Annotated in this window: 38 protein-coding genes and 1 pseudogene; 18 read left to right on the top strand and 21 right to left on the bottom strand. The window is 68.9% G+C overall.

The annotated features are described in order from the left end of the window. Nucleotides 1–91: 91 nt before the first annotated feature. Nucleotides 92–1,342 (top strand): dipeptidase, encoded by a 1,251-nt coding sequence (locus tag ACE026_RS13705; RefSeq protein WP_486039408.1) that lies wholly within the window; start codon nucleotides 92–94, stop codon nucleotides 1,340–1,342. Nucleotides 1,343–1,466: 124 nt separating this feature from the next. On the opposite strand, the gene ACE026_RS13700 is transcribed toward ACE026_RS13705, so the two are convergent. The 3 genes from ACE026_RS13700 to ACE026_RS13690 form a co-directional block, all read right to left on the bottom strand. Continuing rightward, complete coding sequence (locus tag ACE026_RS13700) at nucleotides 1,467–2,879, bottom strand: amino acid permease (protein WP_486039407.1); 1,413 nt, start codon at nucleotides 2,877–2,879, stop codon at nucleotides 1,467–1,469. A gap of 146 nt (nucleotides 2,880–3,025) precedes the next feature. Beyond that, on the bottom strand, nucleotides 3,026–3,436 hold the full coding sequence (locus ACE026_RS13695) for a hypothetical protein (protein WP_486039406.1): 411 nt from the start codon (nucleotides 3,434–3,436) through the stop codon (nucleotides 3,026–3,028). Nucleotides 3,437–3,537: 101 nt separating this feature from the next. After that, entirely contained in the window at nucleotides 3,538–4,533 is a 996-nt protein-coding gene (locus tag ACE026_RS13690) for an aldo/keto reductase (protein ID WP_486039405.1), read from the bottom strand. Nucleotides 4,534–4,635: 102 nt separating this feature from the next. On the opposite strand from ACE026_RS13690, the gene ACE026_RS13685 reads away from it, so the two are divergent. After that, nucleotides 4,636–5,535: a LysR family transcriptional regulator gene (locus ACE026_RS13685; RefSeq protein WP_486039404.1), complete on the top strand. Its 900-nt coding sequence runs from the start codon at nucleotides 4,636–4,638 to the stop codon at nucleotides 5,533–5,535. Nucleotides 5,536–5,545: 10 nt separating this feature from the next. On the opposite strand, the gene ACE026_RS13680 is transcribed toward ACE026_RS13685, so the two are convergent. The 3 genes and pseudogenes from ACE026_RS13680 to ACE026_RS13670 all read right to left on the bottom strand — a co-directional run. Beyond that, entirely contained in the window at nucleotides 5,546–5,902 is a 357-nt protein-coding gene (locus tag ACE026_RS13680) for a hypothetical protein (protein ID WP_486039403.1), read from the bottom strand. 185 nt (nucleotides 5,903–6,087) lie between these two features. Continuing rightward, on the bottom strand, nucleotides 6,088–6,714 hold the full coding sequence (gene leuE / locus ACE026_RS13675) for a leucine efflux protein LeuE (RefSeq protein WP_486039402.1): 627 nt from the start codon (nucleotides 6,712–6,714) through the stop codon (nucleotides 6,088–6,090). Nucleotides 6,715–6,731: 17 nt separating this feature from the next. After that, nucleotides 6,732–7,699: pseudogene (locus tag ACE026_RS13670) on the bottom strand (LysR family transcriptional regulator); the annotation flags it as partial. 90 nt (nucleotides 7,700–7,789) lie between these two features. Between ACE026_RS13670 and ACE026_RS13665 the strand changes: the two are divergent. The 4 genes from ACE026_RS13665 (at nucleotide 7,790) to ACE026_RS13650 (ending at nucleotide 11,477) form a co-directional block, all read left to right on the top strand. Beyond that, the gene (locus ACE026_RS13665) at nucleotides 7,790–8,797 is read left to right on the top strand and encodes a zinc-binding alcohol dehydrogenase family protein (protein WP_123730931.1); all 1,008 of its coding nucleotides are present in this window, start codon (nucleotides 7,790–7,792) and stop codon (nucleotides 8,795–8,797) included. A gap of 37 nt (nucleotides 8,798–8,834) precedes the next feature. After that, on the top strand, nucleotides 8,835–10,418 hold the full coding sequence (locus tag ACE026_RS13660) for a DNA recombination protein RmuC (protein WP_486039401.1): 1,584 nt from the start codon (nucleotides 8,835–8,837) through the stop codon (nucleotides 10,416–10,418). Between the two features lie 85 nt (nucleotides 10,419–10,503). Continuing rightward, entirely contained in the window at nucleotides 10,504–10,860 is a 357-nt protein-coding gene (locus ACE026_RS13655) for a hypothetical protein (RefSeq protein WP_486039400.1), read from the top strand. A gap of 56 nt (nucleotides 10,861–10,916) precedes the next feature. After that, nucleotides 10,917–11,477 carry a glutathione peroxidase gene (locus tag ACE026_RS13650; RefSeq protein ID WP_088435249.1) on the top strand — a complete coding sequence of 187 codons (561 nt, stop codon included), beginning with the start codon at nucleotides 10,917–10,919 and terminating at the stop codon, nucleotides 11,475–11,477. A 57-nt stretch (nucleotides 11,478–11,534) separates the two neighbouring features. Here the strand turns inward: ACE026_RS13650 and ACE026_RS13645 are convergent, their stop codons facing one another. The 6 genes from ACE026_RS13645 to ACE026_RS13620 all read right to left on the bottom strand — a co-directional run bounded on the left by ACE026_RS13645 (nucleotide 11,535) and on the right by ACE026_RS13620 (nucleotide 15,676). Then, the gene (locus ACE026_RS13645; protein ID WP_486039399.1) at nucleotides 11,535–12,533 is read right to left on the bottom strand and encodes an MlaA family lipoprotein; all 999 of its coding nucleotides are present in this window, start codon (nucleotides 12,531–12,533) and stop codon (nucleotides 11,535–11,537) included. Between the two features lies 1 nt (nucleotide 12,534). Then, nucleotides 12,535–12,846: an STAS domain-containing protein gene (locus ACE026_RS13640; protein ID WP_486039398.1), complete on the bottom strand. Its 312-nt coding sequence runs from the start codon at nucleotides 12,844–12,846 to the stop codon at nucleotides 12,535–12,537. Further along, nucleotides 12,836–13,498, bottom strand: a complete 663-nt coding sequence (locus tag ACE026_RS13635) for an MlaC/ttg2D family ABC transporter substrate-binding protein (protein WP_019183995.1) — start codon at nucleotides 13,496–13,498, stop codon at nucleotides 12,836–12,838. Before ACE026_RS13635 ends, ACE026_RS13640 begins: the two co-directional genes overlap by 11 nt. Then, nucleotides 13,495–14,022, bottom strand: a complete 528-nt coding sequence (mlaD, locus tag ACE026_RS13630) for an outer membrane lipid asymmetry maintenance protein MlaD (protein WP_486039397.1) — start codon at nucleotides 14,020–14,022, stop codon at nucleotides 13,495–13,497. The genes ACE026_RS13635 and mlaD overlap by 4 nt, the downstream gene beginning before the upstream one ends. Nucleotides 14,023–14,138: 116 nt before the next feature. Then, complete coding sequence (locus ACE026_RS13625) at nucleotides 14,139–14,888, bottom strand: MlaE family lipid ABC transporter permease subunit (RefSeq protein WP_019183993.1); 750 nt, start codon at nucleotides 14,886–14,888, stop codon at nucleotides 14,139–14,141. After that, on the bottom strand, nucleotides 14,888–15,676 hold the full coding sequence (locus tag ACE026_RS13620; protein WP_019183992.1) for an ABC transporter ATP-binding protein: 789 nt from the start codon (nucleotides 15,674–15,676) through the stop codon (nucleotides 14,888–14,890). Before ACE026_RS13620 ends, ACE026_RS13625 begins: the two co-directional genes overlap by 1 nt. A gap of 224 nt (nucleotides 15,677–15,900) precedes the next feature. Here ACE026_RS13620 and recC point away from each other — a divergent pair, with 224 nt between their 5' ends. From recC to recD, 3 genes are read left to right on the top strand one after another with little or no spacing between them, the layout of a single operon-like run. After that, a complete protein-coding gene (recC, locus tag ACE026_RS13615; RefSeq protein WP_486039396.1) occupies nucleotides 15,901–19,248 on the top strand; it encodes an exodeoxyribonuclease V subunit gamma in 3,348 nt (1,115 codons plus the stop codon). Then, nucleotides 19,245–22,886, top strand: coding sequence for an exodeoxyribonuclease V subunit beta (recB, locus tag ACE026_RS13610; RefSeq protein WP_486039395.1), 3,642 nt, complete (start codon nucleotides 19,245–19,247; stop codon nucleotides 22,884–22,886). Before recC ends, recB begins: the two co-directional genes overlap by 4 nt. Continuing rightward, nucleotides 22,883–24,778 carry an exodeoxyribonuclease V subunit alpha gene (recD, locus tag ACE026_RS13605; RefSeq protein WP_486039394.1) on the top strand — a complete coding sequence of 632 codons (1,896 nt, stop codon included), beginning with the start codon at nucleotides 22,883–22,885 and terminating at the stop codon, nucleotides 24,776–24,778. Before recB ends, recD begins: the two co-directional genes overlap by 4 nt. A 14-nt stretch (nucleotides 24,779–24,792) precedes the next feature. On the opposite strand, the gene ACE026_RS13600 is transcribed toward recD, so the two are convergent. The 6 genes from ACE026_RS13600 to ACE026_RS13575 form a co-directional block, all read right to left on the bottom strand. After that, nucleotides 24,793–25,188: a hypothetical protein gene (locus ACE026_RS13600; RefSeq protein ID WP_088435243.1), complete on the bottom strand. Its 396-nt coding sequence runs from the start codon at nucleotides 25,186–25,188 to the stop codon at nucleotides 24,793–24,795. Between the two features lie 85 nt (nucleotides 25,189–25,273). Beyond that, nucleotides 25,274–27,331, bottom strand: coding sequence for an FUSC family protein (locus ACE026_RS13595; protein ID WP_486039393.1), 2,058 nt, complete (start codon nucleotides 27,329–27,331; stop codon nucleotides 25,274–25,276). A gap of 3 nt (nucleotides 27,332–27,334) precedes the next feature. Then, complete coding sequence (locus ACE026_RS13590; protein WP_486039392.1) at nucleotides 27,335–28,792, bottom strand: efflux transporter outer membrane subunit; 1,458 nt, start codon at nucleotides 28,790–28,792, stop codon at nucleotides 27,335–27,337. Continuing rightward, nucleotides 28,789–29,697, bottom strand: a complete 909-nt coding sequence (locus ACE026_RS13585; RefSeq protein ID WP_486039391.1) for an efflux RND transporter periplasmic adaptor subunit — start codon at nucleotides 29,695–29,697, stop codon at nucleotides 28,789–28,791. The genes ACE026_RS13590 and ACE026_RS13585 overlap by 4 nt, the downstream gene beginning before the upstream one ends. After that, a complete protein-coding gene (locus ACE026_RS13580) occupies nucleotides 29,694–29,903 on the bottom strand; it encodes a DUF1656 domain-containing protein (protein WP_265309823.1) in 210 nt (69 codons plus the stop codon). Before ACE026_RS13580 ends, ACE026_RS13585 begins: the two co-directional genes overlap by 4 nt. Before the next feature lie 84 nt (nucleotides 29,904–29,987). Continuing rightward, the gene (locus tag ACE026_RS13575) at nucleotides 29,988–30,443 is read right to left on the bottom strand and encodes a MarR family winged helix-turn-helix transcriptional regulator (RefSeq protein WP_259260761.1); all 456 of its coding nucleotides are present in this window, start codon (nucleotides 30,441–30,443) and stop codon (nucleotides 29,988–29,990) included. Between the two features lie 159 nt (nucleotides 30,444–30,602). Between ACE026_RS13575 and folE the strand changes: the two genes are divergently transcribed. From folE to ACE026_RS13555, 4 genes are all read left to right on the top strand, one after another. Beyond that, on the top strand, nucleotides 30,603–31,205 hold the full coding sequence (gene folE / locus ACE026_RS13570) for a GTP cyclohydrolase I FolE (protein WP_019183982.1): 603 nt from the start codon (nucleotides 30,603–30,605) through the stop codon (nucleotides 31,203–31,205). 127 nt (nucleotides 31,206–31,332) lie between these two features. Continuing rightward, entirely contained in the window at nucleotides 31,333–32,802 is a 1,470-nt protein-coding gene (locus ACE026_RS13565; protein ID WP_486039390.1) for a DUF3375 domain-containing protein, read from the top strand. Continuing rightward, entirely contained in the window at nucleotides 32,789–33,490 is a 702-nt protein-coding gene (locus tag ACE026_RS13560) for a DUF4194 domain-containing protein (protein WP_123730916.1), read from the top strand. Before ACE026_RS13565 ends, ACE026_RS13560 begins: the two co-directional genes overlap by 14 nt. Before the next feature lie 46 nt (nucleotides 33,491–33,536). Further along, entirely contained in the window at nucleotides 33,537–37,157 is a 3,621-nt protein-coding gene (locus ACE026_RS13555; RefSeq protein WP_486039389.1) for an ATP-binding protein, read from the top strand. Nucleotides 37,158–37,194: 37 nt separating this feature from the next. Here ACE026_RS13555 and ACE026_RS13550 read toward each other — a convergent pair whose 3' ends face one another. Beyond that, nucleotides 37,195–37,971, bottom strand: a complete 777-nt coding sequence (locus tag ACE026_RS13550) for a sulfite exporter TauE/SafE family protein (protein ID WP_486039464.1) — start codon at nucleotides 37,969–37,971, stop codon at nucleotides 37,195–37,197. A gap of 62 nt (nucleotides 37,972–38,033) precedes the next feature. On the opposite strand from ACE026_RS13550, the gene ACE026_RS13545 reads away from it, so the two are divergent. Beyond that, the gene (locus ACE026_RS13545) at nucleotides 38,034–38,429 is read left to right on the top strand and encodes a YchJ family metal-binding protein (RefSeq protein ID WP_486039388.1); all 396 of its coding nucleotides are present in this window, start codon (nucleotides 38,034–38,036) and stop codon (nucleotides 38,427–38,429) included. Here ACE026_RS13545 and ACE026_RS13540 read toward each other — a convergent pair. Further along, nucleotides 38,408–39,715 carry a GGDEF domain-containing protein gene (locus ACE026_RS13540; RefSeq protein ID WP_486039387.1) on the bottom strand — a complete coding sequence of 436 codons (1,308 nt, stop codon included), beginning with the start codon at nucleotides 39,713–39,715 and terminating at the stop codon, nucleotides 38,408–38,410. The two genes, ACE026_RS13545 and ACE026_RS13540, sit on opposite strands and share 22 nt — an antisense overlap. 172 nt (nucleotides 39,716–39,887) lie before the next feature. Here ACE026_RS13540 and egtB point away from each other — a divergent pair, with 172 nt between their 5' ends. From egtB to ACE026_RS13520, 4 genes are all read left to right on the top strand, one after another. Beyond that, the gene (gene egtB / locus ACE026_RS13535; protein ID WP_486039386.1) at nucleotides 39,888–41,174 is read left to right on the top strand and encodes an ergothioneine biosynthesis protein EgtB; all 1,287 of its coding nucleotides are present in this window, start codon (nucleotides 39,888–39,890) and stop codon (nucleotides 41,172–41,174) included. After that, the gene (egtD, locus tag ACE026_RS13530; protein ID WP_486039385.1) at nucleotides 41,171–42,145 is read left to right on the top strand and encodes an L-histidine N(alpha)-methyltransferase; all 975 of its coding nucleotides are present in this window, start codon (nucleotides 41,171–41,173) and stop codon (nucleotides 42,143–42,145) included. The genes egtB and egtD overlap by 4 nt, the downstream gene beginning before the upstream one ends. A 54-nt stretch (nucleotides 42,146–42,199) precedes the next feature. Then, the gene (locus ACE026_RS13525) at nucleotides 42,200–44,368 is read left to right on the top strand and encodes a lytic murein transglycosylase (protein ID WP_486039384.1); all 2,169 of its coding nucleotides are present in this window, start codon (nucleotides 42,200–42,202) and stop codon (nucleotides 44,366–44,368) included. An 80-nt stretch (nucleotides 44,369–44,448) separates the two neighbouring features. Next, complete coding sequence (locus ACE026_RS13520) at nucleotides 44,449–44,940, top strand: DUF2628 domain-containing protein (protein ID WP_486039383.1); 492 nt, start codon at nucleotides 44,449–44,451, stop codon at nucleotides 44,938–44,940. Nucleotides 44,941–44,944: 4 nt separating this feature from the next. Here the strand turns inward: ACE026_RS13520 and ACE026_RS13515 are convergent, their stop codons facing one another. Beyond that, nucleotides 44,945–46,135 carry a benzoate/H(+) symporter BenE family transporter gene (locus ACE026_RS13515; RefSeq protein WP_486039382.1) on the bottom strand — a complete coding sequence of 397 codons (1,191 nt, stop codon included), beginning with the start codon at nucleotides 46,133–46,135 and terminating at the stop codon, nucleotides 44,945–44,947. Nucleotides 46,136–46,197 lie beyond the last annotated feature (62 nt).

The following is a 46,197-nucleotide window of genomic DNA, read 5'->3' as shown; positions in this document are numbered from 1 at the left end:
CCCCCCCCCCCCCCCCCCCCCCCCCCCCCCACTACCGTTTGTTGTCCTCTCGGCGCTATGGTCTGACGCTTCCCAACCAAGGTGAGGCGTCATGACGTTGCGCAGTCTGTCTTTGCTGGTCTCGCTGGCGTTGTGCACGCCGCTGGCCGCCCACGCGATCGCGTTCACCCCGCAGGAACTGGCCAAGGCGTCCGCGCTGCAGCAGCGGCTGCTGACGCTGGACAGCCATCTGGATACGCCGGCCAACTTCCACCGCGACGGCTTCGACATCACCCAGCGGCACGACCATAACGCGCTGTCGCAGGTGGATTACCCGCGCATGGTCGAAGGCGCGCTGGATGGCGGCTTCTGGGCGATCTACACCGATCAGGGCGACCGCAGCGCACAAGCGCACCAGCATGACCGCGATGCCGGCCTGCTGCGGCTGACCGAGATCCGCGAGATGCTCGCCGCGCATCCGGACACCTTCCAGCTCGCGCTGACCGCCGCCGATGCCGCGCGCATCAAGGCCGCCGGCAAGCGCGTGGTCTACATCAGCATGGAGAACGCCAGCCCGCTGGTCGACGATCCCACGCTGCTCAGTTACTACCACCTGGCCGGCCTGCGCCTGCTCAGCACGGTGCACTTCGCCAACAACGAGTTCGCCGATTCGGCTACCGATCCCAAGGGTGCCGAGTGGAAGGGCCTGAGTCCGGCCGGCAAAGCACTGGTGGATGAAGCGGTGCGGCTGGGCATCGTCATCGATCAGTCGCATGCTGCCGATGCGGTGTTCGATGATCTGATCGAGCGCATGCCGGTGCCGTTCGTGCTCTCGCACAGCTCGGCCAAGGCGATCTACAACCATCCGCGCAATCTCGACGATGCGCGCCTGAAACAGCTGGCCAAGGCCGGTGGCGTGATCCAGGTCAACGCCTATGGTGGTTATCTGATCGATACCGCCAAGAGCGAGGCCCGCAAGGCGGCCGAGACGGCGCTGATGGCGCAGCTGGGCACCGATTACGACGGCATGAGCATCCAGCAGGGTGTCGCGCTGAAGAAGGGGTTGGAGGAAATCGACCAGCGGATTCCGCTGCGCAAGGCCACGCTCGACGATTTCTTCGCCCACTTCGAGCACATCCTCACCGTGGTCGGCCCCGAACACGTGGGCATCGGGCTGGACTGGGATGGCGGCGGTGGCCTGGCCGATCTGCCCGACGTGAGCGAGCTGCCGAAGATCACCGCGTGGCTGCTGCGCAAGGGCTACAGCGAGAAACAGATCGCCGGTATCTGGGGCGGCAACCTGCTGCGCGTCATGCAGCAGGCGCAGGATCACGCGGCCAAGGTCGCCGCCGCGAAGTCCTGAGGCCGGTGGCGCGTCGCGCGCTGCCCGGCGGAGCGGCGTCACCGCCGCCAACAACGAAAAAGGCAGGCCCAGGGCCTGCCTTTTTCACACGCGGTCATCGCCAGCCGGTGGCCGGCGCGATAGCTCAGCCCTTGCCCAGCACCGCATTGCGACGCCCGTAGGCGAAGTAGGCGATCAGGCCCAGAACGTTCCACGCCAGGAAGTACAACTGCGTGGTGCTCGGCAGGCTGAAGAACAGGTACACGCAGCCGATCACCGCCAGCGGGCCGACCACATAGGCCAGCGGCGTGCGGAACTTGCGCACGCGGTTGGGTTCGCGCTTGCGCAGCACCACCAGGCACAGGCCCACCGCGGTGAACGCGGCCAGCGTACCCGCGTTGGCCAGCGCGGCGATCTCGTCCAGGCGTGCCACGCCGGCCAGCGCGGCAACCAGCACCGCGGTGAACAGCGTGGTGGCGACCGGCGTGCCGGTGCGCGCGCTCACCTTGGACAGGCCACGCGGCAGCAGGCCATCGCGCGACATGACGAAGAAGATGCGGCTCTGGCCATACAGGAAGGCCAGCAGCACGGTCGGCAGCGCGATCACCGCCGCTGCGCCGATCCACTTTGCAGCACCCGGGCTGCCCAGCTCGCGCAGGATCAGCGCCAGCGGCTCGGCGCTCTGGCCGAAGATCGTGTAGCTCATCGCACCCACGGCGGCCAGCGCCACCAGCACGTAGATGATGGTGCAACCGACCATCGAGCCGATGATACCGATCGCCAGGTCGCGCTCGGGCTTCTTGGTTTCTTCAGCGGCGGTGGAGATCGCATCGAAGCCGTAGAACGCGAAGAAGATGATCGCCGCGGCCGCCATTACCCCGCGTTCCACACCATCGGCGCCCAGCGACTTGACGAAGCCGAACGGCATGAACGGCTCCATGTGGCCGGTATCGAAGTGCGGCAGGGCAATCGCCACGAACACGGTCAGCGCGATGATCTTGATCACCACCAGCACCGCGTTGAGGGTCGCGCTTTCCTTGGTGCCGGCCATCAGCATGCCGGCCACCAGGAAGGTGATCAGCACCGCCGGCAGGTTGATGAAGCCGCCTTCCACGTGGGGGCCGGCGGTCAGCATCAAGGGCAGGTCGATCCCGAAGCCGTGCAGGAAGCCGACCGCGTAGCCGGACCACCCGACCGCGACCGTACTCACCACCAGCGAGTACTCCAGGATCAGGCTCCAGCCGACCACCCAGGCCACCACCTCGCCCAGGGCGGTGTAGCTGTAGGTGTAGGCGCTGCCGGCGGCCGGCATCATCGTCGACAGCTCGGCGTAGGACAGGGCCGCGCAGGCGCAGACCGCGCCGGCGATGGCGAAGGAAATCAGCACCGCGGGGCCGGCCAGGTTCGCGCCGACACCGATCAGGGTGTAGATGCCGGTGCCGACGATGGCGCCGATGCCCAGCGCGATCAGGTGCGGCCAACTCAGGGTCGGGATCAGTTGCCTGCCGGCTTCATGGACGGTGACAGTGTCTAGGGACTTGCGCCGGAGCAATGACATGGGGCCTCGCGGTGGATGACTGTGAACGACAAGTCTGCGAGTTTTACCGAACGCGGCGCAGCATTACTACTGCCAAGCGTCGTAAGCGGCTGCGCGGCCCGCATGACTGAGGCGAAGGTGACGAAACCGGCACAAAGGCAGGACGCTCATTCCCAGTGGCAGCCGGTGTCGGTGATCGCACCGAAGTCTTCACCGAACGCGGTCTGCTTGCCCGTACGCGCGTTGGTGTAAGAGAAGCCATAGATGCGTGCGCCCTGCGAGCTGATCGCATAGTGGCCGATGACCTTGCCGTCCAGGTGCTCGTCCCACACCGTATCGAACTGCCACGGGCGATCCTCGGCCAGCACCGTGCTCTCCTGCGAGGCCAGAGTCAGCCGCAACCACGCGGTCTTGCCGGCGTAACGCACATGGCTGACCCGCTCACCGTCCGCGGTGCTCTCGGGGAGTTTCCATTCGAGGTGGATCTGCTGGCGGCTGCCGCCGGTCAGGCAGCGGATTTCATCGGCGTGCGCCGGCGCGATGGCCAGCAGCAGCAACAGCGGGGCGAGCCAGCGCATGGGGCGGGGTCCATCCAGAGAGAAAGAGGGCCATTGTCCTCCCCCGCGCACGCTGCCGGCAGCATCGGCCGGATCGAGCCTCCCGATCCGGCCGGTGGGCGTCAGCGGTTCAACGTCGCCATGGCCGCCGGGGCATAACGTGGGCCGGCGGCGGCATTGGCCGGGAAGATCGCATCGATTTGGGCCAGCTCGTCGGCACTGAGCTGCACCTGCAACGCGCCGAGGTTCTCTTCCAGATAGGCCAGCCGCTTGGTGCCCGGGATCGGCACCAAGTCTTCGCCCTGTGCCAGTACCCAGGCCAGGGCCAGCTGCCCGGGCGTCACGCCCTTGGTCGCGGCCATCGCGGTCACCGCATCCACCAGGGCCAGGTTGCGGTCGAAGTTCTCGCCCTGGAAGCGCGGCGATTGGCGGCGGTAGTCATCGGCGTCGAAATCGGCCGGGCTGCGGATCGCGCCGGTCAGGAAGCCACGGCCAAGGGGCGAATAGGGCACGAAGCCGATGCCGAGCTCGCGCACCGTCGCCAGCACACCGTTGTCTTCCGGATCGCGCGACCACAGCGAGTACTCGGTCTGCACCGCGGTGATCGGATGCACCGCATGGGCGCGGCGGATCGTGCCGGCCGAGGCTTCGGAGAGGCCGAGGAAGCGCACCTTGCCCTGTTCGACCAGCCGCGCCATCGCCCCCACGGTGTCCTCGATCGGCACCGTGCCGTCCACGCGGTGCTGGTAGTACAAATCGATGTGGTCCACGCCCAGCCGCTGCAGGCTGGCCTCGCAGGCGGCAATCACGTACTCGGGGCGGCCATCGACGCTGCGGGCGGCGGTGTCGCTCGGCTCCAGCTTGATCCCGAACTTGGTGGCGAGGAACACCTGGTCGCGGCGGTCGGCGATCGCCTTGCCGACCAGCACCTCGTTGGTGTGCGGGCCGTACATGTCGGCGGTATCGAGCAGGGTGACGCCGCGCTCCAGCGCGCGGTGGATGACCGCGATCGCGTCGGCATCGCTGCCGCGGCCGCCATAGAAGGCGCTCATGCCCATGCAACCCAGGCCAAGCGCGGAAACGGTGGGGCCATCACGGCCAAGGGTACGGGTCTGCATGCGGTACTCCAGGGGGAAGGGAAGGAACAGGACCAGCATCCTCCTGCGGACTATGTGGATAAACTGGCTGCTCCTGCATCGTCCTTGAAGCCAGCCTTCACAATGAGTGCCCAGCATCCCCTGCCCGCCGTGGTCGCCTTCGCCCGCGTCGCGCACCATGCCAGTTTCACCCGGGCGGCGGACGAGCTGGGCGTATCGCCCTCGGCGCTCTCGCAGACGGTACGCGCGCTGGAGGCCCGTCTCGGCGTGCGGCTGCTGCAGCGGACCACGCGCCGGGTCGGCCTGACCGAGCAGGGCGCGCGCTTCCTGGCGCAGATACGCGAGGGCCTGGCCCGGATCGATGCCGCCTTCGAGGACCTGGACCAGCAGCGCGATGTTCCCGCCGGCAAGCTGCGCATCAACGTGCCGCGGATCGCTGCCGAACTGCTGGTGCTGCCGCACCTGCCCGGCTTCCTGGCGCGTTATCCACAGATCGAGGTGGAGCTGTTCGTGGAAACCGCGCTGACCGATCTGGTCGCCGGCGGCTTCGACGCGGGCATCCGCTTGGGCGAAAGCCTCGCCCGCGGCATGATCGCGGTGCCGATCGGGCCGCTGGAACGCCAGGTGGTGGTGGCCACGCCGGACTATCTGGCCACGCACGGCGTGCCCGCTACCCCGGCCGACCTGGTCGGGCACGAGTGCATCGTGCACCGGCTCAGCACCGGCCGACGGATGGCGTGGGAGTTCACCGGCGAGGGTCGCGATTTCGAGGTGGAGGTGGCGGGCCGGCTGGTGTTCAACGACGCCGGGCTGATCCATGCCGCCGTGACCCGGGGCATGGGCCTGGCCCAGGGGTTCGAGGCGCTGTACGCCGGCGATGTGGCGGCCGGCCGGCTGCAGTGCGTGCTGCAGGACTGGCAGCAGCCGTTCGCCGGTTTCCACCTCTACTACCCGGCACGTGAGCAGATGGCGCCCAAGCTGCGTGTGTTCATCGATCACCTGCGCGAGGCGATGCGGCGCTGACCCGTGTGGCTCAGCCGGTGCCGGGCAGCAGGGCGCGCGCCCAGTCTGCCCGCGGTGGATGACCCTGTGGATAGATCACCTGCGCATCGCCCGGGAAGCGCTTGCAGCACAACACGCCGTCGGCATCGAACAGACGCCAGCCCTGCGCCGCCGCTTCGGCCTCGGCGATGCGATGGCGCAGGCCAAGCACCAGGCTGGCGTGGCAGTCGAACAGGCACGTACGCAGATCGATCCGGTCCAGCGGCTGAAGCCCCGCGACGATGCGGGTCACGGCTGGATGGGCCAGATCGATGCGCCGGGTGTGCATGCCGAGCAGGCGCTCGTCATGACCGCTCAGGTGCTGCACGAAGTAGACAGGTGGCGGCATGGGTCCCCGCAGTGTTGCGCACGCGCCGGTGAGGCGACGTTGGACGATGGCGCCGATTGGACACCTCGCCGGTACGCAGGGGAATCTCAATGTTTGAATGAAAACCGAGCGTCGCGATGATGCTGCCTATCCGTGGCCGAACGCGACGCGCGCTGTCGTCGTGCACCACGCCTGCCGGCAAAGGCTCAGCCGCTCACACCCAGCCGCACACCGAACCCGACCAGGAACACCCCCGCCACCCGCCTCAGCCAATGCCCGACACGCGGGTGCTGCAGAATCCGACGGCGCAGCAGGTTGCCCACCCCGATCAGCACCGAGCAGTAGGCCAGCCCCATGACGAAGATGATCAGCGCCATGGTCGCAAACGTCACCACGCCCTGGTGCCTTGCCGGATCGATGAACAATGGCAGGAACGCCATGTAGAAGATGATCGCCTTGGGGTTGAGCAGGTTGATCAGCACCGCCTGGCGGAAGTAGTGACCCGGCGTGAGCCGGATGCCGCCTTCCTCGCCCTGGGCGCGCGGCTGGCGCAGCAGGCCGATGCCTATCCACACCAGGTACGCCGCGCCGAGGTACTGCACCGCGTGGAACACCAGCGGGTTGGCCTTGAGCAGCGCCGCCACGCCGGCCACCGCCAGCCACATCAGGATCTGGTCGCCCAGCAGCAGGCCGAACAGCGCCGTGTACCCGCCGCGCACCCCACCGCGGCCGGTGGCGGTGAGCAGGGTGAAGGTGCCCGGGCCCGGCAGTGCCAGGAACACCAGCACGGCAGCAACAAAGGTCCACAGATCCTGGATGCCCATCCACGGCATGGCGGCGACTCGACTACGGGGGGAGGGGCATTGTCCGGCAGCCGCGCGCCGGGCGATAGCGTCAGCGCGCGCCGGCCGGCAACCCGGCAAGCAGCGGCTGCAGACGTTGCGCGAACATCGCATGCAGCTGCCGGATCGCCGGCGAGAACTGCTTGCGGTGCGGGCACACCAGGTTCAACGGCAGGCTGTCGCCGGCTCCGTCCAGCAGCACCTGCAGGCGCCCGGCCTGCACATCGGCGCAGATATCCAGCCACGACTTGAAGACGATGCCTTCCCCCGCCACTGCCCAGCGGCGGACCACGTCGGCATCGTCGCAGACCATGTTGCCGCGCACCGGGATCACCGTGCGCCGGCCATCGGCCTCGAAGCTCCAGCGGTCATAGGCCCGCCCAGCGAGTTGATAGAGCAGGCAGTGGTGCTCCTTCAGCGCCTCCAGGCTGTCCGGCACACCGTGCCGGGCCAGGTAATCCGGTGACGCGGCCAGCACCCGGCGGTTGCCGGGCAGCAGGGGCAGAGCGACATAGCTGGCGTTGTCGAAGCGGCCCAGGCGGAAGGCGATGTCGACCGGATCGCGGAACACATCGGCAACCTGGTCGGATAACTGAAGGCGCAGCTGCAGCTTCGGGTGCGCGGCGCGGAACTCGGTCAGCCATGGCAGCAGCAGGTTGCGGCCCAGATCCGAGGGTGCGGCCACCTGCAGCGTGCCGCGCAGTTCGGCATCCTCGCCACGCACCCGGGCCTCGCCCTCGCGCAGCGCGGCCAGCACCTCCTGCGCATAGGGCAGGTACAGCGCGCCCTCGGCGGTCAGGCGCAGGCTGCGGGTGGAGCGTACGAACAGGCGCAGGTCCAGCTCGCGTTCCAGCCGTGCCACCGCCGCCGCGACCTGGCCGGGCAGCAGATCGGCCTCGCGCGCGGCGTTGGAAAAGCTGCCCAGCGCGGCGGTGCGAACGAACAGGGCGAGGTCATCGAACCGGACAATTTTCATTCCTGCAGTGAAAGTGCTGCCCGATTTTGCGCCTTTCTCCACCCGGCCGTGAAGCGCAGGCTGTCCGTCTTCCCCAACGGATCTCCCCCGATGAAAGCCGTCGCCTATACCCAGCATGGCCTGCCGATCAGCGACCCCGCCGCGCTGGTGGACATCACCCTGCCGATCCCCACCCCCGGCCCGCGCGACCTGCGGGTGGAAGTCCGTGCGATCTCGGTGAACCCGGTCGATACCAAGGTCCGCACCGGCGTGGCGGTCACCGAGCCGCGCGTGCTCGGCTTCGACGCGGTCGGCATCGTGGATGCGGTGGGCGACGAGGTGACGCTGTTCCAGCCCGGCGATGCGGTCTTCTACGCGGGTGCGATCGGCCGCGCCGGCAGCAACGCCGAGTACCAGCTGGTGGACGAGCGCATTGTCGGCCACAAGCCGGCCAGCCTGGATGACGCCGCCGCCGCGGCGTTGCCGCTGACCGCGATCACCGCCTGGGAGCTGCTGTTCGATCGCCTGCGCATCGCGGAAAACGGCGGCGAAGGGCAGACCCTGCTGGTGATCGGTGCCGCCGGTGGCGTCGGCTCGATCCTGGTGCAGCTGGCCCGCCAGCTGACCCGCCTGACCGTGATCGGCACCGCCTCGCGCCCGGATACCCAGGACTGGGTCTACGCGCTGGGCGCGCACCACGTGATCGACCACACCCAGCCGCTGAGCGAAGGCCTGCAGCGCCTGGGCATCGCCGAGGTCAGCCATGTGGCCAGCCTGACCCATACCGACCAGCACTACGACCAGATCGTTGCCGTGCTGGCCCCGCAGGGTCAGCTGGCGCTGATCGACGATCCCGGCCAGCTCGATGTGATGGCGCTCAAGCGCAAGAGCCTGTCCCTGCACTGGGAATCGATGTTCACCCGCTCCAGCTTCAACACCCCCGATGTGCAGCGCCAGCATGAGCTGCTCGAGCGCGTCGCCGCGCTGATCGATGCCGGCGTGCTGCGCACCACGCTGGGCGAGCACTACGGCCGCATCAACGCCGCCAACCTGCGCCAGGCGCACGCCCTGATCGAGAGCCACCGCGCGCGCGGCAAGCTCGTGCTTGAAGGGTTCTGACGCAGCCAATGAGACCGCCGCGGCCTACACTTGGCGCATGCAAACCGAATTCCTCATTCTCGGCGGCCTGGTGTGTGCCGTCCTCGTGCTGCAGCTGCTCGCGCTGCTGCGGCGTTCCGGCAACGGCGGCCTCGAACAGACCCTGCGCGAGGAAGCGCGGGTCGGCCGCAGCGAACTGCGTGAGCAGCTCGAAGGCCTGGGCCGCCAGCAGGACGCCCGGCTGGAAAGTTTCGCGCGCGCGCTGACCGATCTCTCCACCCGCACCGACCAGCGCCTGGACCTGCTGCGCGATGCGCTCGGTGAAGACGCGCGCAAGGCACGCGAGGAAAGCACGCTCAGCCAGCAGCGCACCGGCGACCTGCTGGCACTGCGCATGCAGGAAGTGCGTGCGCAGCTGGAAGCGTTCGGGCAACAGCAGCAGGCGCGCATCGAAGCGTTCGGCCAGCAGCTGGTGGAACTGACCACGCGTACCGACAGCCACATGGCCGCGCTGCGCCAGGCCCTGGCCGAAGACGCGCGCCTGGGCCGTGAGGAAACCGGTCAGTCGCAGCAGCGCCTGGCCGAATCGCTGGGCCTGCGCCTGCAGGAGATGACCCAGCGCAATGAGCAGCGTATCGGCGAGATGCGTGCCACGCTCGAGCAGCAGCTCAAGAGCCTGCAGAGCGACAACGCCGAGAAGCTCGACCAGATGCGCGTGACCGTTGACGAGAAGCTGCAGACCACTCTGGAGACCCGCCTGGGTGCTTCGTTCCAGCTGGTCTCCGAGCGCCTGGAGCAGGTCCAGCGCGGCCTCGGCGAAATGCAGCAGCTGGCCACCGGCGTGGGCGCCCTCAAGCGCGTGCTGACCAACGTCAAGAACCGCGGCAGCTGGGGTGAAGTGCAGCTGGACAACATCCTCGAGCAGACGCTCACCCAGGAGCAGTACGCGCGCGGCGTCAAAGTGCGCCCGGACAGCAACGAGATCGTCGATATCGCCGTGCGGTTGCCGGGCCGCGGCCATGAGGACACCCCGGTGTGGCTGCCGATCGATTCCAAGTTCCCGCGCGAGGATTACGAGCGCCTGCTCGATGCGCAGGAGCAGGGCGACGTCGAGGGCGTGCGCGTGCAGGGCGCGCAGCTCGAGCGCGCCATCCGCATCCAGGCCAAATCGATCTGCGACAAGTACATCGCCCCGCCGCACACCACTGATTTCGCGGTGATGTTCCTGCCTACTGAAAGCCTGTACGCCGAAGTGATCCGCCGCCCTGGCCTGATCGACCTGCTGCAGCGCGACCATCGCGTGGTGGTGGCCGGCCCGACCACCGTGACCGCGTTGCTCAACAGCCTGCAGATGGGCTTCCGCACGCTGGCCATTGAACAGCGCTCCAGTGAAGTGTGGGGTCTGCTCGGTGCGGTCAAGAGCGAGTTCGGCAAGTTCGCCGGCATCCTGGAAAAAGCCGAGAAGCAGATCACCACGGTCGGCCGCAGCCTCGGCGAAGCCAGCCGCAAGACCCGCACCATCGAGCGGCGCCTGCGCAGCGTGGAAACGCTGGGCAGTGAACAGACCCAGGACCTGCTTGGCGACATGAGCGGTGAGGACGAGGACGTCGCCGGCGACGAAGCCAGCCCGCTGCAGGACTAAGCGCCGACGCCGCGCATGCACGCGATCGCGCATGCTGCGTGGCACGTCTTTTGCCCGCCTTCTCCCATCGTTCAAGGAACCGTCCATGCGCCTGCCCCTGATGCTGTCCCTCCTGTTCGCCCTGGCCGGGTGCAGCAGCACACCGGCCGCCGATACCACTGCGGCCACACCCGCCACGCCCAGCGCCGCCGAATGCACTGCCGCCGGTGGCAGCCTGCAGCCGCTGGGTCGCCTGCAGCGCGTGCAGTGCGTAGTGCCCTACGCCGATGCCGGCAAGGTCTGCAGCGCCAAGGCTGACTGCAGTGGCCAGTGCTTGGCCACCAGCGATGTCGCGCCGGGAACGGCCACGCGCGGTGTCTGCCAGCGTGATGTCAGCCAGAACTTCGGCTGCCGCCAGCGCATCGATGGCGGCGTGACCCTGGGCACGATCTGCGTCGACTGACCTTCCCACGGCACGGCTATGCTGTGCCTCCCCCGATGCAACGCAAGGAACCCGAAGTGAGCCAGACCGTCTACGACATCCCCGTGACCACCATCGAAGGCCAGCCGACCTCGCTGGCCGACTACCGCGGCAAAGTGCTGCTGGTGGTCAACGTCGCCTCCAAGTGTGGCCTGACCCCGCAGTACGAAGGCCTGCAGGCGCTGTACGCCGACAAGCAGGCCGCCGGCCTGGAAGTGCTGGGCTTCCCGGCCAACAACTTCCTGGCCCAGGAGCCGGGCAGTGAAGCGGACATCCAGCAGTTCTGCCAGCTGGAATACAACGTCAGCTTCCCGATGTTCGCCAAGATCAGCGTGGCCGGTGAGGACACCCATCCGCTGTACCAGCAGCTGACCGCCGCGCAGCCGGCCGCCACCGGCGAAGGCCCGATGCGCGAAAAGCTGCAGGGCGCGGTGGCCAAGTATCCGGAGCTGGTGGTCAACGCCGCCCCCGGCGTGCTGTGGAACTTCGAGAAGTTCCTGATCGGCCGCGACGGCCAGGTCATCGCACGCTTCGCCCCGGATGTGCCGGCCGACGATGCCCGCCTGGTGGCCGCGATCGACGCCGCGCTGGCGGCCTGATCAGCGGCCCCGGAAACAAAAAAAAGCCCCGCTTCGGCGGGGCTTTTTCGTCGGGGCTCAGTTACCCCAGTTCGGCATCGGCATCGCATCGACCGGAATCGGCGCATCCGGATCGTCCTTGCCGCGCGCATGCTTGCCACGCAGGTCGTTCTCGATCTGGTAGTTGCGGCGCTGCAGCCACGCATCACGGACCAGCGAGTATTCATCCACGGCGTTGTCGCGCATGTCGTCCACCGCCAGCAGCTGCGAACGCATGTCCACCAGCTGCAGGCCCTGCAGGCCGATGCGGATCTTGTCGTCGTCGATCGTGCGGATCGGCGAGAGCGGCATGTCGCCGGCCAGGCCGAACACGTCACGCACGGTACGCGGGCCGAAGAACGGCAGTTCCACGTAGCGCGAACGGCGCCAGCCCCAGGTGCCCAGGGTCTGACCGAAGTCTTCCTTGCGACGCGGCACCATCGCCCTGCTGGCCGGATCGAACAGACCGCCGATACCCAGCGTGGAGTTCATCAGGAAGCGGCCCAGGCTGTCCCAGGCGTCGTCCGGACGGCCCTGCAGCAGCTGGTTGGTGATCGTCACCGGTGCGCGCAGGTTGCTGAAGAAGTTGCTCACGCCGGTGCGGGCGAAGCGCGGCACCACGTTGGTGTAGGCCACCGCCAGCGGGCGTGCGACCGCCCGGTCGACCACGTTGTTGAAGCTGTGCACCTTGCGGTTGAACGGTTCCCACGGATCGTACGGAGTGCGGGTGGGCTCGGTGCCGTCCGCGGTCGGGGCCGGACCACCGTACAGCGCGGCGAAGTCGTCCTCGGCATTGGTCGGCGCGGTGCTGCCGGTGACCGGTGCGGCCGCCGGATCGGTGCTGGCCTGCGTTGCTTCGGTGGCCGTGTCGGCGCCGGCCTCGGCCGGTACCGCATCGGTGTTGGCCACATCGGCAGCCGGTGCCGCCGCCGGGGCGACCTCGACGCTGACCGGTGCGCTGTCGCGTGCCGGCTTGCCGGCACAGGCGCTCAAGGCCAGCGCCAGCACAAGGAGGGGGAGGGTGCGTATGACGTTCATGTCAGCTCGCCGCAGAAAGGGCATGGAAATCCAGGGTGGGTGCCAGCCGGTAGGCGGCACTGAGGTCGGTGAAACCGTCCGGGCTGCCGACGATCGTCGGCGTTATCCCGTTTGCGCGCAGGCGTGCAGCCAGCTCTGCCAGCAGCGCCAGACCGGCGCTGTCGAGCCGGCTCACCGCCGCCAGATCCACCTGCTGCACGCCGTCCAGCGCGGTCAGCGAGGGCCACAGGGCCGTCACCGCCGCGCGGTCGAGCGGCCCGCTGAACACCAGCGAGCTGCCGTTGCGCTGCACGCTGGCGCTGTTACTTGCCACGCGGGGCCTGCCCGGCCTGCATGCTGCCGTTGCGCAGTTCGGTGGCCACCTGCTGGATCGACTTCTGGCGCAGCGGGGCGTCGAACTGGGTCTTGAAGGTCTGCACGTAGGAGATGCCTTCGATCATCACATCGAAGATCTTCCACTGGCCGTTGACGTTGCGCATCAGGTAGTCGACCGGGGTCGGCTCGTTGCCGGCGCGGATCAGCTCGGTGGATACGCGCACGCCGCGGTTGCCCGGCAGCGGCGACTCGCTCTTCAGGCGGAAGGTCGGCTTGCCCTGGATCTCGAGCAGCGCCGAACCGTAGCGCTGCATCAGATTGTCGGCCATCGCATCGGCGAACAGCTTGACGTCGGCATCGGACGCGCCGCGGCCGTGTACGCCCAGCACCAGACGGGCGGCGTAGTCGCGGTCGAAGGTCTTGTTGAGTTCGCTGTTGATGAAGTCACGCAGCACGGCCGGGTTGGCCCGGAACTCGGTGCGGCGCTGCTGCAGCGAGGTCAGGATGCGGGTGCTGGCGTCCATCACGGCCTTGCTGGCCTGGCCCTGCTGGGCGGCAGCGGCTGCCGGGGCGGCCTGGGCGAAGGAGAGCGAGGGCGTAGCGGCGAGCAGGGCCGAGGCCAGCAGCGCCGGGATCAGGGTCTTTTTCATGGTTGCGGTTCCGTTGCAGGCGCGGGCGCGCCGTTGACATCGTGGGAGTCAGCGCCACCGGTGTTGGCCGGACCGCTGAACATGTACTTGCCGACCAGCTGCAGCAGGTCCACCGCCGGCTGGGTGAAGACGATCTCGTCGCCGGACTTGAGTACGTCCGGATCTCCGCCTGGCTGCAGTCCGATATAGCTCTCGCCGAGCAAACCGCTGGTGAAGATGCCGGCCGAGGTATCGGCGGGCAGATCCTTGAACTTGCCGTCGAGCTTGAGGGTCACGATCGAGTCGAACTTCTGGGGATCCAGTTCGATGCCCGAGACCTGGCCGATGGTGACGCCGCCGATCTTGACCGGGGCCTGCTTGCGCAGCTGGCCGATCTGGGTGAAGCGCGCCTTGAGTTCGTAGCCGCTGCCGCCGGTGCCCCACCGTTGATTGGTAGAGGCCACGGCCAGCACCAGCAGCGAGGCCAGCGCCAGCAGCAGGAACGCGCCGACGGAAAATTCGAGTCTGGGACCGCGGATGGCCATGGGATATCTCACTGTTCTTTGTCAGGTGCCTGGACAGGTGTCCGGGCGGGAAGTCTTTGCGTACTCAAGCGGGGTACTGGCCAGGGACAACGGCCGTACCGACCCACGGTCGGTACCTACTGGAACATCATGGCGGACAGCACGAAGTTGAAGACCAGCACCAGCAGCGAGGCGTTGACCACCGCACGCGTGGTGGCGACCGAGGTGCCTTCGATGGTGGGTTCGGCATGGAAACCGACGTAGGAGGCCACCAGGGCCGCCGTGCCGCCGAAGATCGCCGACTTCAGCATCGCCACGCCGAAGTCGTCCCAGAAGTCCACGCTGTTGCTCAGCGCCGACCAGAACACGCCATTGTCCAGGCCGAGCACGTGCACGGCCTCGAAGTAGCTGGCACTGATCGCCAGTGAACAGAAGATGCCGGTCAGCAGCGGCACGGTCAGTACCGCCGCCCAGAAGCGCGGGGCAACGACCTTGGCGACCGGGTCGATCGCCATCAGCTCCAGGGCCTTGATCTGATCGGTGGCCCGCATCAGGCCCAGTTCGGCGGCGATCGAGCTGCCGGCGCGGCCGATGAACAGCAGCGCGGTCAGCACCGGGGCCAGTTCGCGGTACAGCGACAGGCCGAGCAGGGTGGACAAGGCGTCCGCAGCACCGAAGGTGGTCAGCGTGCGGTAACCCTGCAGGGTCAGCACCAGGCCCACGAAGGCACCGCCCACGGCGATGATCGGCAGCGAACGTGCGCCGATCTTGTAGATCTCGCGGGTCAGCTCGGCCAGGAAATCGGCGGTCGGCAGCGAGCCGCGCAGCACCGTCAGCGAGAACAGGCCGGCGCGACCTAGCGAACGGGTGGCGTCAACGAACGGCATCAGGCAACCCTCGCACGCGGTGCGGCATCGAAGGGGATCGGGCCGTCCGGCTCACCATGCAGGAACTGCCGCAGCAGCGGGTCCTGGCTGGATTCGAGCGCGGCCGGGCTGCCCTGGAACACGATGCCGCCGTTGGCGATCGCGATCACCTGGTCGCAGATCGGCAGGGTCTCGTGCACGTGGTGGCTGACGATGATGCTGGTCAGCCCCAGGCTGTGGTTGAGGCGCTGGATCAGGCTCATGATCACGCCCGAGGCAATCGGGTCCAGCCCGGTCAGCGGCTCGTCGTAGATCATCAGCGGCGGGTCCAGTGCCAGCGCGCGGGCCAGGGCCACACGGCGCGCCATGCCGCCGGACAGCTCGCGGGGCCAGGCATCGGCCGCGGCCAGCAGGCCGACCGCGTGCAGCTTCATCTGCACCAGGCGGCGCAACACGGGCTTGGGCAGGCGGGTGTGGGTACGCAGCGGCAGCGCCACATTCTCGGCCACGGTCAGGTCGGTCAGCAGGCCATTGCCCTGCAGCAGCACGCCCACGCTCTTGCGCATCTCCAACAGCGCGCGTGCGCCGGTCGGGATGGGCTGGCCGAACAGGGTGACCTCGCCGGCAACCGGCCGCAGCTCACCGGTCAGCGCGGCCAGCAGGGTGGACTTGCCACTGCCCGATGGGCCGAGCACGGCCGTGATGCTGCCGCGCGGAACGGTCAGCGAAACGTCGCGCAGGATCGTACGTCCGCCGCGGTCGATGCGGACGTTGGACAACTGCACCAGACTCTCTTCGGAAACCGTCATGAGCGCCATTAACAAAATTCCAACGTTGTAAGATCATGGTGAACGGCTGAACATAACCGAACTGCACCGTGCAGTATTGTCGCACGGGCAGGTGGGGGCAGCGCCCCGACGGCCATGCCGTGGCCTGCAACACAGCGTGTCGGGCCGGTATCGGCCACGGCCTTTTCCACGTCCGGACACCCCTCAGCGCTGCGTTCGTGCGCGGGCTGCGGCACACTCCTGCGATGACCGACGCCGCTTCAGACTTCCGCCTGTACCACTCCAACTCGCTCGATGTGCTGGCCGCCCTGCTGGCCACGACGCTGCGCACGCCCGTGCCGGGCCAATCGATCCTGGTGCCGGAGGTGGTCCTGATCCCGCAGGTGGCGATGCGCCGCTGGCTGCAATCGACCCTGGCGGCCGAGTATGGCATCGCCGCCAATCTGGAGTTCCTCACCCCCGGTGAGCTGGTCGCCCGCGCCCTCAATGCCAACGTGCCCGGCGAACATGACGATCTCAATGCCGAGGGCCTGCGCTGGGGGCTGTACGCCGCGCTGCGTGACCCGGTGCTGATGGCGCAACCGCCGATGGTGGCCCTGCAGGCCTATCTGTCCGCGGCTGATCCGCTCAAGCCGTGGGCGCTGGCCGCCGAGCTGGCCTCGGTGTTTGAGAAGTACCAGGCCTGGCGTCGCGATTGGCTGCTGCGTTGGGAGGCCGGCGCGGCACCGAACGACCCGCAGGCGATCCTGTGGCGGCATATCGCCAGCGGCAAGCAGTACCGTGCGCGCCGCATCGATGCCTATCTCGCCCGTTTCGAGGGTGCTGGCCAACCGCTGCCGCAGGGCCTGCCGGCGCGGGTGTTCGCCTTCGCCACGCTCAACATATCCCCGGACGTGCTGCGGGTGATGGCCACCCAGGCGCGGGTCGGCACGATGCACTTCTATCTGCCCACGCCCACCCAGGCCTACTGGGGCGATCTGCAGACCCTGGGCGAGAAGCTGCGCAGTGGCGCGCCCGATCCGTTCGGCGAGGCGGCCGGCGAGAACCGCCTGCTGCAGGCCTGGGGCGCGGCGGGCCGCGACTTCATGGCGGTGCTGGGCAGCTACGAGGTCGTGCACCCCTCCGGTGAGATCGCCGCCTACGACGATCCCGAAGAGGACGCGCGCCCGGACATGGATGCCGGCGGCCTGTCCGACAGCCTGCTGCATTGCCTGCAGCGCGACCTGTTCCACCGCCGCGGGCAGCCCGCCGGCCCTCTGCGCGAGGCGCTGCGCTACGACGACCCCAGCCTGCAGGTGCATGCCTGCCATACCCGGCTGCGCGAACTGCAGGTGCTGCACGACCAGCTGCGCGGCCTGCTCCAGGACCCGCGCTTCGATCCGCCGTTGCAGGCGCGCGAGATCGCGGTGCTGGCGCCGGACATCGATCCCTACGTGCCCTACCTGGAAGCGGTGTTCGGCGGGCGCGGCGGCGGCGATGACCACATTCCCTATGCGCTGGCCGACACCAGCCCGCTGGCGGGTGAACCACTGGCCGATGTGTTCGTGCACCTGCTCGGGTTGCCGGTCTCGCGCTTCGGCTTGAACGAAGTGCTGGATCTGCTCGCCAGCGCGCCGCTGGCCGAAGCGGCCGGTCTGGATGCGGCGGCGTTCGACCGCCTGCACGACTGGCTGCAGGCCGCCGGCGCGCGCTGGGGGCTGGATGCCACCCATCGCGGCCAGCACCAGGCCCCGGTCGATGATGCCTTCACCTGGCAGTTCGCACTCGATCGCCTGCTGCTCGGCCATGCCAGCGGCAGCGACGGCGATATCGCCGGGGTCGCGCCGTGGCCGGAGCTGGAAGCCAGCGCGCTGGATGCGCTGGATCGCCTGCTCGGCCTGCTGCGGGTGCTGGCGCGCTACCAGAAGGCGTTGGGAGAGGCGATGTCGCCTGGCCAGTGGCGGCAGCGTCTGCTGGCGCTGCTCGATGCGCTGCTGCCGGAGCCGCCGCAGGCCGCCAACAGCCAGCGCGCGCTGGAGCGGCTGCGCAAACTGATCAACGAGTTCGCCCGTGATGCGAATACCGCCGGCTTTGAGGGCGACGTGCCGCCGGAAGTGCTGCGCGCGCATTTCGCCGGCGTGCTTGCGCAGGCCGATACACGTGCGCCGCTGCTGACCGGCGGCGTCAGCTTCGGGCGGATGGTGCCGATGCGCCTGCTGCCGTTCCGGGTGATCTGCGTGCTGGGCCTGAACGATGGCGATTTCCCGCGCCGCGACCCGGCTGCCGGGCTCAACCAGCTCACCGCCGAACTGGGCACCGACAAGCGCCGGCATGGCGACCGATCGCTGCGCGAGGACGACCGCTTCCTGTTCCTGCAGCTGTTCGCCTCGGCGCAGGACGTGTTCTACCTGAGCTACCTGGGCGCCGATCCGCGCGATGGCAGCGTACGTGAACCGTCAGTGCTGGTCAGCGAGCTGATCGATGCCGCTGCCGAGTACCACCTGGATCCGCCCGCGGCCGCCAAGCGGATGACGGTGCGGCACTCGCTGCAGCCGTTCGCCCCGGCGGCATTCGGTGGGGGTGAGGAACCGCGACGTTTCAGCTACCGCCAGCAATGGCACCCGGCCGCCGGCTCGCTTGGCGGCGCACGGCGCGCGCTGGCGCCCTGGTTCGCACGGCCACTGCCGCCGATGGAGAGCGTGGTGGGCGAGGCCGAACTGAGCGTGGATGCGCTGCGTCGCTTCCTCACCGATCCGGCCAGCCAGTTCCTCTCGCAACGGCTCGGCCTGCGCCTGCCCGACGACGTGGACAACGCCGAGGATGTGGAGCCGCTGGTGATGGCGGCGCGCGGTGGCGATACCGTACTGCTGCAGCAGGCGGTGATCGAGGCCACCCTCGACGAGGATGCCGCGCCGCTGTACCCCCGGCTGCGCGCGCGTGCGCTGCTGCCCTCCGGTGCACTGGGCGAGCGTCAGTTCGCGCTGCTGCAGGCGCAGACCGAACCCTACGCACAGGCGCTGGCGCAATGGCAGGCCGGTACTGCGGCCGGCAGCCGCCGCTACGAAGTGGATATCGACGGGGTGCGTCTGCACGGCCGTGTCGAGGGCCTGCATCCGCATGGCCTGGTGCATCTGCGCCCGGGCCCGCTCAATGGCCGTGCCGCGATCCGCCAGGGTCTGGACTGGCTGCTCGCCAACGCCGCCGGCGACCCACAGCCGCTGGTCCAGTTCCACGACGCGGGCGATGACGGGCTGGGCCCGCACACGCTGCCGCCGCTGCAGGCCGAACGTGCGCACGAGGTGCTGCGGCGCCTGCTGCAGCTGCGCAGCGAAGGGCTGCGCGCGCCGCTGTTGTACGGCCCGTCCACCGGCTGGGTGCTGTACACCGCCGCCGAGGCCAAGCGCGAAGCCGAGGGCCGCGCCAAGTGGCATGGCAGCGACCGCACCTGGGGCGAATCCACCGGCGCCGGCTACCAGCTCGCGCTGCGTGGCCATGATCCGTTCGCCACCGCGGACAGCTACCGACAATTGCTGCACAACAGCTTCGTGGTGTTCACCGCGGTGCGCGAGGGCCGGGTGTTCCCGGGCTTTGACGAGCAAGGAGCCCTGCGATGATCGACCACGACCTGCTCAACGATCCCTATCTGGCGCTGCCGCTGGAGGGCGTGCGCCTGATCGAGGCCAGCGCCGGTACCGGCAAGACCTTCACCCTGGCCACGCTGTTCACCCGGCTGGTGGTGGAGAAGGGCTGGCGCATCGGCCAGATCCTGGCGGTCACCTTCACCGATGCCGCGACGCAGGAACTGCGCAAGCGCATCCGCGAGCGCCTTGCATTGGCCGCACAGCTGGTCGAGCGCGCGCCGAGCGAACAGGACAGCCCGGAGGTCGTCCTGACCCGGGCGATCCTGCACCGCCAGCTCGCCCTCGGCGAAGAAACGCCGGCCGCGCTGGCGCGCCGGCTGCAGACCGCGGCCGACGAAATCGATCTCGCCTCGATCTTCACCATCCATGGCTTCTGCACCCGCGTGCTGCGTGAGCATGCCCTGGAGAGCGGACACACCTTCGATCCGCCGACCCTGCTGCCGAGCGAACGCGCGCTGCACGAGGAACTCGCCGCCGACCTGTGGCGCGTGCATGCCAACGACGCGGCCACGGTCGATGCGCTGACCTGGCTGTGGTCCTCGCCCGAGGCGCTGGCCGGCGATCTCACCACGCTGATCAAGCCGTTGCCGTTGCTCCCAGCGCGGCCGACCCACACCTTCGACGACCCCGCGCCGCAGCTGCGGCTCGCCGCGGCCGCGCTGGCCGAGGCGATCGAAACCCACGCCGAAGACGCGCAGGCGCAGATCGCCGTCGCCTTCGATCGCAAGATCTTCGACGGTCGCCGTGCCAAACGGCCCAGCTTCGACAAGGCCTTCGGCGAGCTGTTGGCCGGCCGCAGCGCGCAGCACTGGCCGCGCGGCGACAAGAGCCACCTGGGCAAGCTGCTGCCGGTGCAGCTGCTGGCCTTCTGCAAGGACGGCATGGACGGCCAGTGCCCGGTCTCGCCGCTGTTCGATGCACTGCAACGCTGGTGGCACGCCGCCGACGCGCGCGAGCAGTGGCTGCGCCAGCAGGCCACCGCGTTCCTGCATGACCTGCGCGATGAAGCGCGTGCGCGCCTGGCCGAGCTCAAGCGGATCGGACGCGTGCAGACCTACGATGACCTGATCGACGGTGTCGCCGATGCACTCGACGGCCCGCACCGCGCCACCCTGGTGCAGCAGCTGCGCGCGCAGTACGCGATCGCGCTGGTGGACGAGTTCCAGGATACCGACGACCGCCAGTGGGGCATCTTCCAGCGCGTGTTCGGCGATTCACAGGAAACCCGCGAGGCCGGCCTGACACCGGCGCTGTTCCTGATCGGCGATCCGAAGCAGGCGATCTACGGTTTCCGCGGCGGCGATATCCACACCTACCTCAAGGCCAAGCGCCAGGCCGATGCCGCGCCCGCGCTGGACCGCAACTTCCGCTCGCGTCCGGCGGTGCTGCACGCGATCGAAGCGCTGTACGCCAATGCCGGCGAACGCGCCTTCCTCGAAGCCGACATCGCCTTCGAGCCGGTGCACCCCGGCAGCACCCGCGTGGATGCGGATTTTCTGCGCGACGGGATTCCCGCACCCGGCCTGACCGTGCGCGTGCTGCACAACACCGAGGCCGGTGATCTCAAGGCCGATCCCTCGCGCCAGCAGGCCAGCGACGCCTGCGTGGCCGCGATCCATCAGATCCTCAGCGAGGCCCGGCAAGGGCGCGCGCTGCTGCGCGACCTGCCGGTACAACCCGGCGACATCGCGGTGCTGGTGCGCTCGCACAAGGAGGCCACGCGCATCCAGCAGGCGCTCGGTGCGGTAGGTATTCCCGCCGTCGCTGCAGGCAAGCAGAGCCTGTATGCCACGCCCGAAGCGCACGACCTGCGCCTGCTGTTGCTGGCGTTGCTGCAGCCGGCCGATGAAGGACGGCTGCGCGCGGCGCTGTCGACCGTGCTGCTTGGCGAAGATGCCGAGGCGATCGATGCGCTGGAGCGCGAAGGGGATGCACAACGCTCGTTCCAGGTGCGGCTGCTGGAATGGCGTGAGCGCTGGCAGCGCGGCGGCCCGTTCGCGGTGATCGCCGATCTCTGTGCCGAGCACGCCGAGCGTCTGCTCGGCCTGCTGGATGGCGAGCGTCGCTTGACCAACTACCTGCAGCTGGGCGAGCTGCTGCAGCAGGCGGCCGGCCAGACGCTGGGCATGCACGGCCTGCTCGACTGGCTGCAGGTGCAGATGGCGCATGCAGACCAGAACGACGAACAGCAGCTGCTGCGCCTGGAATCGGATGCGCGCCGCGTGCAGATCATCACCCTGCACAAGAGCAAGGGCCTGGAGTATCCGCTGGTGTTTCTGCCGTTCGTGGGCATCGGGGGTGGCGCGCCGAACACCGAGGCCAACTGCACGGTGTACGCCAACGGCCGCCGCGAGCTGCATTGGAAACTGGACAAGGACGACAGCTGGAGCGCAGCCAGCACGCGCAGCGCGCAGGAACAGGAGGCCGAAGATGCGCGTCTGCTCTATGTCGGGTTGACCCGCGCCGAGCACGCGCTGTGGATCGCCGCCGGTGAGCTCGCCGGCCTGGCGAAGACCCGCCTGGCACCGATGCTGTCGAACATGGGCGCCCTGCGTGACCACCCGGATATCGCTGTTATCGAAGGCCCGGTGGAGATCCGGCCGGCACAGCTCGCCTTCGAACGCGAGGGCGAGCTGCCGCCGGTACGCGCGCTCACCCGCCGCGTGCCGCACGATTGGTGGGTGTACAGCTTCACCCAGCTGGCGCATGCCGATGCGGGCCACGACACCGATGCCGCCGCGACCGAAGTGCCGGCCCCCGCGGCCGACGAACCGGCCGGCGTGGACCTCACCCTGGACGCCGAGCAACCGGCCGTGGCCAGCGACGAGAGCGACCCGCGTTTCATGGGCAGCCGCTTCGGCAATGTGCTGCACGATGCGCTGGAGAACACCGATTTCGCGCTGTGGGGCGGCTGGCAGGCCGGGCAGCTGGCACCCGGCGAGGAAGCCGGGGTTCTGCGTGCTTCGCTGCGCGCGGAAGGCTATGCCGAGGAAGATCTGGACGATGGCGTGGCCATGTTGACCGCGCTGGTCGGCCAGACCCTGACCGTGCCCTTGCCGGAAGGCGGCGCACTGCACGACCTGCCGGCCGATGCACGCCGTGCCGAGATCGAGTTCCACTTCGCGATGCAGCCCACCGCCGTTCCAGCGCTGCTGAGCCTGCTGCACGCGCACGGACTGGTGCGTGACCGCCATGGCTTCGGCACCCGCCGGCGGCTGGAGGGCCTGATGACCGGCAAGATCGATCTCACCTACGTGCGTGCGGACCGCTGGTACGTGCTCGACTACAAATCCAATCGCCTGCCTGGCTACGACGCGGCCCGGCTGACGAGTGCCATGCAGCACAGCGAGTACGACCTGCAGGCGCTGATCTACACCGTGGCGCTGCACCGCTGGCTGCGCTTCCGGCTGGGCGCGCAGTACGACTACACGCGCGACATGGGCGGCATCCGCTACCTGTTCTGCCGCGGCCTGGATGCTCGCCGCGACGACAGTCCGGGCCTGTATGCGCATCGCTTCGATCCGACTCTGGTCGACGCACTGGATGCCCTGTTCGCCGGCGGCGAACACGCCCAGGCCCGCATGGCCGCCCGCGCACGGGGGGACGCATGAGCCTGCTCACCACGCTGTACCGCGGCAACGCGCTGCGCACACTCGATCACGCACTGGCGCAGAGCCTGCGCCGGCTGCGCCCGGACACGCCCGAGCCGGTGCTGCTCGGTGCTGCACTGGCCTCGCTGGCGGTCTCGGAAGGCCATGCCGGCCTGGATCCGAGCCAGCCGCAGCGGCTGATCGATGCCGAGATCGAGTGGCCCGCGCCCGAGGGTTGGCTGGCGCAGCTGCGCACCTCGCCGTGGGTGGAGGTGCCGGATGCAGATGACGTGGTCGCCGGCGATGCACCGCTGGTGTTGGAGAACGGGCTGCTCTATCTGCGCCGCTACCGCGAGTACGAGCGGCGGCTTGCTGCGGGCCTGCAACGGATCGCCACGCATCCGCTGGCCGAGGCCGATCCCGGCCGCCTGGCCACCCTGTTTGGCCAGTTGTTCCCGCAGGCGCGCGAAGGGATGGATCATCAGGCCCGCGCCGCGGCCGTCGCCCTGCGCCATCCGCTGGTGCTGGTGACCGGCGGCCCCGGCACCGGCAAGACCACCACCATCGCGCGGCTGCTGGTACTGCTGGCCGCGCAGGCGGTGCAGGCGGACCAGGCATTGCCACGGGTCGCGCTGGCCGCGCCGACCGGCCGTGCCGCCGAACGCATGGCCGAGAGCCTGCGCCTGGCCGTGCAGCGGCTGCGGCTGGTCGGCATCGCGCCGGCCCTGTGCGATGCGATGCCGAGCACCGGCACCACCCTGCATCGCCTGCTCGGGGTAATCCCGGATTCGCCGCGCTTCCGCCATCACGCCGACAACCCGCTGCCGTATGACGTGGTGGTGGTGGACGAGGCCTCGATGATCGATCTGCCGTTGATGACCAAGCTGGTCGAGGCGGTCGCCGATGGCAGCCGGCTGGTGCTGCTCGGCGATCCGGATCAGCTGCCCTCGGTGGAAGCCGGCGATGTGCTCAGTGCGATCCTGCGTGCCAGTGGCGATGGCCTGGGCACGCAGGCCGACGACGCGCAGGCATTACGCGCGCTGCTCGCGCCCGACGCGCTGCAACCGCTGGCACCGTCACGCCGGTTCGCGGGCCGGCGCGTGCAGCTGCAGCGCGGCTACCGGCAGACCGACGCGCTCGATCTGGCGCCGCTGGCGCATGCCGTGCGCGAGGGCAACAGTGCCACCGCACTTGCCCTGCTACGCGTGGGCACGCTGGCCGGTGTGCACTTCCACGAGGACCAGAGCGACCCGCTGCAGCATCATCGCGAGCACCTGCTCGGGCATTGGCGTGGCCTCGGCGAAGCCGCCGATCCGGGTCAGGCGCTGGCCAATGCCGGCCGCATCCGCCTGCTTACCGCCGTGCGCGAAGGCCCACAGGGGGCGCGCGGGCTCAATGCGCGCATCGAAGCACTGCTGGCCGGTGTGCCGCGGCCGGGCATGGCGCCGGGTTATTTCCACGGTCGGCTGCTGCTGATCACTGAAAACAGCTACCGGCACCGCCTGTTCAACGGCGACATCGGCATCTGCCTGATTGATCGGCACGGCAGCGTCACGGCATGGTTCCCCGGCGAGACGCCGGATCAGCCGCGCGGCTTCCACCCGGGTGCGTTGCCCGCACATGAGAGTGCGTTCGCGATGACCGTGCACAAGGCACAGGGCTCGGAGTTCGATGAGGTCTGGCTGCAGCTGCCGCGACGCGACAACCGCGTGCTGTCGCGCGAGCTGATCTACACGGGTATGACCCGTGCGCGGCAGTCGCTGCATGTGCTGGGCAGTGCGGAAGTGTTGGAGGCCGCGTTGGCGCGGCATGCCAGCCGTTTGTCGGGCCTGGCGGCGCGCCTGCAGGGCGGCCAGGGAGACGCAGTAGCCGACGCCGTCGTGACGGCGCCGGCCCAGGGGCAGTTGTTCTAGCCCTGCGTCCGGTTTTACTCCGGAATCACCACGGTGCCATCGGGGAACACGATGGCGCCGTCACCGCTGACATCGAAGAAGCCCAGCTGGTGGGTGTTGGCCAGCACCTGCACCAGGCCGTGCGCGTTCTCGGCCACCTCGTCATCGAACGAGGCATAGACCACGTGCTGGCCGATGCTGTAGTCGGTCACTTCCGGGCGGTCATCTTCCTCATCGGACAGCGGACCGTCCATCGGAGGGTAGTGCTCGGCGAGCGCGGCGAAGAACGCCTGAAGCGCCGGCACCGACACCTTCGGGTCGTCGTAGTCGTGCGTCTCGTTCCATTCGGTCTGCGCGTCATACCACTGCAGGAAGGCCTCGGCCTCGCGCGGGGCGACGGCGGGGTCGAACACCATCAGGTCGTAACTCATCGGAAATCACCTTGATCCATGCGCAAATGCATGCGTCAGGATAGCCCTGATCGGTGTGGGCCGGCCGGTCTGCGGCCAGGCCGGTTCAGCGCGGCGCGGGCAGGCCGGGTGCCGCTGCGGGGGTCTCGGCAGGGGTATCGACCACCGTCGCCTCGGGGAACAGGGCATAGCGCAGCCCGATCAGACCCATCAGCGCCTCATCGCGGGCCTTGCCGGCCGTCACGGTCTGCACACGCTTGAGCGAGGCGTCCAGCCGGGTCTGCAGCCCGGTGGGGGCGGGCAGGGGACGCCGACGCGCCGCCTGCGCGCGGTAATGCGCTGCTACCTCGTCCAATATCGCGTCGATCGCGGCCACGCTGGGCGCCGGCAGGCCGTGCCGCGAGCGGCGCAGCTGCAGGATGTTCAGGCCGATCCGCGCTTCGGTGAGCATGTCCACCGAGGCGATATCGCTGCCTTCCGGGGTGGCCGCCAGGCGCGGTGCCAGCAGGCCGAGCAGATCAAGCATGCGCGCGGCGAACTGCTGGCGGTCCTGCTGGCCACGGCCCTCGGCCGCATCGGCCAGCGTGTTCCACCCCTGGCGCACCAGCCGGCGTGCGGTCCACTCAGCACCCACCGAGCGGAACAGCCGCGTCATCACCACCGCAAAGCCAATGCCGATGAACATCGCCACAGCCGAATTGATGAAGCTCTGGATGTTGGCGCTGTAGGTGTTCTGCACGTTCAACAGCGCGACCAGATTCACCGTGAGCGGCAGGCCGATCAATGCCGTCTTGGGCCGATGCAGCAGCAGGCCCAGCGGCAGGAAGATCACCGCCAGCACCAGCACCAGGCTGCCGAAGTCGTGCACGGCCGGGAAGATCCCGAACAGGTACACGCCGGCCACCAGGCTGGCCACGATCGCCCAGAGCAGGAAGGACAGCATGCTTGGCGCCGGATCATCCTGCGCGGCGAAGAACGCGGCAGCCACCGCGGCCATCATCGCGCCATTGCCGCCGCCCTCCCAGCCGAGCCCGATCCACAGCACGCAGTACGTCATCAGCGCGACGCCGGCACTGGCGGCGGAGAACAGCGCCATGCCGTAGTCCACATGGCGCACGTGATCCACGCGCTGGGTGCGCACGCGGTAGTGCGCGGTATCGCTCGGCGCGGTGCCGGCATCGATGGCGGCATGCAGGGTGGTGCAGTCCTGCCAGAGGTCCACCAGTTCTTCCAGGCGCAGCAGCAGGGTCACCAGCAGCAGGTGATCCAGCTCGCCATCCACCGCCGGCTTGAGCGCGACGATGCGCGCGCGCAGCGTGGCGTAGGCGCTGGCACTGGAGCGGCCGGGCTGCTCCAGCCACTGCGCCAGATCGGCGATCAGCGTCTCCAGCCCGGGCGGCAGCGCACGGCCACCCGCGCGCAGCGCCCCCAGCCGGTCGGCGATCGAGGAGAGCACCGGCAGCATCAGCAGCATGCGCTCGCGCAGTCGCTCCATCGAGACCGCCGCGCCGGCATGGCGCGGATCATCGCGACGCATGAATTCGATCAGCGCGTCGAACTGGACCAGATCGGCCGCCAGCCGGTTGCGCGGGCCGTGCGCGTGGCCGCGCGTCAGGATCTGCCGGCACCAGTCGGCCGCATCGCCCATCCAGCTGCCGATCCGCGAGCGCAGCATCGGCCGCACCGAGGCCGGGAAGAACAGCGAGGCGAACAGCACCGCCACCACCGTGCCGAGGATGATCTCTTCGCTGCGCGCCACCACGGTGTCGAAGATGGTGTCCGGCGAGGTCACCGCCGGGAAGCCGATGAAGGCGGTGGTGTACCCGGCCAGCAGGAACGCGTAGCCGCGCGGGCCACGGTTGAGCAGGGCGATGAACAGACACCCCGACAGCCACAGCGACATCGCCGCGCTGAGCAGCAAGGGGGTCTCTACCAGGTGCGGCACCATCCACAGCGTGGCCGCGCCGGCGAGCAACGTGCCAACGATGCGATAGGCCCCTTTGGCGCGGGTCGGGCCCAGCATCGGCTGGGTCACGATGTAGACCGTGGCCATCGCCCAGTACGGCCGCGAGAGATTGCCGGCCAGGCCGATGTACAGCGCCGCGATCGCCGCCAGGAAGGTCTTGACCGAGAACAACCAGGCCTGTCTGTCCAGCAGCAGCATGGCTTACCTCGCGGCCGTGCCGGTGGCGACGGCGTCGGCATTCCAGCCGCCGCCGAGCACCAGGAACAGCTGGATCTGGTCGCGCGAGACCTGCGCCTGGGCCTCGGCCAGGGTCGCGTCGGCGCTGGCCAGGCTGCGGTCGGCATCCAGGCTGGCCAGGTAGGGCGTGCGCCCGCCCTGATAGAGGCGGCGGTTCTGGCTGGCGGCCAGGTCGGCCTGCTGCTGGGCCTGCTGCAGGAACTGCAGGCGCTGCAGATCCTGGGCATAGCGGCTCAGCGCGGTCTGGGTTTCGCGCAGGGCCTGCAGCACGCTGTGATCGAACTCGGCCAGCGCGGCTTCGGCGCCGGCTTCGGTGGCGTGGATGCGCGCATGCGTGCCGGAAGAGGGCAGCGACCAGGAAATCAGTGGGCCGATCGACCATTGCTGGGTCAACGGCGTACCGAAGTCTTCCAGCAGGCCGGCGGCACCCACCGAGGCACCGAGGCGGATGTCCGGGTACAGCTCGGCGGTGGCCACCCCGATCCGCGCGGTGGCGGCGGCCAGTTTGCGCTCGGCCTGGCGGATGTCCGGGCGGCGCTGCAGCAGCGCGCGGCCATCGCCGATCGGCAGTGCCTGCGCCAGGGTCGGGGCCTGGCTGCAGTCGCTCACGCCGTCGGGCAGTTGCCCCGGGGTGCGGCCGAGCAGGGCGGCCAGCTGGTATTCGGAGGCTTGGCGGTGCGCGCGCAGCGGCGGCAGCGCGGCCTGCAGCATCGCCACCTGGGCGTTGGCGCGGGCCAGCTCCGGCGGGGTGCCGCGGCCGGCCGTGATCAAGCGCTGGGTGACCTCGCGGCTGCGCTGCTGCAGCTGCAGCGAGTGCTCGGCCACGTGCAGCTCGTGGTTGGCGTGGCAGATGTCGACGTAGCTGCCGACCACCTGCGCCACCAGCGACACGCGCGCCAGGTCCATCGCGGCGGCGGTGGCCTGTTCGTCGGCATGCGCGGCCTCGGAGGCGCGCTTGAGCTTGCCGAACAGATCGAACTGATAGGACACCGCGAACTTGCCGTCGGCCAGGTTGATCGGCGGCAGTTCGTGCTCAAGCAGGAAGGATTCGGCGGACAGCTGCGCGCGGCTCACCCCGGCCTCGGCCTCGTACTCGAAGCCGCCGGCATCCAGCGCCTGCTCATACACGGCGGCGGCGCGGCGCAGGTTGGCATCGGCCACCTTGAGCTCCACGTTGTCGCGCAGCGCCTGCTGCACCAGCGCGTTGAGGGTGTCGTCCTGGTACAGCTCCCACCAGCGCGCGGGCAGCGCGGCCCCAGCGGCGACCTGCGGGTTGCCGGTCTCCAGGAAGGCGGCGTTCGCCTCCGGCCGCTGGAAGGCGGACCCGGCCGGCACCGCATAGTCCGGGCCGCCGGTGCGGCAGGCGGCCAGCGTGGTCAACGCCAACCCCAGGGCGATGCGCTGCAGCGCCGGGCGGTTCACAGCGCCGTCCGTGCCGGTTGCGCCGGCGTGGCCGGGGCGGTGTCCGGCTGGATGGTGACCGTGGCGGTACGCCCGGCGATCAGGTTCACGCCGGCCGGCACGCGGTCGATATGGATGCGCACCGGGATGCGCTGGGCCAGCCGCACCCAGTCGAAGGCCGGGGTCACGTTCGGCAGCAGGCTGCTGCCCTCGCTGCGGTACCGGTCTTCGATGCCGGCGGCGATGCTCTGCACGTGGCCCTGCAGCGGCTGCGCTTCGCCCATCAGGCGGATGTCGACCTTCTGCCCGGCATGCACGCCCTGCAGGCGGGTCTCTTCGAAGTAGCCGTCCACCCGGAACGAGCCGGTATCGAGCACGGCCATCACCGGGCGCCCGGCGGTTACATAGTCACCGGCACGCACGGTGCGGTCGTTGACGTGGCCATCGCTGGGGCTGCGCACTTCGGTGCGGGCCAGATTGAGCTTGGCCAGGTCGACCGCGGCCTGCGCGGTGGCCATCGAGGCCTGCGCGGCGAGCAGCTTGGCGCGGCGGACTTCGGCATCTTCTGCAGCGACCAGGTCCTGCAGGCTGCGGTCGCGCGCGATCTCGCGGCGCAGCTGGTCCAGCGTCGCGCGGCGTTCGCCCAAGGCGGCCTGGGCCTGTTCCAGCGCGATCTCATAGCGTGCCCGGTCCACCACGAACAGCACCTCACCGCGCTTGACCGGCTGGTTGTCGGCCACCTTCACCGCCTCCACCAGCCCGGACACGTCCGGCGCGACCTGCACCACGTCGGCGCTGACGTGGGCATCGCGCGTCCACGGTTCGTCCATGTAGTACGCCCACAGGTGGCGCAGCACCAGCACGGCGGCCACCACGGCAACGACGGTCACCACGACCGGGAATGTCTGCTTGAGGATCTTGTTCACGATTGCATCCAACGCATCAGGGAAAACAACCCGCCGAGCACGATCACATACACGGCCAGGTTGAACAGGGCGGGGTGCCAGATGTGGCGGTAGGCGCCGGTGCGCTGCAGGACCATGCGCAACCCGCTCTTGAGCAGGTAGGCAAGCAGCATCAGCCCGAGCAGGGTCGGGACGAACACACCATAGAGACTGAATTCACCGTACATCGAGGCAAAGGATTCGCAGGGGAGCGGAAAGGGGATCGCCCGGCGTCGAGGGACGACACCGGGCGGTACAACGGGGGAACAGGCTTACGTCACGCGGTCGGCAGCATCGGCCAGCAGCTGCCACAGCTTCAGCACGGTGCGCAGTTCATCCAAGGTCAACTCGCCGAACACGTCCTGGCGCAGGCCGATCAACTGGGTTTCCAGCTGGCTGACCAGGGCCTCGCCCTTGTCGGTCAGCCACAGCAGGTTGGCGCGGCGGTCGCTGGCATCGCATTCGCGGCGGACCAGGTCGCTGGCGGCCAGCTTGTCCAGCAGGCGTACCAGCGAAGGGCCTTCCATGCCCAGCTGGTGGGCCAGCGCCACCTGGCGGATACCCCCGCCGGCGCGCCCGATCATCAGCAGCGGCATGGTGCAGGCGGCGGAAATGCCGTAGCTGCCCAGGGCCTGGTCGGCCAGGCGCTGCCACTGCCGCCCTGCGTAAAGCAGGCCGGAACTGAGCTGCATCTGCAGCTGGGTACGTTCGTCGAGGGATCGGTTCATCAGAATAGATAGGATACTACTAATTCGTTTCCTATCAATACCCGTGGCACAACCGCGGCCCAATGAACGCCTGCCCGGACGTGGCCCGGGCATCCCGGCGCAGGACGCCCGAGGGGTCTGTCGGGTACGATGCTCGCCCCCCTTCGGGTGCTGTATGTAATGAGCAAGCAAGACAACGACGCCAACCCCGTCACCCAGGCCGAGGCCGAATCGGCGGTGCGCACCCTGCTGCGCTGGGCCGGTGAAGATCCGACCCGTGAAGGCCTGCTGGATACCCCGCGCCGCGTTGCCGAAGCCTATGGCGACTGGTTCAGCGGCTACCGCGACGACCCGCGCGCCTACATGGAGCGGACCTTCGAGGAAGTGGCCGGCTACGACGAACTGATCGTGCTGCGCGACATCGAGTACGAAAGCCACTGCGAACACCACATGGCGCCGATCATCGGCCGCGTGCACGTCGGCTATCTGCCGGCTGGCAAGGTGGTGGGCATCAGCAAGCTGGCCCGCGTGGTCGAGGCGTACGCACGCCGCTTCCAGGTCCAGGAAAAGATGACCGCGCAGATCGCCCAGTGCATCCAGGACGTGCTGCAGCCGGTCGGCGTGGGCGTGGTGGTGGAAGGTGCGCATGAGTGCATGACCACCCGCGGCATCCACAAGCGGGGCGTCAGCATGGTCACCTCCAAGATGCTGGGCAGCTTCCGCGAGGACGCGCGCACCCGCGCCGAGTTCCTGCGTTTCATCGAAGTGGGCGGCAAGCGCTGATTCCCCGCGCTGTCGCGCGCGGCCGGCAGGCGCTGGGCTTCGGCCCGGCCCTGCGCGTGCGTGCGCGTCCCGTTTCCCTCCCGGCCGCGGCGACCCGCGCGGCCCGTCTTCCTGCCCCCGGTCTCGAATGAAACATCGCGAGCGCATTACCCGTTACCGCCACCTGCGCGAACAATCGCAGTGGAAGCTGCTGGCGGCCGATCACGCGCCGGAGATCATCGGCCTGCTGCAGAGCCTGCTGATGCAGGACGAGCGCACCCTGTCCACCGCGGTGCTGCACGAACGCCTGCAGCGCGCGCTGGATGATCTCAAGGCTGATGAGCTGTCGCGCGATCTGCCGCGCACCGCGCAGGCCTACATCGCGCATTGGCTGGCCCAGGGCTGGCTGGAACGCCGCCTGCCCGAAGGCGCCGACCAGGAACAGTACGAACTGTCCACCCAGGCCGCACAGGCGATCCGTTTCGCCGACAGCCTGGAGCAGGCGCGCGCTGCCGCCCCCGAAAGCCGCCTGGCGCTGGTGATCGAGCAGCTTTCGCAGCTGGCCGCGCTGACCGAATCCAATCCGGATGCGCGCCTGTCCGCGCTGCGCGACGAGCGCGACCGCATCGATGCCGAGATCGCCCGCGTCAGCGGCGGCAAGGTGTCCTCGCTGGACGGCAAGCGCGCGCTGGAGCGGACCCGCCAGATCATCGGTCTGGCCGACGAATTGACCGAAGATTTCCGCCGCGTGCGCGATGACTTCGAACGCCTCAACCGTGAATTCCGCGAACGCATCATCGATGACGAAGGCGAGCGCGGCGACGTGCTGTCCAAGCTGTTCGAAGGCGTGGACGTGATCGGCGACAGCGACGCCGGGCGCAGCTTCGAGGCGTTCTGGCGCCTGCTCAACGATGCCGAACAGAGTGCCCAGCTCGATGCCGCGCTGGAGACCGTGCTCGCGCGTGGTTTCGCCCGCAAGCTGGATCGCAACGAGCGCACGTTCCTGCGTGGCTTCACCACCACCATGCTTGAGCGCGGTGGCCAGGTCCACGACGTGCTGCAGCACTTTGCCCGCAGCCTGCGCGGCTTCGTGCAGAGCCGTGGCTACCTGGAACAGCGCCGCCTCAACCAGCTGCTCAAGCAGGCCCAGGGCGAGGCGCTGGGCCTGCGCGACCACATCCCGGCGCAGCGCAGCATCGGCCGCGACCTGCAGCTCACCACCAGCCGGCTGCGCTCGCTCTCACAATGGAAACTGCACGACCCGCGCCAGGCGCAGGTGGATGGCAGCGTGCAGCGCAACGACACCGCTGCGATCTCGCTGGAGAGTGTCGGCGATCTGGTGGCGGCCTCTGAAATCGACTTCCGCAACCTGCGCCGCGATCTGCACGACCTGCTCGGCGAGCAGCCGCGGCTGTCGATCGCGCAGGTGCTTGAACACCGCGAGGCCCCACAGGGGCTGGGCAGCATCATCGGCTACCTCTCTCTCGGCACCCGCCACGGCGAGGTCGCCGCCGATCAACAGGAGATCGCGCAATGGCGCGGCGGCGATGGCCAATGGCGTCGCGCCCGCATTCCGCTGATCTGGTTCACCCAGGAGAAACGCCATGAGCTGGCATGAACAATCCACCGACACCCCGATCGACGGCGGCGCAGACGAGCACGACGACGAACCGGTCGTGGTGACGCCCGTCCTGCGGCGTAACAATGACGTGTTTTACATGGGCGACACCGGCCGGCTGCCGCTCGATGGCCGCCGCGCGCTGTGCCAGCTGCTGATCGGCCCGAGCATCGACCAGCTGCGCCACGCCAAGCTGTGGCCGGCGCTGATCCGCAGCGAAGCGGCGATCCGCTCGGCGCTCTCGGACCTGTTCCTGGAACTGGTGCTGGACCGCGAGAGTGGCGTGGCCTTCACCCGCCAGGCCGATACCGAAGATATCGATGCACCGGTGCTGCTGCGTACCTCGCCGCTGACTTTCATCGACTCGGTGCTGCTGCTGCACCTGCGCCAGCAGTTGGCCGAAGCCGATGCGCGCGGCGTGCGCGCAGTGGTCGAGGATGCCGAGCTGGCCGAAGCACTGGCCGTGTACGAGCGCCACCTGTCCACCGACCGCGCCGGCTTCAACCGCCGCGTCGCCAGTGCCGTGCAGAAGATGAAGGACAACCACATCCTCACCCGCCTCGGCGGTGACGATGCGCGTCATGAAGTCTCGCCGGCACTGAAACTGATGTTCTCCGCCGAAGATGTCGCCGCCCTGGCCCAGGTGTACCGCCGCCTGCGCGAAGCGCCGGCCGACCTCGACGCCTGAGCGCGCGCCCGCGCGCCGCTGCCCTGCCTGGATTGCTAGCCCTGCCATGACCGTCCACATTCCCGCACCCGTCCTGTTCCCCGGCGACCAGCCCGATCCGCGCGCCCAGCAATTCCGCATGCGCCGCCTGCAGGTCCACAACTGGGGCACCTTCTCCGGCCTGACCGAAGTGCCGATCGCCGAGCGCGGCTTCCTGTTCGTCGGCCGCTCCGGCTCGGGCAAGTCGACCCTGCTCGATGCGATGTCCGCGCTGCTGGTGCCGCCGGCCCTGGTCGACTTCAACGCCGCCGCGCGCGAAGCCGAACGCAGTGGCCGCGACCGCAACCTGGTCTCCTACGTGCGGGGCGCCTGGGCCGACCAGCAGGACAGCGGCACCGGTGAAATCGCCACCCAGTACCTGCGCAAAGGCGCGACCTGGACCGCCCTGGTGCTGGAATACCGCAGCAATGACGGCCGCATCGTCAGCCTGGTGCGCCTGTTCTGGATCGCCGGCAACGGCGCGGCCGCGGCCGATGTGCGCAAGCACTACATGGTGGCCGAGCGCAGTTTCGACATCGCGCGTGACCTCGGCGGCTTCGACCTGGACCTGCGCAAGCTCAAGCAGCGCCTGGGCGATGTGCATCACTTCGACAGCTTCGCCAGCTACGCCGAACGGTTCCGCCACGTGCTCGGGATCGAGAATGAGATGGCGCTGCGCCTGCTGCACAAGACGCAGTCGGCGAAGAACCTCGGCGATCTGAACGTGTTCCTGCGCGACTTCATGCTTGATGCGCCGCGCACCTTCGATGCCGCCGAGCGGCTGGTCGATGATTTCGCCGAACTCGATGGCGCCCATCAGGCCGTGGTCACCGCGCGCCGCCAGGTCGAAACCCTGCTGCCCGCACGCGGCCACTACGCCGATCTGCAGGCACTGCGCCGCCAGCGCGAAGACCTGGACGAGATGAAGCTGGGCATCGACGGCGTGCGCGAGCAGCGTCGCCTGGCCCTGCTTGAGGCGCGCCTGCTGGAACTGGATACCCGCGACCGCGGTCTGTCCGGGGAAGAAGGCCAGCGCCGCAGCGCGCTGGACAACCATGAAAGCCACCTCGCCGAGCTGGAAGCGCAGCGGCGCCAGCAGGGCGGTGAGCGCATCGAAGAACTGGAGCGCGAACAGGGCCGTGTCGCCCAGGAACGCGACCGCCGGCTGGCCAAACGCAGCCAGGCCAATCATGCCAGCCGCGAACTGGGGGAAACCCTGGCCGAGACCGCGCACGGGTTTGCCGAGCAGCTCGCCCGCGCCCAGGCCCGCCTGGACGACGGCCAGCGCGCTGCGGCCGAACTGGACGAAGCCATTGCCGAGCGCATGGGCGGCAAGCGCGACGACGAACGCCGCTTCGCCGAGGTGCGTTCGGAACTGGAGGCGCTCAAGCGCACCCCGTCCAGCATTCCCGCGCCGATGCAGCAGCTGCGCGCGCGCCTGAGCAGCGACACCGGCATTCCCGAAGCGGCACTGCCGTTCGTTGGCGAACTGCTGCAGGTCCGCGACGAAGACGCCGCATGGCAGGGCGCCATCGAGCGCGTGCTGCACGGCTTCGCGCAGTCGCTGCTGGTCGATGAGCGCCACCATGCCCAGGTCTCGGAGTGGATCAACCAGACCCACCTCGGTACCCGCCTGGTCTACTACCGCGTACGCCGCAACGACGATGCGCTGCATGGCCGCGAGCCGGGCGCACGTTCGCTGCTGCACAAGCTGGTGCTGCGCGAGCACGGCTATGCCGGCTGGCTGCGCCGCGAGCTGGGCAAACGCTTCGACTACGAATGCGTGGATGCACGTCACCTGCGCGATACCGACCGCGGCATCACCAAGGAAGGCCAGGTCAAGCACCCGGGCGAACGCTTCGAAAAGGACGATCGCCACAACATCAGCGACCGCCGCCGCTGGCTGCTCGGCTTCAACAACCGCGACAAGCTGGACCTGTACGAGCGCGAAGCGATCGAACTGGCCCAGCGCATCGCTGCCTGCGACAGTGATGTGGCCGGCCTGCGCGCGCAGCGCGAACAGGACGGCAAGGCCCGACTGGCCTGCCATCAACTGTGCACGCTGGGCTGGGACGAGATCGATGTGGCCGCACCGCTGCAGCGCCTGGACGACATCGCCCAGGCCCTGCACGACCTGCGCGAAGGCAATGCCGACCTGCGCAAGCTGGGCGAACAGATCGAGAAGACCCGCGCCGACGTGGCCCAGGCCAAGCGCACCTATGAAGACGTGCGCGTGGAGCGCGGCCAGCTCGGCCGTGAACATGAACGCCTCGAGCGTCTGCACGAGCAGTGCGCGCCGCTGGCCAAGCGCGTGGTCACCCCTCTCCAGCAGCAGGGCCTGGACGAACGCCTCAAAGCGCTCGGCGTGCTCAGCCTGGAGAACCTGGAAGCCCACTTCCGGCAGATCAGCAACACGCTCAACGAACAGCTCGGCGGCTCCCAGGCCGAACACAACCGGCTGGAGAACCTGCTGCTGGGCTGCTTCCGCCGCTACTGCCAGGCTTGGCCGGAAGACAGCGGTGACTTCACCGTCAGCCTGTCCAGCGCGGAAGACTTCCTGGCCCGCCTGCAGCGGCTGGAGAACGACGGCCTGCCGCAGCACGAGGCACGCTTCTTCGATCTGCTGCAGAGCCAGAGCAAGAACAACCTGCTGGCCCTGCAGCGGCACACGGCCGAGGCGCGCAAGTCGATCGCCCAGCGCCTGGACGAGGTCAATGCCTCGCTGGAGCAGGTGCCGTTCAACCGCGGCACCCTGCTGACCATCGAACTCACCGACCGCCGCCTGCCCGAGGTACTGGATTTCCACCAGCGCCTGCGCGACGTGCTGTCCCAACAGCAGACCGACCAGCGCGAGCTGGCCGAAGCGCAGTTCGCGGTGCTGCGTGAGCTGGTCGCCAAGCTCGGCTCGCAGGAAGGCGAGGACAAGCGCTGGCGCGAGCTGGTGCTGGACGTGCGCCTGCACGTGGAATTCGTCGGCGTCGAACTCGATGCCGCCACCCGCCAGCAGGTCGAGATCTACCGCAGCGGTGCGGGCAAGTCCGGCGGCCAGCGCCAGAAGCTGGCCACCACCTGCCTGGCGGCCGCACTGCGCTACCAGCTCGGCGGCGCCGATGGCCAGCTGCCCAGCTACGCGGCGGTGGTGCTGGATGAAGCCTTCGACAAGGCCGACAACGAGTTCACCGCGCTGGCGATGAACATCTTCGACAACTTCGGGTTCCAGATGGTCGTGGCCACCCCGCTGAAGTCGGTGATGACGCTGGAGCCCTTCATCGGCGGTGCCTGCTTCGTGGAGATCAGCGGTCGCCACGACTCCGGCGTGCTGCTGATCGAGTACGACGACGAAGGCAAGCGCCTGAAGCTGCCCGAGCGTGCCCGCGCCGGCGAGCCGACAGCTGCACCGGTACCGGCCGTGATCGCCGTGCCAGACGTGGTCGATGCCCCTGAGGTAATGGCCAATGAGGTGATGGCGGCCTCGATCGACGCGGACGCCCACGTCGAGGCGGAGGTCGTGGAGGTACCGGCAGCGGTGCCGGCATCCCGCCCGAAGAAGGCCGCCACCCAGGCGCCGGCAAAGAAGGTCGCCAAGAAGGCGGTCACCAAGCCAGCCACCAAGGCGGCCGCAAAGAAGCCCGCCAAGCCCAAGCGCTGAGCAACCAACGGGTCAGCCCCAGGGCTGGCCCGTCCTGCTAACCGGCGAAGGTATCCCAGCCCATCCGGGCGATCAGCACCACCACCAGCCCGACGAACAGCTTGCGGATGAAGGGCGTGCCACCGCGCAGCGCCATCCGCGTGCCGACCACCGAGCCGATGATGTTGGCCGCGGCCATCGGCAGCGCGAACAGCCACAGGATGTTGCCGGTCGGCACGAAGAAGGAGATCGCCGCCACGTTGGTCGCCAGGTTCACCACTTTGGAGGCGGCCGAGGCGCGCAGGAAGTCCAGCCCGAAGAAGCGCACGAACAGAAAGATCAGGAAGCTGCCGGTGCCGGGCCCGAAGAAGCCGTCGTAGAACCCGATCACCGCACCGATCGCCAACGCGGTCACCAGCTCCTTGCGGCCGATCTCGCGCGGGCGGTGCAGGGCACCGAAGTCCTTCTTCCACAGCGTGTAGCCGAGCATCGCCACCAGCAGCACCAGCACCAGCGGGCGTACCGCGTCCTTGGGCAGCAGGCTGACCGCCGTGGCCCCGGCAAACGAGAACACGAACGCCGTGCCCGCCGCAAACAATACCGGCCGCCATGGAAAGCGCACATTGCGCGCATAGCGGAACGCGGCGGCCGCCGTGCCGAACATCGAGCTGAACTTGTTGGTACCGAACAGCATCGCCGGCGTGTGCTGCGGCAGGACGGTGAACAACCCGGGCAGCTGCACCAGCCCGCCGCCGCCGCCGGCGGCATCGACCAGGCCGGCGATGAAGGCGATCGCCACCAACCACAACAGCTCAGGGGGAACCAGCTCAAGCACGGCGGCACATCGCGGCAGAAGGCGCGCCAGCATACGCCCGGTCATCGCGCGACAATACCCCCATGACCACCGTCTCTTCCGATCCCTGTCCCTGCGGCTGCCCGCTGGCCTACACCGCCTGCTGCGGCCGCTACCATGCCGGCAGCCCCGCGCCGGATGCCGAAGCGCTGATGCGCTCGCGCTACAGCGCCTACGTGCGCCACCTGGCCGAGTACCTGTTGGCCAGCTGGCACCCGTCCACGCGCCCGGCCGAGCTCTCGCTGGACGAAGCACCCGGCCAGCGCACCCAGTGGCTGGGGCTGACGATCCACGCACATACCCGCCCAGATCCCGACCACGCCCAGGTGCGCTTCACCGCGCGCTACAAGGTCGGCGGCGGCAGTGCGGTGAAAATGCTCGAACACAGCCGCTTCGTCCGCGAAGACGGCCGCTGGTTCTATCTCGACGCGTTGCCCTGAGCCAGTGCGGTCGCGCGCACCGGCACGGTGCCCTGCTGGCCAAGCGCACGCACACAGTTGCGGCCGGCGTCCTTGGCGGCATACAGGGCCTGGTCGGCGGCTTTGAGCACCGCCTGCGGGCTGTCGGCGACCCGGCTGTCGGCCACGCCGATGCTCACCGTCACCTGCACCACCTCGCCGTTGCCACCACGCCCACGTTGCAGCTGCCCCACCGCATCGTCGCGGCTGCGTGCCGCGCGGTCGCGCAGATGCATGCGGACGCCTTCGATCCTGGCGCGGATTTCCTCCACCGACGCCACGCAGGCCGGGGCAGGGCGATCCAGGAACACCAGCGCGAATTCTTCGCCGCCGTAGCGGAACGCGCGGCCACCCCCGCCTACCTCGGCCAGTCGCGCGGCCACCAGCTTGAGCACGTCATCGCCGGCATCGTGGCCGTGGGTATCGTTGAAACGCTTGAAATGATCCACGTCCACCATGGCGATGGTGTAGGTGGCCCCAACCCGCTGCAGGCATTCGTTGAACGCGCGGCGCCCGGGCAGGCCGGTGAGTTCATCGCGGAAGGCCATGTGGAAAGCTTCCTGCAGCATCGCCGAGATGACCAGCAACAGCGCCATGCAGCTGACGGCGGGCAGCAGGGCCGGCGAGACGAACACCCGTGGCAGCATCCACCACAGGCAGAGCAGGGCGATCAGCAGGGCAGTGTGCAGCGGCCGCGGTTGGCGCCAGGCCTGTACCGCCAGCGCCACCGTCGTCACCACGAACAACAGCGCAGGCAGCTGGGCCAGCGCATTCCAGCCACTCGGCAGCCACGGCAGGTGGCGGTCCGACAACAAGGCATGCATGCCGACCGGGCCCTGTGCGGCCAGCAGCAGGAAAATACCGAGGGCCGTCCCGCTGACCACGCCGCGCAGCAGCAGATCCTGGCGCAGCCGCCCGCGCTCGGGCCACACGCCATGCACCAGGAACAGCAGTGGCAGCCACCACGACACTGCGTGGAAGATCAGTGGGGTCAGCGCCGAAATCACGCCCTCCCGCTGGAAGGTGCCGACCACACCATGCAGCAGGGCGAACGCCAGGGCGATGGCCAGCATCAGGCACAGCGCCCGGACGCGGTTGTAGATCAGCGCCAGGCCGACACCCAGGCAGGCCAGCACCATCGGCAGCAGGCGATGCACCGGACTGCCGGCTTCCGCCGCGGGGGTGGCGGCCCACAATCCCAGCGCCACCAGTACTGCAGGCAGCACGAACAGATAGTGGCTGGGCTGGCGTAGCAGGTGCGTCCGCAAGAAGGGGTCCACGTGGTGGGCCGGCGCGCCGTGGCTGCAGCGTGCAAACCGGACATCACAGGCAATGGGTCTCCCCCGATAGCGGCCCGGGCGTATTCAACTTGAGCGCTGTCACCTGATCGATGCCGTGCCATGACGTGGCACTCACCCCGGCTGGTCGATCCTGATCACGATGACTACCGCCGTTGCTGCCGCACCACCGCTTACTGCCGCCCCGCCGACGTCGCTGGCCGCCCGCTACGCCAGCGTGCGCGCCCGCACGGTCGCGCTGGCCGCGCCGCTCAGTGCGGAAGACGCCATGGTCCAGAGCATGGCCGATGCCAGTCCGGCCAAATGGCACCTGGCCCACACCACGTGGTTCTTCGAGCGGTTCGTGCTGGCCACCCGGCCCGGCTACGCGCCGATCGATGCGGACTGGCATTACCTGTTCAACAGCTACTACCAGAGCATCGGCCCGGCCCATGCGCGCCCCCAGCGCGGTCTGCTCTCGCGGCCCTCGCTGGAGGAAGTGCTGCATTTCCGCGCCGAGATCGACCAGCGCGTGATCGCTGCGCTTCAGGCCGGCAGTCTGAGCGAGCAGGCCCAACAGCAGCTGCTGCTCGGCCTGCACCATGAGCAGCAGCACCAGGAACTCCTGCTGACCGATATCAAGCACGCGTTCTGGTCCAACCCGCTCCAGCCGACCTACCGCGAGGATCTTGTCGTGGCGCCGGCCCGTGCGCTGCCGCTGCAGTGGCGCAGCAGTCCCGAACAGATCGTGGAGATCGGCGCGCCGGCCTGGCCTACCCGCCCCACGTTCGCCTATGACAACGAATCGCCGGTGCACCGCGCATTGGTGCCCGCGCATGCGCTGGCCAACCGCCCGGTCAGCAACGAGGAGTACCGTCAGTTCGTGCAGGCCGGCGGCTATCGCGAGCCGCGCTGGTGGATGAGCGAAGGCTGGACGCTGTGCCAGGAGCAGCACTGGGAGCATCCACTCTATTGGGACGACGCACTGGAGCGCGAGTTCACCCTTGGCGGCTGGCGCGCGCTCGATCCCCACGCACCGGTCTGCCATCTCAGTTATTTCGAAGCCGACGCCTACGCACGTTGGTGCGACGCCCGCCTGCCCACGGAGTTCGAGTGGGAAGCAGCCACGGCTGGCCGCGCCCTGCGTGGCCGGTTTGCCGATGCGGACGCGCTGCACCCGGGTGGCGCGGAGGAGGAGGGGGACATCGTCCAGTTGTTCGGCGATGTGTGGGAATGGACCAGCAGCGCCTACGGGCCGTATCCCGGCTTCCGCACCTTCCCGGGCAATCTCGGCGAGTACAACGGCAAATTCATGTGCGGGCAGTGGGTGCTGCGCGGGGGCAGCTGCGCTACCCCGGCCGATCACCTGCGCGCCAGCTACCGCAATTTCTTCGCGCCATCGGCCCGGTGGCAGTTCGCCGGCCTGCGCCTGGCCCGGGATGCCGCATGAGTTCGGTCCGTGATGCACTCCAAGCGCTGACCGATCTGCAGCCGGATCGGGACCAGATCACCGCCGACATCCTGCGTGGCCTGTCCACCACACCGCGGCAGCTGCCCTCCAAGTACTTCTACGATGCGCATGGCTCGGCGCTGTTCGAGCAGATCACCCAGCAGCCGGAGTACTACCCGACCCGCACCGAGCTGCAGCTGCTGCAGGACTGTGCGCATGACATCGCCAAGGTGGTCGGCCCGCGCCTGCACGTGGTGGAACTGGGCAGCGGCAGCGGGCGCAAGACCGAACTGCTGCTGCATGCGCTGCGGGAGCCGGTCGCCTACACCCCGATCGAAATCTCCCGCGCCGCGCTGCTGGACAGCATCACCCGGCTGGCCCCCTCGCTGCCGGACATCGAAATGCTGCCGGTCTGCGCGGATTTCACCCAGCCGGTGCAGTTGCCATTGCCGCAGCGCGAGCCGGCCCGCCACCTGGTGTTCTTCCCAGGCTCGACCTTGGGCAACTTTGCCCAGGTCGACGCCATCGCACTGTTGAAGGCGATGCGCCAGACCATGGGCCCGGATGGCATGGCCCTGATCGGCATCGACCTGCACAAGGACGCGGCGCTGATCGAAGCGGCGTACAACGATGCCGCCGGGGTCACCGCCGAGTTCACCCTCAATCTGCTGCGCCGGCTCAACCGCGACATCGGCAGCGATTTCGACCTGGAGGGCTTCCGCCATCGCGCCCGCTACAGCGTGCCGCGCCTGCGCATCGAAACCGAGCTGGTCAGCCAGCGCGACCAGCGCGTGCAGGTGGATGGGCAGAGCTTCGATTTCGCCGAAGGCGAGGCGATGACCGTCGAGTACAGCCACAAATACACCGATGCGGTGTTCGCCGCGATGGCCGCCGCCGCCGGCCTGCGCGTGACCGCCCACTGGAACGCCACCGATCCCGCCTTCGGCCTGCGTCTGCTGCAGCCGGCCTGACCTGCGCGGCATTGCCGCTATGATGCAGGTCCACTGGCTGCAAGGATTCCGCCAATGCGATGGTCGCCCCTGTTGTTGGCCGGGCTGTGGCTCGGCGCACCGTCGATCGCGGTCGCCGCGCCGGATGCATTCGCCACCTGCCTGGTCACGCTGAAGGCGCAGGCCGGCAAGCAGGGCATCAGTGCCGGGCGCTTCGACGTGCTCACCGCCGGGCTGACCCCCGACCCCAGCGTATTGCCGCTGCTGGATGCACAGCCGGAGTTCACCACCCCGTTGTGGGATTACCTGGCCGCGCTGGTGGATACCCCGCGCGTCGATGACGGGCGCGCCCGTCTGATCGAGCACCGTGATCTGCTGGCCCGCGTTTCGGCCGAGTACGGTGTCGATGCCGCCACCATTGTCGCGGTGTGGGGCGTAGAGAGCGATTACGGCCGCGTGTTCGGCAAGCGCCCGCTGCTGCAGTCGCTGGCCACGCTCTCCTGCGAAGGCCGCCGCCAGCCCTTCTTCCGCGGTGAACTGCTGGCCCTGCTCAAGCTGATCGATGCCGGCGACCTGCGCGCCGAGGGCCTGACCGGCTCGTGGGCGGGCGCCTTTGGCCACACCCAGTTCATGCCCTCCACCTATGCGCGTATCGCGGTGGATGGCGACGGGGATGGTCGCCGCGATCTGGTCGCCTCCATTCCCGATGCGCTGGCCTCCACCGCCAACTATCTCAAGAAGGCCGGCTGGCGTACCGGGCAGCCGTGGGGCATCGAGGTGAAGATCCCGGCCGGCTTCAACACCGCCCAATCCGGCCGCACCCAGCGCAAGCCATTGGCCGACTGGCGCGCGCTGGGCATCGTGCCGGTTGCCGGCGGAGCACTGGCACCGGCCGGGCTGCCCGCCGACAGCAATGCAGCATTGCTGCTCCCGACCGGGGCCAAGGGCCCGGCGTGGCTGGTGTTCCGCAATTACGATGCGATCTACGCCTACAACGCCGCTGAGAGTTACGCGCTGGCGATCGCAACACTGGCCGATCGCCTGCGTGGCGGAACCGGCATCGCCGCCGCCTGGCCAACCGACGATCCCGGCATCGGCCGCACCGAACGCCGTGAGCTGCAGACCCTGCTGCTGGCCCGCGGCCACGATATCGGTACGGCGGACGGCATGATCGGTACCGCCACCCGCCGCGCCATCCAGGCCGAGCAGCAACGGCTGGGCTGGACCCCCGCCGATGGCCGCGCCGGCCAGCGCATCCTCACCGCCCTGCGCGGTGCTCCTCCTTCTTCAACACCGACCATGCCCGCATCCACCGTGTTTACCCTGCCGCCCAATCACGCCCAGTATGTCCAGTCCCCGGCGGCGCCACGCGCGGCCCTCCCCAAGGTGCCCGGGCTCAGCCTGGCCGACATCCAGGGCTTCCCCGCGTGGACGGTCCAGACCCCGTTCGCCACCGCCGCGATCAGCGTGTTCGGTGGCCAGCTGCTGTCCTATGTGCCCAAGGGCGGGCAGGACGTGATGTGGCTCTCGCCGAGCGCCCAGCCGCTGCCGACCCCGATCCGTGGCGGCAGCCCCGTGTGCTGGCCGTACTTCGGCCGCCAGGGGCAGGGCAATGACGTGCCTTCGCATGGCTTCGTCCGCAACGTGCCATGGACCCTGCAGCAGGCCCGTCGCGAGGCCGATGGCACCATGGTGCTGACCCTGGCCCCGCCGGTGCTGGAGAACCTGGATCTGCGCCTGCGCATGGAACTGCGGATCGGCCGCACCCTGGAACAGCGCCTGATCACCGAAAACACCGGCCGCCAGCCGGTCGCCTTCACCCAGGCCCTGCACAACTACTTCCATGTCAGCGATGCGACGCAGGTCAGCGTGGAGGGCCTGGATGGCCTGTCCTACCTGGACAAGTTCGAGAATTACGCGACCCCGCGCCAGCAGCAGGGCGACTGGAGCCTGCGCGACCCGCGCGATCCCGGCCGCAGCGACCGCATCTATACGCAGGCCGGCGGCCGCTACGTGCTCAAGGACCCGGGCCTGAAGCGCCGCATCGAGATCACCACCACCGGCAGCCGCTCGCTGGTCGCGTGGAACCCGGGCGAGGCCGGCGCCAGCAAGATGGCCGATGTCGGGGCCGGCTGGCGCAACTATGTGTGCCTGGAAGCGGCCAACGCCGGCCCGGATGTGGTGATCCTGGCGCCGGGTGCGCAGCACGTGCTGCAGCAGACGCTGGCGGTTCACCCGCTATGAGTACGGTTCCGCCCCCGTCCCGGATGGACGAGAGCGCCGGGAATCCTTATCGCGCGCCCAGCACCGCCATGCACGAGGCCATGATCGACGCCCAGATCGATGCGGCCGTGGCGGTGCATGACCGCCATCCGCTGCTGGCGAAGGCGGTGGGCGACAACTTCGCCTTGTATGCCCGTCGCTGGCATCTGGATGACGCCGGTGGCCGCTGGCCGCGCCCGTGGCACTGGCCGGCCGTCCTGTTTGGCTTCCACTGGCTCATGTACCGGCGGATGTACCTGGTGGCATTGGCGGTGCTGATTGTCGATTTCGCCATTGGCATGGCGATGGTCCTGCTGGACCTGGCGGTGGGCGGCGTCGTGTTGTCGCTGGGTGTGCAGCTCTCGCTGGGCATCTTCGGCAATGCGCTGTACCGCTGGCATTGCCGCCGCATGGTGGCGCGGGCGCAGGCCCGTTTTACCGGGCAGCCGGAGCGGATCAACGCGGAACTGGTACGCCGCGGGGGGACCAGCCGGCTTGACCTGGGCCTGGGCCTGGCACTGTTCGTCGTACTGCGTATCTTCGAAGGCGGCTGAGGCGTCAGCGGGCGACCGGGCGCGGTCGCAGCGCCATCAGGCAGATGCCGCCGGCCACCAGCCCCCAGAACGCCGAGCCGATCCCGGCCAGCGACAGGCCCGAGGCGGTGACCAGGAAGGTCACCAGCGCCGCTTCGCGATCGGCCTCCTCACGCAGGGCCATCGCCAGGCTGTTGGCGATGGTGCCGAACAGTGCGATGCCGGCCACGCAGGCCACCAGCTCCTTGGGGAAAGCGGCGAACACGGCCGCCACCGTCGCCCCGAACAGCCCGACCACGATATAGAAGGCGCCCGCGGCCACCGCGGCGGTGTAACGCCGCGCCGGATCCTCGTGTGCTTCGCGCCCCATGCAGATCGCGGCGGTGATCGCGGCCAGGTTGAGCCCATAGGCGCCAAACGGGGCGAGTAGCGTGTTGACCACCCCGATCCAGCCGATCACCGGTGACACCGGGGTGTCGTAGCCGGAGGCACGGATCACCGCTACGCCCGGGATGTTCTGCGACGCCATGGTCACCACGAACAGGGGCAGGGCGATGCCGAACACCGCCGACCACGACAGCGTCGGCCAGGTGAATACCGGCGTGGCCAGTTCCAGCCGCACGTCCTGCATATGAAGAAGACCCTGACCTGCGGCGACCAGGACACCGACAAGCAGCGTGGCGATCACCGCATAGCGCGGGAACAGCCGTCGCCCGATCAGCCAGGTGATGAACATCGCCAGTGCCATGCCCAGCTGGGTGCCCATCGAGACGAACACCTCCAGCCCGAAGCGCAGCAGTACACCGGCAAGCATGCCCGCGGCCAGCGCCATCGGCACGCGCTTCATCAGCTTGGCGAAGATCCCCGAGAAGCCGGCGAGCATCCCGAGCACGGCAGCCAGAACAAACGCACCGATCGCATCGCTGTAGCCGGCCGCGCCCGCACCCACCACGAGCATGGCCGCACCCGGCGTGGACCATGCGGTGACGACCGGCATCCGATAGCGCAGTGACAGACCAATACAGGTCACGCCCATGCCAAGGCCCAACGCCCACATCCACGAGGCGATCTGCGCCTGGTCGGCGCCTACCGCCCGTGCGGCCTGGAACACGATCACCGCCGAACTGGCGAAGCCCACCAGTACCGTAATGAAGCCTGCCATCACGGCAGGCAAGGAGAGATCGCGCCACAACGTACGTTTGCCAACCGCAGACATCGCATGCATTCCTGATGACAAGAGATGCATTGTTAGCAAGCCTTCGGGAGCACGCGCAACGC

This window comes from Stenotrophomonas sp. AGC87, from assembly GCF_057333975.1.
Note: the sequence above shows the minus strand (reverse complement) of the source record. Positions and strands in the feature narration are given on the sequence as shown.

Coding starts and splice junctions, on each gene's coding strand:
- ACE026_RS13705 (WP_486039408.1), top strand. CDS start 92: ATGACGTTGCGCAGTCTGTCTTTGCTGGTCTCGCTGGCGTTGTGCACG.
- ACE026_RS13700 (WP_486039407.1), bottom strand. CDS start 2,879: ATGTCATTGCTCCGGCGCAAGTCCCTAGACACTGTCACCGTCCATGAA.
- ACE026_RS13695 (WP_486039406.1), bottom strand. CDS start 3,436: ATGCGCTGGCTCGCCCCGCTGTTGCTGCTGCTGGCCATCGCGCCGGCG.
- ACE026_RS13690 (WP_486039405.1), bottom strand. CDS start 4,533: ATGCAGACCCGTACCCTTGGCCGTGATGGCCCCACCGTTTCCGCGCTT.
- ACE026_RS13685 (WP_486039404.1), top strand. CDS start 4,636: ATGAGTGCCCAGCATCCCCTGCCCGCCGTGGTCGCCTTCGCCCGCGTC.
- ACE026_RS13680 (WP_486039403.1), bottom strand. CDS start 5,902: ATGCCGCCACCTGTCTACTTCGTGCAGCACCTGAGCGGTCATGACGAG.
- leuE (WP_486039402.1), bottom strand. CDS start 6,714: ATGCCGTGGATGGGCATCCAGGATCTGTGGACCTTTGTTGCTGCCGTG.
- ACE026_RS13665 (WP_123730931.1), top strand. CDS start 7,790: ATGAAAGCCGTCGCCTATACCCAGCATGGCCTGCCGATCAGCGACCCC.
- ACE026_RS13660 (WP_486039401.1), top strand. CDS start 8,835: ATGCAAACCGAATTCCTCATTCTCGGCGGCCTGGTGTGTGCCGTCCTC.
- ACE026_RS13655 (WP_486039400.1), top strand. CDS start 10,504: ATGCGCCTGCCCCTGATGCTGTCCCTCCTGTTCGCCCTGGCCGGGTGC.
- ACE026_RS13645 (WP_486039399.1), bottom strand. CDS start 12,533: ATGAACGTCATACGCACCCTCCCCCTCCTTGTGCTGGCGCTGGCCTTG.
- ACE026_RS13635 (WP_019183995.1), bottom strand. CDS start 13,498: ATGAAAAAGACCCTGATCCCGGCGCTGCTGGCCTCGGCCCTGCTCGCC.
- mlaD (WP_486039397.1), bottom strand. CDS start 14,022: ATGGCCATCCGCGGTCCCAGACTCGAATTTTCCGTCGGCGCGTTCCTG.
- ACE026_RS13625 (WP_019183993.1), bottom strand. CDS start 14,888: ATGCCGTTCGTTGACGCCACCCGTTCGCTAGGTCGCGCCGGCCTGTTC.
- ACE026_RS13620 (WP_019183992.1), bottom strand. CDS start 15,676: ATGACGGTTTCCGAAGAGAGTCTGGTGCAGTTGTCCAACGTCCGCATC.
- recC (WP_486039396.1), top strand. CDS start 15,901: ATGACCGACGCCGCTTCAGACTTCCGCCTGTACCACTCCAACTCGCTC.
- recB (WP_486039395.1), top strand. CDS start 19,245: ATGATCGACCACGACCTGCTCAACGATCCCTATCTGGCGCTGCCGCTG.
- recD (WP_486039394.1), top strand. CDS start 22,883: ATGAGCCTGCTCACCACGCTGTACCGCGGCAACGCGCTGCGCACACTC.
- ACE026_RS13600 (WP_088435243.1), bottom strand. CDS start 25,188: ATGAGTTACGACCTGATGGTGTTCGACCCCGCCGTCGCCCCGCGCGAG.
- ACE026_RS13595 (WP_486039393.1), bottom strand. CDS start 27,331: ATGCTGCTGCTGGACAGACAGGCCTGGTTGTTCTCGGTCAAGACCTTC.
- ACE026_RS13580 (WP_265309823.1), bottom strand. CDS start 29,903: ATGTACGGTGAATTCAGTCTCTATGGTGTGTTCGTCCCGACCCTGCTC.
- ACE026_RS13575 (WP_259260761.1), bottom strand. CDS start 30,443: ATGAACCGATCCCTCGACGAACGTACCCAGCTGCAGATGCAGCTCAGT.
- folE (WP_019183982.1), top strand. CDS start 30,603: ATGAGCAAGCAAGACAACGACGCCAACCCCGTCACCCAGGCCGAGGCC.
- ACE026_RS13565 (WP_486039390.1), top strand. CDS start 31,333: ATGAAACATCGCGAGCGCATTACCCGTTACCGCCACCTGCGCGAACAA.
- ACE026_RS13560 (WP_123730916.1), top strand. CDS start 32,789: ATGAGCTGGCATGAACAATCCACCGACACCCCGATCGACGGCGGCGCA.
- ACE026_RS13555 (WP_486039389.1), top strand. CDS start 33,537: ATGACCGTCCACATTCCCGCACCCGTCCTGTTCCCCGGCGACCAGCCC.
- ACE026_RS13545 (WP_486039388.1), top strand. CDS start 38,034: ATGACCACCGTCTCTTCCGATCCCTGTCCCTGCGGCTGCCCGCTGGCC.
- egtB (WP_486039386.1), top strand. CDS start 39,888: ATGACTACCGCCGTTGCTGCCGCACCACCGCTTACTGCCGCCCCGCCG.
- egtD (WP_486039385.1), top strand. CDS start 41,171: ATGAGTTCGGTCCGTGATGCACTCCAAGCGCTGACCGATCTGCAGCCG.
- ACE026_RS13525 (WP_486039384.1), top strand. CDS start 42,200: ATGCGATGGTCGCCCCTGTTGTTGGCCGGGCTGTGGCTCGGCGCACCG.
- ACE026_RS13520 (WP_486039383.1), top strand. CDS start 44,449: ATGATCGACGCCCAGATCGATGCGGCCGTGGCGGTGCATGACCGCCAT.
- ACE026_RS13515 (WP_486039382.1), bottom strand. CDS start 46,135: ATGTCTGCGGTTGGCAAACGTACGTTGTGGCGCGATCTCTCCTTGCCT.